The sequence below is a fragment of the Actinobaculum sp. oral taxon 183 str. F0552 genome (assembly GCF_000466165.1).
Classification (GTDB): domain Bacteria; phylum Actinomycetota; class Actinomycetes; order Actinomycetales; family Actinomycetaceae; genus Peptidiphaga.
This window is the reverse complement of sequence record NZ_KE951417.1, coordinates 2238-50389: the sequence shown is the minus strand read 5'-3', so window position 1 is coordinate 50389 and position 48152 is coordinate 2238. Positions and strand designations below refer to the sequence as shown.

General features: G+C 72.0%; 45 protein-coding genes and 1 riboswitch. Of the genes, 8 read left to right on the top strand and 37 right to left on the bottom strand.

Features of this window, described 5'->3' with window-relative positions:
• The 3 genes from HMPREF0043_RS03635 to HMPREF0043_RS03625 all read right to left on the bottom strand — a co-directional run.
• Positions 1-673, bottom strand: a 673-nt coding sequence (locus HMPREF0043_RS03635) for a diacylglycerol/lipid kinase family protein (RefSeq protein WP_021601518.1), incomplete at its 3' end; no start/stop codon positions are given.
• Positions 670-1680, bottom strand: coding sequence for a helix-turn-helix transcriptional regulator (locus HMPREF0043_RS03630; protein WP_040317777.1), 1011 nt, complete (start codon positions 1678-1680; stop codon positions 670-672). The genes HMPREF0043_RS03630 and HMPREF0043_RS03635, both read right to left, overlap by 4 nt.
• A complete protein-coding gene (locus tag HMPREF0043_RS03625) occupies positions 1677-2759 on the bottom strand; it encodes a helix-turn-helix transcriptional regulator (protein ID WP_021601516.1) in 1083 nt (360 codons plus the stop codon). Before HMPREF0043_RS03625 ends, HMPREF0043_RS03630 begins: the two co-directional genes overlap by 4 nt.
• A gap of 37 nt (positions 2760-2796) precedes the next feature.
• Between HMPREF0043_RS03625 and HMPREF0043_RS03620 the strand changes: the two genes are divergently transcribed.
• Positions 2797-3897 (top strand): DUF3866 family protein, encoded by a 1101-nt coding sequence (locus HMPREF0043_RS03620; protein WP_021601515.1) that lies wholly within the window; start codon positions 2797-2799, stop codon positions 3895-3897.
• 130 nt (positions 3898-4027) lie between these two features.
• Here HMPREF0043_RS03620 and HMPREF0043_RS03615 read toward each other — a convergent pair whose 3' ends face one another.
• From HMPREF0043_RS03615 to HMPREF0043_RS03460, 32 genes are all read right to left on the bottom strand, one after another.
• Positions 4028-5065, bottom strand: a complete 1038-nt coding sequence (locus HMPREF0043_RS03615; protein ID WP_232206017.1) for a zinc-dependent alcohol dehydrogenase — start codon at positions 5063-5065, stop codon at positions 4028-4030.
• A gap of 356 nt (positions 5066-5421) precedes the next feature.
• Positions 5422-6264, bottom strand: coding sequence for an ATP phosphoribosyltransferase (gene hisG / locus HMPREF0043_RS03610; protein WP_021601513.1), 843 nt, complete (start codon positions 6262-6264; stop codon positions 5422-5424).
• A 7-nt stretch (positions 6265-6271) separates the two neighbouring features.
• Complete coding sequence (locus HMPREF0043_RS03605) at positions 6272-6535, bottom strand: phosphoribosyl-ATP diphosphatase (protein WP_021601512.1); 264 nt, start codon at positions 6533-6535, stop codon at positions 6272-6274.
• A 175-nt stretch (positions 6536-6710) separates the two neighbouring features.
• A complete protein-coding gene (locus HMPREF0043_RS03600) occupies positions 6711-7700 on the bottom strand; it encodes an ABC transporter substrate-binding protein (protein WP_021601511.1) in 990 nt (329 codons plus the stop codon).
• Positions 7697-8551: an ABC transporter permease gene (locus tag HMPREF0043_RS03595; RefSeq protein WP_021601510.1), complete on the bottom strand. Its 855-nt coding sequence runs from the start codon at positions 8549-8551 to the stop codon at positions 7697-7699. The genes HMPREF0043_RS03600 and HMPREF0043_RS03595 overlap by 4 nt, the downstream gene beginning before the upstream one ends.
• A gap of 87 nt (positions 8552-8638) precedes the next feature.
• Positions 8639-8757, bottom strand: a riboswitch (FMN riboswitch).
• A 46-nt stretch (positions 8758-8803) separates the two neighbouring features.
• Positions 8804-9466: a ribulose-phosphate 3-epimerase gene (gene rpe, locus HMPREF0043_RS03590; RefSeq protein ID WP_021601509.1), complete on the bottom strand. Its 663-nt coding sequence runs from the start codon at positions 9464-9466 to the stop codon at positions 8804-8806.
• A gap of 160 nt (positions 9467-9626) precedes the next feature.
• Positions 9627-11096, bottom strand: a complete 1470-nt coding sequence (locus tag HMPREF0043_RS03585) for an RsmB/NOP family class I SAM-dependent RNA methyltransferase (protein WP_021601508.1) — start codon at positions 11094-11096, stop codon at positions 9627-9629.
• The gene (fmt, locus tag HMPREF0043_RS03580; protein ID WP_021601507.1) at positions 11093-12043 is read right to left on the bottom strand and encodes a methionyl-tRNA formyltransferase; all 951 of its coding nucleotides are present in this window, start codon (positions 12041-12043) and stop codon (positions 11093-11095) included. The genes HMPREF0043_RS03585 and fmt overlap by 4 nt, the downstream gene beginning before the upstream one ends.
• Before the next feature lie 152 nt (positions 12044-12195).
• Complete coding sequence (locus tag HMPREF0043_RS10990; RefSeq protein ID WP_021601506.1) at positions 12196-12396, bottom strand: hypothetical protein; 201 nt, start codon at positions 12394-12396, stop codon at positions 12196-12198.
• A 188-nt stretch (positions 12397-12584) separates the two neighbouring features.
• Positions 12585-14699 (bottom strand): putative primosomal protein, encoded by a 2115-nt coding sequence (locus HMPREF0043_RS03575; RefSeq protein ID WP_021601505.1) that lies wholly within the window; start codon positions 14697-14699, stop codon positions 12585-12587.
• Positions 14700-14923: 224 nt separating this feature from the next.
• Positions 14924-16120 (bottom strand): methionine adenosyltransferase, encoded by a 1197-nt coding sequence (metK, locus tag HMPREF0043_RS03570; RefSeq protein WP_021601504.1) that lies wholly within the window; start codon positions 16118-16120, stop codon positions 14924-14926.
• Positions 16121-16133: 13 nt separating this feature from the next.
• Positions 16134-17381, bottom strand: coding sequence for a bifunctional phosphopantothenoylcysteine decarboxylase/phosphopantothenate--cysteine ligase CoaBC (coaBC, locus tag HMPREF0043_RS03565; RefSeq protein ID WP_021601503.1), 1248 nt, complete (start codon positions 17379-17381; stop codon positions 16134-16136).
• The gene (rpoZ, locus tag HMPREF0043_RS03560; protein WP_021601502.1) at positions 17378-17647 is read right to left on the bottom strand and encodes a DNA-directed RNA polymerase subunit omega; all 270 of its coding nucleotides are present in this window, start codon (positions 17645-17647) and stop codon (positions 17378-17380) included. The genes coaBC and rpoZ overlap by 4 nt, the downstream gene beginning before the upstream one ends.
• A gap of 34 nt (positions 17648-17681) precedes the next feature.
• A complete protein-coding gene (gene gmk / locus HMPREF0043_RS03555) occupies positions 17682-18236 on the bottom strand; it encodes a guanylate kinase (RefSeq protein WP_021601501.1) in 555 nt (184 codons plus the stop codon).
• Positions 18237-18245: 9 nt separating this feature from the next.
• Positions 18246-19097 carry an orotidine-5'-phosphate decarboxylase gene (gene pyrF / locus HMPREF0043_RS03550; RefSeq protein WP_040317776.1) on the bottom strand — a complete coding sequence of 284 codons (852 nt, stop codon included), beginning with the start codon at positions 19095-19097 and terminating at the stop codon, positions 18246-18248.
• The gene (carB, locus tag HMPREF0043_RS03545; protein ID WP_021601499.1) at positions 19097-22405 is read right to left on the bottom strand and encodes a carbamoyl-phosphate synthase large subunit; all 3309 of its coding nucleotides are present in this window, start codon (positions 22403-22405) and stop codon (positions 19097-19099) included. The genes pyrF and carB overlap by 1 nt, the downstream gene beginning before the upstream one ends.
• Positions 22405-23589: a glutamine-hydrolyzing carbamoyl-phosphate synthase small subunit gene (carA, locus tag HMPREF0043_RS03540; RefSeq protein WP_021601498.1), complete on the bottom strand. Its 1185-nt coding sequence runs from the start codon at positions 23587-23589 to the stop codon at positions 22405-22407. The genes carB and carA overlap by 1 nt, the downstream gene beginning before the upstream one ends.
• A gap of 79 nt (positions 23590-23668) precedes the next feature.
• Positions 23669-24994: a dihydroorotase gene (locus HMPREF0043_RS03535; protein ID WP_021601497.1), complete on the bottom strand. Its 1326-nt coding sequence runs from the start codon at positions 24992-24994 to the stop codon at positions 23669-23671.
• A complete protein-coding gene (locus tag HMPREF0043_RS03530; protein WP_021601496.1) occupies positions 24994-25962 on the bottom strand; it encodes an aspartate carbamoyltransferase catalytic subunit in 969 nt (322 codons plus the stop codon). The genes HMPREF0043_RS03535 and HMPREF0043_RS03530 overlap by 1 nt, the downstream gene beginning before the upstream one ends.
• A 1-nt stretch (position 25963) precedes the next feature.
• A complete protein-coding gene (gene pyrR, locus HMPREF0043_RS03525; RefSeq protein WP_021601495.1) occupies positions 25964-26509 on the bottom strand; it encodes a bifunctional pyr operon transcriptional regulator/uracil phosphoribosyltransferase PyrR in 546 nt (181 codons plus the stop codon).
• Positions 26510-26630: 121 nt separating this feature from the next.
• Positions 26631-27389, bottom strand: a complete 759-nt coding sequence (locus HMPREF0043_RS10140; protein ID WP_021601494.1) for a transcription antitermination protein NusB — start codon at positions 27387-27389, stop codon at positions 26631-26633.
• Positions 27389-27952 carry an elongation factor P gene (efp, locus tag HMPREF0043_RS03515; RefSeq protein ID WP_040317775.1) on the bottom strand — a complete coding sequence of 188 codons (564 nt, stop codon included), beginning with the start codon at positions 27950-27952 and terminating at the stop codon, positions 27389-27391. Before efp ends, HMPREF0043_RS10140 begins: the two co-directional genes overlap by 1 nt.
• An 88-nt stretch (positions 27953-28040) precedes the next feature.
• The gene (locus tag HMPREF0043_RS10135) at positions 28041-28592 is read right to left on the bottom strand and encodes a shikimate kinase (protein ID WP_021601492.1); all 552 of its coding nucleotides are present in this window, start codon (positions 28590-28592) and stop codon (positions 28041-28043) included.
• Positions 28589-29128, bottom strand: a complete 540-nt coding sequence (locus HMPREF0043_RS03500) for a shikimate kinase (RefSeq protein ID WP_021601491.1) — start codon at positions 29126-29128, stop codon at positions 28589-28591. Before HMPREF0043_RS03500 ends, HMPREF0043_RS10135 begins: the two co-directional genes overlap by 4 nt.
• Positions 29125-30333, bottom strand: a complete 1209-nt coding sequence (gene aroC, locus HMPREF0043_RS03495; protein WP_040317790.1) for a chorismate synthase — start codon at positions 30331-30333, stop codon at positions 29125-29127. The genes HMPREF0043_RS03500 and aroC overlap by 4 nt, the downstream gene beginning before the upstream one ends.
• A 159-nt stretch (positions 30334-30492) precedes the next feature.
• Positions 30493-31068 carry a prepilin peptidase gene (locus HMPREF0043_RS03490; RefSeq protein WP_021601489.1) on the bottom strand — a complete coding sequence of 192 codons (576 nt, stop codon included), beginning with the start codon at positions 31066-31068 and terminating at the stop codon, positions 30493-30495.
• Positions 31069-31290: 222 nt separating this feature from the next.
• A complete protein-coding gene (locus HMPREF0043_RS03485; RefSeq protein WP_021601487.1) occupies positions 31291-31944 on the bottom strand; it encodes a hypothetical protein in 654 nt (217 codons plus the stop codon).
• A complete protein-coding gene (gene mltG / locus HMPREF0043_RS03480) occupies positions 31941-33146 on the bottom strand; it encodes an endolytic transglycosylase MltG (protein ID WP_021601486.1) in 1206 nt (401 codons plus the stop codon). Before mltG ends, HMPREF0043_RS03485 begins: the two co-directional genes overlap by 4 nt.
• On the bottom strand, positions 33143-33610 hold the full coding sequence (gene ruvX, locus HMPREF0043_RS03475) for a Holliday junction resolvase RuvX (protein WP_021601485.1): 468 nt from the start codon (positions 33608-33610) through the stop codon (positions 33143-33145). The genes mltG and ruvX overlap by 4 nt, the downstream gene beginning before the upstream one ends.
• Complete coding sequence (alaS, locus tag HMPREF0043_RS03470) at positions 33610-36276, bottom strand: alanine--tRNA ligase (protein ID WP_021601484.1); 2667 nt, start codon at positions 36274-36276, stop codon at positions 33610-33612. Before alaS ends, ruvX begins: the two co-directional genes overlap by 1 nt.
• 79 nt (positions 36277-36355) lie before the next feature.
• Positions 36356-36976: a 30S ribosomal protein S4 gene (rpsD, locus tag HMPREF0043_RS03465; RefSeq protein ID WP_021601483.1), complete on the bottom strand. Its 621-nt coding sequence runs from the start codon at positions 36974-36976 to the stop codon at positions 36356-36358.
• A 110-nt stretch (positions 36977-37086) separates the two neighbouring features.
• Complete coding sequence (locus HMPREF0043_RS03460) at positions 37087-38427, bottom strand: replication-associated recombination protein A (RefSeq protein ID WP_021601482.1); 1341 nt, start codon at positions 38425-38427, stop codon at positions 37087-37089.
• An 81-nt stretch (positions 38428-38508) separates the two neighbouring features.
• Between HMPREF0043_RS03460 and HMPREF0043_RS03455 the strand changes: the two genes are divergently transcribed.
• Together HMPREF0043_RS03455 and HMPREF0043_RS03450 are read left to right on the top strand one after the other, a co-directional pair.
• Positions 38509-39141: an RBBP9/YdeN family alpha/beta hydrolase gene (locus tag HMPREF0043_RS03455; protein ID WP_021601481.1), complete on the top strand. Its 633-nt coding sequence runs from the start codon at positions 38509-38511 to the stop codon at positions 39139-39141.
• Positions 39142-39206: 65 nt separating this feature from the next.
• Positions 39207-39644, top strand: a complete 438-nt coding sequence (locus HMPREF0043_RS03450) for a GNAT family N-acetyltransferase (RefSeq protein WP_021601480.1) — start codon at positions 39207-39209, stop codon at positions 39642-39644.
• Between the two features lie 177 nt (positions 39645-39821).
• Here the strand turns inward: HMPREF0043_RS03450 and HMPREF0043_RS03445 are convergent, their stop codons facing one another.
• On the bottom strand, positions 39822-40403 hold the full coding sequence (locus HMPREF0043_RS03445) for a TetR/AcrR family transcriptional regulator (RefSeq protein ID WP_021601479.1): 582 nt from the start codon (positions 40401-40403) through the stop codon (positions 39822-39824).
• A gap of 27 nt (positions 40404-40430) precedes the next feature.
• On the opposite strand from HMPREF0043_RS03445, the gene HMPREF0043_RS03440 reads away from it, so the two are divergent.
• Positions 40431-40997, top strand: coding sequence for a hypothetical protein (locus HMPREF0043_RS03440; protein WP_051317417.1), 567 nt, complete (start codon positions 40431-40433; stop codon positions 40995-40997).
• Positions 40998-41233: 236 nt separating this feature from the next.
• Here HMPREF0043_RS03440 and aspS read toward each other — a convergent pair whose 3' ends face one another.
• Complete coding sequence (gene aspS, locus HMPREF0043_RS03435; RefSeq protein ID WP_040317774.1) at positions 41234-43033, bottom strand: aspartate--tRNA ligase; 1800 nt, start codon at positions 43031-43033, stop codon at positions 41234-41236.
• A gap of 199 nt (positions 43034-43232) precedes the next feature.
• Between aspS and HMPREF0043_RS03430 the strand changes: the two genes are divergently transcribed.
• The 4 genes from HMPREF0043_RS03430 to HMPREF0043_RS11430 form a co-directional block, all read left to right on the top strand.
• Positions 43233-44804 carry an MFS transporter gene (locus HMPREF0043_RS03430; protein ID WP_021601475.1) on the top strand — a complete coding sequence of 524 codons (1572 nt, stop codon included), beginning with the start codon at positions 43233-43235 and terminating at the stop codon, positions 44802-44804.
• A 308-nt stretch (positions 44805-45112) separates the two neighbouring features.
• Positions 45113-46987 carry a DEAD/DEAH box helicase gene (locus tag HMPREF0043_RS03425; RefSeq protein ID WP_021601473.1) on the top strand — a complete coding sequence of 625 codons (1875 nt, stop codon included), beginning with the start codon at positions 45113-45115 and terminating at the stop codon, positions 46985-46987.
• 5 nt (positions 46988-46992) lie between these two features.
• A complete protein-coding gene (locus tag HMPREF0043_RS10130; RefSeq protein WP_021601472.1) occupies positions 46993-47715 on the top strand; it encodes a hypothetical protein in 723 nt (240 codons plus the stop codon).
• 223 nt (positions 47716-47938) lie between these two features.
• On the top strand, positions 47939-48152 hold a 214-nt coding region (locus tag HMPREF0043_RS11430; RefSeq protein WP_021601471.1), incomplete at its 3' end, for a hypothetical protein.

Below are 48152 nucleotides of genomic sequence, written 5' to 3'. Positions count from 1 at the left end.
CGAGCAGGCCGTCGCCGGGATCGGCCGGCGGGGCGATGTTCATCCCCCCGCCGAAGTACTTCGTGTTCGCCACCGCCACGAGCGTCGCCAGCCCGGCGGCCGCGCGGCCGTCCACTTCCACGCGCACGCCGTAGGGCGAGAATCCTCTGAGGGTCGCCAGGGCTCCGCGGACGTAGCGCAGGGTTCCCGGCGGCCAGGCCAGGGAATTGGTCCGCAGGTTGATGGCGGCGTCGATCCCGGCCGAGACCACCGCTAGAGCCCGGTGGGCGACGCCGCGCGAGGAGACCTCCATGGCGTCGACGGGCCGGGAGTCGCAGGACGCGAAGAGGTCGAGAGCGAGCGCCGTGGACTCTTCGGGCCGGCGTATCGGCAGGTCGAACTCGCGGGCGATGTCGTTGCCCGATCCCACGGCGACGATGCCGAGCGGCACACCGGTCCCGGCGAGGGCGTCCACCGCGGCGTGGACGGTTCCGTCGCCTCCGACGGCCAGCAAGAGGTCGATGAGGCCCAGGCGTGCGGCGTCGCGGGCGCTTTGCGCGCTGTCGGCGGCGGTGGCGCCGGTCAGGTCGAGGGACGCGACGTCTCGCCCCTCCAGGCAGGCCTTGACGCGTCCGGCGTGACGTCTGCCGGTGTCGCGTCCGCTCGCCGGGTTGGCGATCACCCCCGCCCTCATGCGTCCGCGTCCTCGGCGAGGGCGGCGAAGCGTCCAGCCAGACGCCGGGCCACTTCGGCGGGTCGGACGTCCAGGACGGCCGGGCCCAGTTGGAGGAGCAGCGTGGCCAGGAATTCGTCCGATTCGGAGCGGAGCGTCACCTCGGTCAGGCCGTCGCGCTGGACCGCGGTGGCGCCGGGGAGCATCTCGGCGATCCATCTGCCGGCCCGCGTGACGGTGAGCGTCACCGTCACGCCGCCGGGCTGCCAGGCGGAGTCTCGGCGTACGGCCGATCTGGCGGCCGCGAGCTCGTCGCGGCGGGCGCCGGGCCCCAGGCGCACCGCGCCTATCCGGTCGAGGCGGTAGGTGCGCGCGCCGTCGGCGCTCCAGGCCAGAAGCACCGGGTTGACGGCCGAGCGCACGTCGACGGGGATCGCGCGGACGGCGGTCACCGACTCCCGCAGGCCGGGTCCCGGCCGGTGGTAGGAGAAGTCGATCCAGGCTCCGCAGGCGAGGGCGGCGTCTATGCGCCCCATCGTCTCCGGATCGGCGGCCGCGGCGGGTTCGGGCCAGATGACGCCCGCGAAGCCGGCCTCCTCGCACGCGGCGACGAGCTTGGCGCGCATGGCCGACAGGGCGTCGGCCGACGGGCCGGGCGGGGTGATCTGCGCGACCGAGTCGACGAGGGCGACGATCGCGATGACCTCGTCGAGGGTCAACGGGAGGTCGGGGACGTCGGCCGACCCCCACGCGCCGAAGGAGACGGCCGAATCGGCCTTCGCCGGCTCCTCCCCCGGCTCCTCCTGGCCGGGCCGGACGGGCAGGGTCAGGGAGTAGGCGTCGACCAGGTCCCCCAGTTCGACGAGCGAGGCGCTCCACAGCAGGTCGAGGGCCTTCTGCCAGGGCACGCCGAAATGGGCGCCGAGCTCGCGGAGCGTGGCCGTCCGGCCGGGGCATTCGGCGAGGTAGACGAGCATGGCGTTGGTCAGGACGACGCCGTCGGCGTTCATGGAGCGGCTGCCGTTCACGATGCCTCCCGATCCGGATCCGGCGGATCCGACGGGGGTTCCGTGTCGGCCGGGTCGGCAGGCTGTTCCGGAGCCGGCAGGCCAGCGGACTGTTCCGTGTCGGCCGGGTCGGCAGGCTGTTCCGTGTCGGCCGCGGCCGTCCCCGACTGCGCCAGGCCCGCCAAATGATCCAGGCGCCGCCTCCACTCGGCCACGAGGTCCTCGCCTCCGAGCAGCCTGACCTCCCGGGCGTAGGAACCGAGGAGCTCGTAGAGGCGATGTCTGTCCAGGGAGGCGAGTCGAAGGCACGCCCACCCGTCGGGGACGCGCGCGCCGGGCGGCGGCTGGCAGGGCCGGCCGCGGGCCAGGAGCGGTATCGTCGCGTCCGGGCTGACGGCCAGGGTCACCTGCCGGGCGGTGAACACGTCGGCGTCGGGGGCCTCGTCGCGGGGCCTGGTCGCCGGCTGGCCGACCCGCAGGCTTCCCGGGACCACTCGCGACACCCTGAACGTGCGGTAGCCCCACTCCCCGTCGTCGCCGCAGGCCTGGCCCGACGCGTAGAAGGCCCCGCGCTGGACGAACAGCCGGGCGGGCTCCAGGACGTAGTCGCGCCGGCGGGTCCCCCGGTAGGCGAAGCCCACGCGCCGCCGGTACTGGAGGGCCCTGGCGATCGGTACGACGGCGTCCCCGGAGGGGACGGCGGCGTGGACGAAGCGCGGCGCGGACTGCCCGGAGGCCGTGGTCGCCAGTATCTTCGCCATGCCGGTGTGCGCGGCCGATCTGAGGCTCCCGCCGCGCCCGAGGCCCGTCAGCAGGGAGCGCACCAGGCCGACGTCGAGCGCGGTCAGCGGCGCGATGATGGGGGCCTCCTCGGCGATGCGGTAGGAGTCGTCCTCGACGGCGATCGGATAGCCCGCCTGGCGGAGGACCGCGATGTCCCGCTCGAAGGTGCGCCGGAAGGCGGCGGTCGAGTCGTAGTCCGCGTATGCGGGGATGTCCGCGCGGGCCTGGGCCCGGGTCACGCCGGAGGGGCGCCCGATCGCAGTGAGGAGGGAGAACTGGCGTTCCCAGCGCGTGTATCGCTTGGCCTGGTGACTCACACGTCAAGGGTAATGGAGCTGTACCCTTGATCGCGTGATGATGTGGCGCAGCGGGGAGGTCGTCTCCCTGGGGGAACGGTGGAACGGATGCGTCGAATGCCGGGTGCGGCTCGACGGCGGCGGCCAGACCCGGGCCTTGGCCTACACGCGGATCGTCGGGACGCCGGACGTCGGCGCGCGCGCGATCCTCAGCGCCTCCGCGGCGGCCAGAGGCTTGGGGACCGGCGGATACCTCATGGTCGTCGCCCTGCCGGACCGCCTGCCCGCCGACCCCGACCCCGGCCCGGGGCACATCGTCAAAGCGCGTTACACGCCGCTCCAGTACATGACGATGGGCGCCGACGAACAGGAGTCGCCGTGGCACGACCTTCTCCGCCACGCCGACTCGATCGAGGGAATGCCCGTGGTGGTCGCCGACCTCCACTCCGCCCTGCCCGCCGTGGCGGCCGCGATCCGCGCCCGCAGGCCCGATGCCCGCATCGCCTACGTCATGGACGACGGCGGCAGCCTCCCGGCCTGGTTCTCCCGCACTTGCGCCCGCCTCCGCGAAGAAGGGAGCATCCTGGGCACCGTGACGGCCGGGCAGGCCTTCGGGGGCGAGCTGGAGGCCGTCAACGTCCACTCGGCCCTGCTCGCGGCGCGCCTCGTATGGGAGGCGGACGTCGCCGTCGTCTCGCAGGGCCCGGGGAATCTCGGCACCGGCACCCGGTGGGGCTTCTCGGGCACGCGCGCAGGCGAGAACCTCAACGCAGCGGCCGCCCTGGAGGGCCGGCCGATCGGGCTTCTGCGCATGTCGAGCGCCGACGCGCGCGGACGCCATCGCGGGCTGTCCCACCACACGGCGACGGCCCTGACCCGCGTGGCGCTGGTGGAGACCCTGTGCCCGTGCCCGGTCTTCGACGAGTCCGAGCTGTCGGGCCTGATCGGCGAGGACGTGCGCGCGCTGCTGAGCACCCAGCTCGATTCGCTCTTCGAGTGCGGCAGGCTCAGGCGAGTCGACGTGTCGGTGGAGGGCCTGGACGAGGCGCTCGCCTCCTCCCCCGTCCCCCTGTCGACGATGGGGCGCGGACTCGCCGAGGACCCTCTCGCATTCCTCGCCGCGGGCGTGGCCGGGTACGCGGCGGCGGACGCGCTGTGACGAGCCGCTCCGCTCGTGCCGGTCGGCGTGAACCCCCTCGGTCCGCGGCGGCGCAGCCGCGGGCCGCTCGTGGGGCCAGTGCCGCGACGTCCGGCAGCTCGGCGCGGCAGCATCCGGGCGTCGCGCCGGACTACGGCGTGAGGATGTACTTCGATCCGACTCCGCGGGCCATGTCCTCCAGGCTCTCGACGAGCGCCTCCAGCGGGCGGACCTCGGTGCACAGGGTCATCCCGTCGAACTTGCCGGACGAGAGCAGCTCCACCGCGATCTGAACGAAGCGCGGCTGATGGTGGTAAACGCCCTTGAGCGTGTACTCCTTGTAATGCATGTCCGAGGAGTCGACCTGGAACGGGGCGTTCTTCGGGGTTCCGCCGAAGAGCACGGCCGTTCCGCCGGGGCGCAGGCACAGAACGGTCTGTTCCCACACGTTCGGCAGACCGACGGCCTCGATGGCGACGTCGGCGCCGCGTCCGCCGGGCGTCAGCGGCCGGATCGCCGCCGCGCATTCCTCGGGCGTCTCCAAACCGGTCAGGTCGACGACGGCGGAGGCCCCCGCGGCCTCGGCCTGGGCGAGGCGGCCTTGCGAGCGGTCGGCCACGACGACCGTCGCTCCCCGCAGCTGCGCAAGCCTCAGATACATCTGGCCGATCGGGCCCGCGCCGTTGACCACGACGGTGTCTCCGAGCGCGATTCCCGATTCGTGCATCCCGTGGACCACGGTGGACAGGGGCTCGAGCGGGGCCGCGGCCTCGAAGGCCAGGGTGTCGGGGATCGCATACGTGTTGCGCTCGACGATCGCGCGCGGGACGACGATCTGCTCGGCGAAGGCGCCGTTGAGATACTGGAGGTTCTCGCACAGCGACTCGCGCCCGATGGTGCACGCCCAGCAGTGGCCGCACGGAGCGGTGTTGGCGGCGACGACCCTCTGGCCGACCTCGAAGTCGGCCACGCCTTCGCCCACCTCGCAGACGATCCCGGAGAACTCGTGGCCGAAGCGGGCGGGCAGCGTGGGAAACAGGGTGGGGTGCCCCCGCCGGTAGGATTTCAGGTCCGTTCCGCACGTGGCGGCGGCCTTGATGTCCACGGCGATCTCACCGGGGCCGGGGTGCTCGACGGGGACGTCCTCCAAGCGCAGATCGCCGGGGCCGTAGAACATGTAAGCCTTCACGATTGGTTCCTTTCTCGCGGACGGGCGAAGGCGCGGTCGACGGTGACCGCCGGCCTTCCCCGGAATTCGGTTCGGGCCCGTTCATGCCGTCGTTGGCATGGCGTGACGGGTCCCCATTCATCCTAGTGACGGCCGCCACGGGGATTCAAACGGACAGGCGCCGTCGGCGCTCCGCGTACCAGCCGGCGGCCCGGTCCCGAGGGCGCCGGCCGGGATGCCCGGGGCGAAGGGCGAAGGGCGCGGCCCAGCAGGCCCCACCTGGACCCGCAAGATTCGAGCGTCGGGAGAAGGACGGGCGCGGGGAGATCCTGCACGCCAAGCCCGGAGCACGGCGAACGCGGTCGTCGGGGCCCGGGTCAGATCCTGCAGGCCAGGACCGGGGTGACGATGATCCCCCTGGCGCCGATCCGGTAGAGGTCGTCCATCACCCTGTTGACGTCGCCGGTCTCGACCATGGACCGCACCGCGTACCAGCCGGCCTCATGAAGCGGCGATATCGTCGGCGACTGGAGGCCCGGGGTCAGTTCGACGGCCTCGGCGAGGTTGGCGGCGGGACAGTCGTAGTCGCACATGACGTACTGCCGGGCCACGAGGACCCCCTCAATCCTGCGGTCCAGGATCTCCAGAGCCGCGGGCGAAGGCCTGTCGCCGCGGATGAGCACGGCTTCGGACTCCAGGATCGCCTCCCCGAAGACCTCCATCCCCGCGGCGCGCAGGGTGGTGCCGGTCTCCACGACGTCGGCGATGAGGTCCGCGACTCCGAGGCGGACGGAAGATTCGACGGCACCGTCCAGGTGGACGACCGTCGCGTCGACGCCGCGCTCGGCGAGGAAGCGCCGGACGAGGCCGTCGTAGGACGTGGCGATGCGCTTGCCCCGCACGTCCTCCAGGCTCGCACAGGTTCCCTCGGGTGCCGCGAAGCGGAACCGCGACCGGGCGAACCCGAGCGCCCGGTGCTCGACGGCGCCCGTGCCCGAGTCCAGGAGCAGGTCGCGGCCGGTGATGCCGGCGTCCACCGTTCCCGCGCCCACGTAGACGGCGACGTCCCGAGGTCGGATGAAGAAGAACTCGACGTCGTTGTCCGCGTCGGCGAGGACGAGTTCGCGCCTGTCCCGGCGCTGACGGTATCCGGCTTCGCGCAGCAGCTGGGAGGCCGGTTCGGAGAGCGATCCCTTGTTGGGCACGGCGATGCGGAGCATGGCGATCCTAGAGGTAGCGGTAGACGTCGGCCAGGGTCAGGCCGCGGGCGATGAGCATGCACTGGAGGTGGTAGAGGAGCTGGGAGGCTTCTTCGGCGAGCTCGGCGTCGCTCTGGTATTCGGCGGCGATCCAGACCTCTCCGGCCTCCTCGAGGATCTTCTTGCCGATGAAGTGGATCCCCGAGTCGAGTTCCCGGACCGTGCCCGAATCCTCCGGGCGTTCCTCCGCTTTGACGCGCAGCTCGCCGAACAGTTCCTCGAATGTCTTCACACTCCGAGTTTACAGGGCGCGGATCCCCCGAGGCGGCATGGGGCCGCCCGGGGGGGGGATCCGACTGAGCCCGGTCGGGGGAACAGCGGAGCCCGTAAGGGGCCGCCGTGCCCGCCGAGGCGATGCTCCGCCGGGTGGCGGGAGGCCCCGGCTGCGTCCCGACCCCGGGCGGCGGCTACTTCGTCAGATCGGTGTAGGCGTCTGCGGCGGGGACCGGCTTGCTCAGCAGGCCGTTGTCCTGCATGAAGGAGGACATCGCCGTCCAGGTTCCCGCGTTCTGGGAGCCGAAGGCCCCCGAGGCCGTGTACAGCTCGAGCGTCCGGGCGAGCGTGGCCTTGGCGGCCGCGCGCCGCTGGGGGTTCGCCAGAGCGGGCACGTGCCTGCGCGTGATGGCCAGGACATCGTCGGGGTGCTCGCGGCAGTATGCGACGGCCTTGTCCAGAGCGGTGAGCATCTTGCGGTAGGCCTGGCGGTTCGTCCGCAGGTTCGCCGACTTCGACCCGAGGCCGACCCCCACGAGGGGCAGGCCGTCGGCCACCGGGGAGACCGTGCGGACCTTCATGCCCGCCGTCTGCAGTGCGACGGCGTCCGAGTTCGTGAAGCCGATGACGGCGTCGACCCGCTTGGCCGACAGCGCGGCCGACTGCGTGTAGCCGATGTACTGGACTTTGACGTCCTTCTCGGACAGGCCGTAAGCCTTGAACATCGCCCGCAGAGTGAAGTAGTTCTCGCCCTGTTGGCCGGGCAGGCCCACCGTGCGGCCTCTCAGGTCGGCCGGGGCCCGGATGGGCGAGTCCTCGGGAACGATGAGGGCCACGGGGTATTTCTGGTACATCGTCGCCCAGTCGACGACGTCCACGCCGTTGGACCGTCCGCGCATCATCTCGTCTCCGCCGGCGAAGACGACGTCTTCGTGGCCGGCTTCCAGGGCGCCCAGCAGCGACTCCTGGGCTCCGTGGTGGCGGAGCGTGACGTTCACGCCCTCCCGGGTGAAATAACCCTTCTCCTTGGCCACGTAGAAGGGGGCGAACTGGATGTCGGGGACGTAGGTCAGCCCCACCGTGACGGCCTTGCCGGAGCCTTTCGAGCCGGCTTCGCCGGACGCCGAGCAGGCCGTCAGGGCGAGTGCGAGAGCGGCGAGGACCGCCGCGATCCGCCGTTTCATGTCGTCTTCCTCTCCGCCGGGCGCACGCCCGGCCGTCTCGTGCGCCGGAGCCGTCCGGTCGCGTGGTGCATGGGGTGCGGACGCCGGGGCTCGTCTCTGACGAGGTAGTTGGCCCGCCGCTCCACCAGGGCGAGGAGCCCGTAGATAGCCGTCGCGCTGAAGGCCAAGAGGAGGATCGCCGCGAACATCCCCTCGACGTCTGCGGAGGTCTGGGCGCTGGTCAGCTGCATCCCCAGGCCCGTCCCGCCGATGATCATCTCCCCGACGACGGCTCCCGTGACCGACAGGGTGAATCCCGTGCGCAAGCCGGCGAGGATCGACGGCGCGGCGAGGGGCATCTCCATGTAGCGCAGGAGCGTGAGCCGGGAGGCCCCGTCCAGGCGGGCGGCGCCGATGACCTCGGGGTCGATGTGCCGCACGCCCACGGAGGTCGAGACGATGACGGGGAAGACGACCATCATGACGCACAGGACGACGATGGGCACGAGCCCGTAGCCGATCCAGATGGTCAGGAGCGGTGCGACGGCGACGGCTGGCACGGCCTGCGAGGCGGCCAGGTAGGGCTGGACCGCCAGGGAGAAGAGTCGGGACTTGGCGATGGCGTATCCCAGCGGGATGCCGACGACAGCGGCTCCCGCACACCCCAGAAGCGCCTCCTGCAGAGTCAGGAGCAGGGCTTCGCGCAGGTATCCCTCACGCAGGCCCTCGACCATGCGCGCGACAGTGGCCCGCGGGGTGGGGAGGAAGTGCGTGTCGACCAGGCCGAACGCGGTCGCGCCCCACCACAGGAGGCAGACGGCCGCGCCGAAGACGACGGGCGGCACCGCCGCCGGCCATCTTTTGGATTCCATTCGGTCCTCTCCCCTGCCTCGGCCATCGGGGAAGGGAGGGAACCGGCATGCCGCGCCGCAGGCATGCGCCGTGAGGCATAGTCGACCCGCGTGCGCCTCCCATCCGGACTGTCACCGTCGGTCGGGGAATTCCACCCCGTCAACCGCTTGCGCGGGTCGCGGACTGTCACCGCCGGTTCAGACTTTCACTGACCCCGGAGCACGTTCGTGTTCGATGCGATTATGCCACAAGCCGGGCGGCAGGGGGAATCGTCAGTGGACGTGCGGGGCGGCCAGCTGGCGCAGCGCCTCGACTTCGGCCGCCGCGTCCTCGGCCCTGTAGACGGCGCTGCCCGCCACGAAGTTATTGGCGCCGGCCTGGGCGGCCTTCTCGATCGTCGAGCGGGAGACGCCGCCGTCCACTTGGACCCACACGTCCAGGCCCGCGTCGCGGATGGCCTTCCGGGTGCGGCTGACCTTCGGCATCATCGACTCGATGAAGGACTGGCCGCCGAAGCCCGGTTCCACCGTCATGACGAGGATCATGTCGAATTCGCCGAGGATGTCGACGTACGGTTCGATGCCGGTCGCCGGGCGCAGCGCCAGGCCGACCCGCCTGCCCTGGGCCCGGATCTCGCGCGCCAGGCGGAGGGGGGCGCTGGCGGCCTCGGCGTGGAAGGTCACCGAGGCGCACCCCGCCTCCGCGTAGACGGGCGCCCACCGGTCGGGGTCTTCGATCATGAGGTGGGCGTCGACCGGGACGGGGCTCGCATGGACGGCCGCCTCCACCAGGGGCAGCCCCAGAGCGAGGTTGGGAACGAAGTGATTGTCCATCACGTCCACGTGCACGTAGTCCGCGGTGGAGATTCTGGCCAGTTCGTCGGCGAAGTGGCCGAAGTCGCAGTTGAGGATCGACGGTGATATGACAACGCTCATGGCGCAATCCTACCCGCCTGCCGCAGGCAGGGGCTTCCGGGCCTTCGGACCTCGCCCTCCGCGCGACCGCCTAGCCGCACACCGGGGGCAGGGGCTCCGCCGCTTCGATCGCGGCCGCCCGCCGCGGGCCCCGATCGTCCCCGCTTGCCCTCGGAGCCGCTCATTCCTTGGCGAGGACGGCGAGGAACATCCCGTCCGTCTCGTCGGCGTCCGGCCACAGCTGGACGCATCCGTCGTAGCCGGCGACCTCGCGCACGGCGACGGCGCTCGCGATCGAGCCGGCGTCGAGAAGCCTCGCCCGCTCGGTGGCCTGCACGAAGGAGGAGACGACGGAGCGGGTCTCCTCGACCACGGGGGTGCACGTCGAGTAGACGAGCGCGCCGCCGGGCCGCAGGGCGCCGAATGCGGAGGCGAGGAGTTCGCCCTGGAGCCTGGCCAGGGGCGGGACGTCGCCCGGGTCCTTGCGCCAGCGCGCCTCTGGCCTGCGCCTGAGCGCCCCCAGGCCCGTGCACGGCGCGTCGACGAGGATCCTGTCGTAGCGGTCGGACTCCTGGGAGCCGAGGTCGCGTCCGTCGCCCAGGCGGAGGTCGACGATGTCGCTCCACGGCTCGACGGCGTCGGCCACGAGGTCGAGCCGGTGCTCTCGGGGTTCGTTCGCGTGGACCCTGGCGCCGCGGTCGGCGGCGAGCGAGGCGAGTGTCGCCGCTTTACCCCCCGGCCCGGCGCACATGTCCAGCCAGAGGCCGTCCGGCCCTTCGACGGGGGCTCCCGCCAGCATCGCGGCCACGAGCTGGCTTCCCTCGTCCTGGACTCCAGCCAGGCCGTCGCGCACGGCGTAGAGCCGGTGCGGGTCGCCGCCTCCGAGCAGGAGGGCGGAGGGCGCGAGCGTGCCCGGCTCGGCTTCCATGCGGGCCGCGCCGACGCGTTCGGCCAGCTGCCCGACCGTGATGTCGCGGGCCACAAGGGCGACCTTCGCGGGCTCGTTGTCCGCCGCGAGGACGGATTCCACGTCATCGCGGTCGCGTCCGGAGGCGGCGAGCGCCTCCTCGAACTTCTCGACGATCCACCGCGGGTGGGAATGCCACAGGGAGAGGAACTCCGTGCGGCTCGCCGTCGAGGAGCGGATGACCTCCTCCCATTCGTCCGCGCGTTCGCCGACGCGGCGGAGCACGGCGTTGACGAAGCCGCCGGCGCCCTGGCCGAAGAAGTTCCTGGCGACGGTCACGGTTTCGTGGATCGCGGCGTGGGGCGGCGTCTGCAGGCCGAGGAGCTGCTGGCAGCCCATGCGGAGCAGGTCCAGGACGGGCGGGTCGATGTCGTAGATGCGCCGCCCTCTGGCGCATCGGCTGATGATCGCGTCCCATCGGCCCCGCATGCGGAGGGTCCCGTAGCACAGGTTCGTGGCGAAGGCGGCGTCGAGCTTTCCCAGCCCTGCCCGCCGGATCTCCAGCGGGAGGACGAGGTTGGCGTAGGCGTCGTCCTCGTCGACTTCGCGCAGCACCTCGAAGGCGACGAGCCTGGCCGGGCTGGATTCCCGGCGTTTGGGGTGCCAGCCCGACGGGCGCCGCCCGGCCTGCCCTCCGCGTCCGTCGGCGCTCTCGGCAGCCGGGTCAACCGGGCGCGTGCTCACTGCGCCTCCTTCACGTCGAATCCCCGGCCCTCCTCGAGCCGGGCTCCCCTCAGCCAGTCGGCGGCGGGCATGGGCTTCCTGCCCGCGGGGGCGACCCAGCTCAGGGCGACCGCCCCTTCGCCGGCCCCGACCAGGACCTCCTCCGCCCCGTCCGCTCGGCTGGCTCGGATCCGTCCCGGCGGCAGGCCCGCCACGCCGGGGCGTGCGGTCAGGGGCCCGAGTTTGACGCGCGCCCCGCGCAGTTCGGTCCAGGGGCCCGGCGTGGGGGTGTGGGCGCGGCTGTGCCGGTCGATCCGCTCGGCCGCGTCCCGCCAGTCGATGCGGGCGTCCGAGGTGGAGATGGTCGGCGCGTACGTCGCGGTGCCTTCCTGGGGGGCCGTCTGGGCCCTGCCGTCCTGGAGGTCGCGGAAGGTCGCGGCGAGGAGGTCGGCCCCGGCCTCGGCGAGGCGTCCGAGGAGGTCGCCGGCGGTGTCGGACGGCCCGATCGGCTCTGCGACGCTGGAGAAGACGGGGCCGGTGTCCAGGCCCTTCTCCAGGCGGAACGTGCACGCCCCGGTGACCGGGTCCCCCGCGGCGATCGCGTGCTGCACGGGCGCGGCGCCCCTCCAGGCGGGCAGGAGGGAGAAGTGGAGGTTGACCCAGCCGTGCTCGGGGACGTCCAGGAGCGGCGCGGGCACGATCAGCCCGTAGGCGACGACGGCGACCGCCTCCGGCTGCCATTCGGCGATCCGGTTCTGGACGTCGGGGTCCTTGAGGGTGGTCGGCGTGTCCACGGGGATCCCGAGAGCCTCCGCTTCGGCGTGGATCGCCGAGGGCCGCAGGACGTGTTTTCTTCCGGCGCGCGCGGGAGGGCGGGTGAGGACCCCGGCGAGCTCGTGGCCGTCGGCGACGAGGCGCCGCAGGGACGGGACAGCGGTTGCGGGCGTGCCCGCAAAGAGAATGCGCACTCGCTCAGTCTACCGTCGCCGCCGTCCGCGATTCCGGTGGGCGGTCCGCACGGTTCGCTCACCACCGAATCCTCGGCCCTCCGAAGCTCGCCGGATGGCGTGGGGTCGTCTCTCGTGTCGGCGGGGCGGTCGAGGGCGGCTTGCAGTGGTCCTCACGGTTTGGGCTCATCGGCCTCCGGTTCTATGGGCTTGTCGAATGGGGGAGTCGAATCGACGGGTTTGTAGACGTATTCGTCTTCCATGTGGTCGAAATCCGGGTAGTTCCAGCGCATGTAGGAGTCGATCGCCGAACGCTTGAGCTTTCCCACATGGGAGTGAATATTATGGTAGTCGCTTTCGGTGTAATCGGACACGGTTGCTCCATTCTATTGTACGAGGATTCGATCGCCAATCGGAGAGCTTCGGAAGGTATTGGTTTTGTGCGTTCGAGTCTAGGTCGAATCGATGTGATGCGCAATGGCGTATTGCGTCGGTATCTGTGAGCGAATCGACGAGCGGACGCTTTGACGGCCTCTCGGCTCAGAATGCCGCGTGGCAGGCCCTAGACGAGCGGGTTGACTTCGAGCCTGAGCGGTGCGCCGATCTGCTTGCCGGTGTACTGCCTGTAGGTGGATCTGGCGGTCTCGCTGAGCGCCTCGGCAGCCTTTGGGCCGGTCCGCACGTACACGGTGATCTCGCCTTCGCGTCTGCCCGGCACGGGCCCCAGGAGTGAGAAGCCCGGTGCGATGGCGACGACTCCTCCGGCGAGGAGGGCGTCGGCCTGGGGGCGTGCGGCGTCGTCCTGGGCGAGGCCCATGCGCAGGAGCGCGGCGCGAAGCGACCCCAGGTAGGAGCGGACGTCGCCCGGCCTGCCGCTGACGGCCAGCCATCTCGCGTACGGGGGCAGCTGGAGCTCCTTCCGTTCGGCGAGGAGGCCGCGGGCGAACTCGGGCATGGCCCACGAGCCGAGGAGTTCGGCGACCCCGGGTTCGGCTCCGCCGGCGAAGAGCACGTGCCCGCCCTGGCGCCCGGGGCGCACGAGGGCGGCTATCCGGGTGACGCGCCGCAGGAACTCGATCTGAGAGCCCGGGCCCTCGCCGCGCAGATACCGGGAATCGAGCAGGAGGGCCGCCGCGTAGCCGCCCTCGGCCGGAGGCTCGGCTCCCGGCGTGGCGACGACGAGCCGCGGCTTGGCGCTCACCCGTTCGACGATGCCTTCGCTGGTCTGCGCCCCCGACAGAAGGATTCCGGTGCCGGGGAAGGCGCGCCCGACCTCCTCGGCGGTGCGGTGGGAGCCGATCCTCGCCGAACGCAGGCGGCCGCCTCCGCAGGCCGGGCACCTCCACGACGCGGCCTTCCTGCCGCAGCGCCCGCAGACCGGGCCGGCAGCGCCCGCCGCCAGACCGAGCCTCCCCGAGCACTCCGGGCAGACGGCCGGCTGGCCGCAGGAGGCGCAGGAGACGAGCGGGATGTAGCCGGCCCGCGGGACGGCGACGAGCACCGGCCCACGCGTGAGGCCCTCGCGCACGAGGGCGAAGGCCGACTCGGGGATCCGCGACCACTGCTCGCCGTCCCTGGCCCACTGGTCGGCCGTGCTGGCCCGGGGGGCGAGGTCGCGGATCGCCGCGGGCTCCCCGGCCACGAGCGCCGCGTCGCCGCGCTCCACGAGCAGCGCGGATTCGAGGCTGACGTAGGGCGAGAGGACCAGCAGGGCGGCCTTCTCCCGGACGGCGCGCAAGGCGGCGACCTCCCCGGCCTGGCAGTAGGGCGAGCGCACTTCGCGGAGGGAGGGGGCGGCGTCGTCGAGGACCGCGCACAGGCCGAGATCCCTGACCGGGGCCCACACGGCGCTGCGCGTGCCGACGACGATGCGGTCGTGGCCGGAGAGGATCCGCAGAAAGGTGGCGTAACGCCGTTCGTGGGCGTCCTCGGAGACGACCACGGCGACGCTCTCCCCGAGCGCGGCCCGCAGAGCCTCGGCGAGAGCCTGCGCCTGCCGAGCCGAGGGGACGACGACGAGCGCCCCCCTGCCCGAAGCCCTGGCGGCCCGCACGGCCGTGGCCACCGCGTCCGCGCCCCCCGCGCGGCCGGGCAGGGCGCAGCAGACGGCCCGCGGGCCCTCCCCCGCGGCGATGCGCCTGATGAACGCAGCCCCTCCCCTGTACGCCGTCCACGGCCCCGGCTCGGCGCCGGCCTCCGGCAGCTCCAGCAGTTCGGGCGCCTCGCCCGCTAGGTGAGCCTTCTCGGCGCGGGCGTGCCGCTGCGGCACCGCCAGGGTCAGGACGTCGGACACGGAGGCCGCGCAGGACAGCGCGACCCGGCGGGCGAGGCCGTACACCTCCCCGGTCAGCACGGGAAGGGCGGATACGACGCGCCGCAGGGGGCGGAGCCTGCCGCCGGTGGAGGAGGCGGAGTCGCGCGCCACGACGAAGCCCGAGGCCCTCAGGCCGGCCACGTCCACCGAGACGCGCACCCCGGGGACCGCCGCGGCGTCCATCGCGGCGGGGACGAGATAGTCGAAGACCTTGTCGAGGTGGGGCTGGTGCAGTTCGACGTGGACGTGCGCGACGGGGTTGCGGACCTCGCCGACGATCTCGCGGGGCCCCGCCCCGACGCTCAGCAGCTCGCCCTGGTCCCCCACGTCGGGCAAGCGTCCAAGCCCGGGAAGAGTCTCCATGCCACCATTCCACCACGCGTCTCCGGCATCGCCGACGAGCCTATGCGGAGTTCCCGCCCCGGCGAGCTGGCGCCGCCGCATACGAAAGGCTCAACGATCCAGTCCGCAAAGCCAGCAGTCGCATCCGCGCCGCCATATACCGGGGCGGGTACCGCGATCGCTCCCGCTTCCCCGCCGCATGCCGAAGGCGGCGCCGGGCAAGAGGACCGCGCCGGGCTGCCGGCTCACAGGGCGCGCAGGAGCTCCTCCACCCGATCGGTCCTCTCCCACGTGAAGTCCGGCAGGTCTCTGCCGAAATGGCCGTAGGTGGAGGTCGCGGCGAAGATCGGGCGCTTCAGGTCGAGCGTCTCGATGATGGACGCCGGGCGCAGGTCGAAGACTTTCGCCACCGCGTTCTCGATCCTCTCGCGCGGCCGGGTCTCGGTGCCGAAGGTCTCGATGCGCAGGGACACCGGGCGGGCGCGGCCGATCGCGTAGGCCACCTGGAGCTCGCACCGGGAGGCCAGCCCCGCGGCGACCACGTTCTTGGCGGCCCAGCGCGCCGCGTACGCGGCCGAGCGGTCGACCTTCGAGGGATCCTTGCCGGAGAAGGCGCCGCCGCCGTGACGGGCCGTGCCGCCGTAGGAGTCGACGATGACCTTGCGCCCGGTCAGCCCCGCGTCTCCCATGGGCCCGCCCGTGACGAAGACCCCGGACGGGTTGACGAAGAGCTGCGTTCGGGAGGCGTCGAGCTCGACGCCCTCGGCCTGCAGGACGTAGTCGAGCACGTGTTCGCCAAGGGCCTCGTGCAGCCAGCGGCCGTCGACGTCGGGATTGTGCTGTGCGGAGACGACCACCGCGTCCAGGCTCACCGGCGTCTGCCCCTCGTAGCCGATCGTCACCTGGGTCTTGCCGTCGGGGCGCAGCCCCGGGACGATCCCCTCCTTGCGCACGGCGGCCAGGCGTTCGGCCAGCCGGTGCGCGAGCTCGATGGGGGCGGGCATGAGCGCCTTTGTCTCGTTGGAGGCGTACCCGAACATGAGCCCCTGGTCGCCCGCGCCCTGGGCGTCGAACCTGTCGACGTCGCCGCCGACGGCCTGCCGGGCCTCCAGCGACGTCGTCACGCCCGCCGAGATGTCGCGCGACTGCTGCCCGATCGAGAGCGTGACGCCGCAGGATTCCCCGTCGAATCCGACGACCGAGGAGGTGTATCCGATCTCGCAGATCGTCTTGCGGACGAGTTCGGGGATCTCGACGTACGAGTCCGTCGTGACCTCCCCGGCGACGTGGATGAGGCCGGTCGTCGCCATCGTCTCGACGGCGACCCTCGAGTCGGGGTCCTGGGCGAGCATCGCGTCGAGGATGGTGTCGGATATGCGGTCGCACACCTTGTCCGGATGCCCCTCGGTGACGGATTCCGATGTGAAAGGTTGACGGTGCATGGGTCCTCCGGTTTCAGTGCGTGCGCCATGCGCTGATGGCGTCGAGGATGATGCCTGCGAGCTCGGCCTTGGACCCGCGCGCCTCGGCGACGGTGGCCCCCGTGCCGTCGACGATCGCGATGGCGGTGTCGACGTCGCCGAAGCCGGCGGCGTCCCCGACGCGGTTGACCACGGTCAGGTCGGAGCCCTTGCGGATCGCCTTGGCCCGTCCGTGCTCCCACGCCGTCGCCGAATCGTCGCCCGTCTCGGCGGCGAAGCCGACCACGGTCTGCCCCTCCCGCCTCCTGCGGCGGGAGAGATCGGCCAGGATGTCCGGGTTCTCGACGAGTTCGAGGACCCGCGCGCCCGAGGCGCCCTTCTTCTGCTTGGTCCGCTCGTACGCCGCGGGGCGGTAGTCGGCGACCGCCGCGGCCATGACGACGACGTCCGCCTCGCGGGCCGCGGCGTCCATCGCCGCGTGCATGTCGGCGGCGGATTCGACCGTGCGGACCTCCGCCGGCGTCCCGGCCAGCAGATCGCCGGAGACGTTGGCGGCCACGAGGATCGCCCTGGCCCCGCGGCGGGAGGCCTGCCGGGCGATGTCCACGCCGAAGCGGCCGGTCGAGCGGTTGCCGAGGAAGCGGACGGGGTCGACGGCCTCGTGCGTCCCCCCGGCGCTGACCGCGACGGTCAGGCCCGCGAAGGAGCCCGCCGCGTCGAGGCCGTCGAGGAGCGAGAGGACTTCGGCGGCGACGTCCTCCGGCTCGGGCAGGCGTCCGGGGCCCGAATCCGATCCGGTCAGCCTGCCGGAGGCCGGATCCATGACGAGCACCCCGCGTTCGCGCAGGGTGCGTACATTGTCCGCGGTGGCGGGATTGAGCCACATCTCGGTGTGCATGGCGGGTGCGAGGAGGATGGGACATCGGGCGGCGAGCAGGGTGCTCGTCAACAGGTTGTCGGCCATCCCCGCGCGCATCTTGGCGATCGTGTCGGCCGTCGCCGGGGCGACGACGACGGCGTCGGCCCAGCCGCCGTGGCGCACGTGAGCGACGTGCGCGGCGTCCTCGGCGACCTCCGTGTGGACGGGCTTGCCGGTCAGCGCCTCCCAGGTCGCCCTGCCGACCATGTCCAGGGCGCGGGGCGTGGGGATCACCGTGACGTCGGCGCCCGCATCCTGCAGGCGCCGGACCAGTGTGCAGGCCTTGTACGCGGCGATGCCGCCGGTCACGCCCACGACGATGCGATAGGGGCCTCCCTGACGGGGGGCCCGGCTGCCGCTCACTCGGACTCGGCCTCCCATTCGACCTTGCCCTCGGTGATCTCCTCGAGCGCGATCGACAGGGGCTTGTCCTCCGGGTTGGCCTCAACGAGAGGGCCGAAGGTCGTGATGTTGCCGTCCCCCCGGGTCATCTCCTGCCGGTAGGAGTTGATCTGGCGGGCGCGCTGGGCGGCGTAGACGGCGAGCGCGTACTTCGAATCGACCTTTTCGAGCAGATTGTCGATCGGCGGGTTGGTGATGCCCTCGGGCTCGGGAACGGTTCCGAACATTCTTCCTTCTCCTCTAGACGTCCGAGCGCTCAGTTTACCCGGCGAGTCCCATGATGTGGAGCAGTTCGTCCGTGGCACGTGACACGGAGTCGTTGACGACCACGGCGTCGAACTCCCCGACGGCCGCGAGCTCCCGGCGGGCCGTCTCCAAACGGCGTTCGCGCTCCTGCCCGCTCTCCGTGCCGCGTTCGGCCAGGCGGCGTTCGAGCTCCTGCCACGAGGGCGGCGCCATGAAGATCTGCGCGGCCTCGGGCAGCGACCGGCGGATCTGGCGCGCGCCGTCGAGGTCGACCTCCAGGATGGGCACGCGCCCCTCGTCCAGAGCCCGGAGCACCGGCTCCTTCGGCGTGCCGTAGCGGTTCGCCCCGTGGACGAGAGCCCACTCGAGCATGCCCCCCTCGCGCACCAGGTCGTCGAAGCCCTCGGGGGTGACGAAGAAGTAGTCGGCCCCGTCGGCCTCCCCGGGCCGCGGCGGGCGGGTCGTGGCGGAGACGGAGAGCCAACACCTCGGTTCCCGCTCGAGGAGCTCCCGGAGCACGGTCCCCTTCCCGACGCCGGACGGCCCCACGATGACGAAGATGTCGCTCATGCGAACATTTTAGCGAATAGCCGACTCGACGCCTTCGAGGGTGAGGGCGAGGCCTCGGCGCAGTCCCTCCTCCGTGGGTCCCTTGGACAGGATCGACCGGGAGGCCGAGGCGAGCACGCGGCCGAGGCCCGCGCCGAAGACCGCGGCGAGCTCGGCTCCGCCGGCCCCCTGGGCTCCCACGCCCGGGGCCAGGAAGAGGCCGGGGAAAGCGGCCAGGTCGATTCCCAGGCGCGAGGCGGCGTCGGCGGTGGTCGCGCCCACCACCAGGCCGAAGGACCCCGGATCGTGCGGGGTCAGCCGGCGGTTCCACTCCGCGACGGCCTCCACGACCCGCTTGGCCACCGACTGGCCGCCGCCGACGTGCTGGAGCTCGGGGCCTTCCGGGTTGGAGGTGAGCGCCAGGACGAACAGCCCCCGGCCGGCGGCAGCGGCGCGCCGCGCGGTCGGCTCGAGCGAGCCTGCGCCGAGGTAGGGGGAGACGGTGAAGGCGTCGCCAGCCAGCGGCCCCGACAGGTAGGCGTCGGCGTAGCCGTCCATGGTCGAGCCGATGTCGCCTCGTTTGACGTCCGCGATCGCGGGCACCCCGGCCTGCCGGCAGGCCGCGAGGGTCTCCTCCAGCGCGGCCACGCCCGCCGACCCGTGCCGCTCGTAGAAGGCCGACTGCGGTTTGAAGGCGGCGACCCGGTCGGCCAGGGCGTCCACGGTGCGCAGCGAGAACTCGCGCAGCCCGGCGGCGTCGTCGGGCAGGCCCCAGGCCTGCAGCAGTCCGGCGTGGGGGTCGATGCCGGCGCACACCGGGCCGCGCTCGGCCATCAGACGCGCGAGCCTGACTCCGAAGGGCTCGGCTGCCGGGGTCCCCATCATGACCTCCTGGCCAGTCGCGCGGCGTCGTAGTCCTGAAGGCTGACGACCTCCTCCTCGCCGCGGCGCATGGCCGCGATCGCCTGGACCGCGGCGGCGAAGGCCTGGACGGTCGTCAGGATCGTCTTGCCCGCCGATGTCGTCGCGGTGCGGATGGCGTACCCGTCGGCGCGGGTCCCATGGCTGGCCGGGGTGTTGACGACCACGTCGACCTCCCCGGCGGAGATGAGGTCGACGATGGTCGGCTCGCCGTCCCGCCCGCGCCCCTCGGACTTCTTGCGCACCACCGTGGTCGGCACCCCGTAGCGGGTCAGGACCGCGGCGGTGCCCGACGTGGCGAGGATCGTGAAGCCGAGCTCGGCCAGCTGCAGGGCGGGCAGGACGATCGCCCCCTTGTCCCTGTCGGTGACGGAGATGAAGGCGGTTCCCCCCTCCGGCAGACGCCCGACCGAACCCTCTTCGGACTTGGCGAAGGCCGTGGGGAAGGTCGCAGCGATGCCCATCGCCTCGCCCGTCGAGCGCATCTCCGGGCCCAGAACGGTGTCGACGACCTGCCCGTCGGCGGTGGTGAACCGCTTGAAGGGCAGCACCACCCCCTTGACCGCGACAGGCTCGGCCATGTCGAACAAAGGCGCATCCCCGGACGGAAGCACGCCGTCCCCGCGCAGGCGGGCGATGGACCGCCCCATCATGATCCATGCGGCGGCCTCGGCCACCGAGACGCCCGTCGCCTTGGACACGAACGGGACCGTCCGGGAGGCGCGCGGGTTGGCCTCGATCACGTAGAGCGCGTCCTGCATGAGCCCGAACTGGACGTTGAGCAGGCCGCGGACCCCCACGCCGGCGGCGATGGCCTCGGTGGCCGCCCTGATCCTATCGATGACGGACTGGGAGAGCGTGACGGGCGGAAGGACGCAGGTGGAGTCGCCCGAGTGGATCCCGCACTCCTCGACGTGCTCCATCACGCCCGCCAGGTAGAGCTCCCGGCCGTCGTAGAGGGCGTCGACGTCGATCTCCGTCGCGGCGTCGAGGAAGCGGTCGATGAGCAAGGGGGCCGAACGGCCGGACGTCCCTCCGCCTTCGCTGCGGCGCCGGGCGAAGTAGTCGCGCAGCTGTTCGCGGGAGTAGACGATCTCCATCCCGCGCCCTCCCAGGACGTAGGAGGGGCGGACGAGCACCGGGTAGCCGATCCTGTCCGCGATGCACGCCGTCTGAGCCTCGTCCGCGGCCGTGCCGTAGGCGGGCGCGCTCAGCCCGGCCTCCGCCAGGACGGCGCCGAAGCGTTCGCGGTCCTCGGCGAGGTCGATAGCCGTGGGGCTCGTGCCGACGACGGGCAGGCCCTCGGCCTGGAGGGCGGCGGCCAGCGACAGCGGCGTCTGGCCCCCCAACTGCACGATGACGCCGGCGATCGGCCCGGCGGCGGCCTCCGCCCGGTAGACCTCCAGGACGTCTTCCAGCGTGAGGGGCTCGAAGTAGAGGCGTGCGGACACGTCGTAGTCGGTGGAGACCGTCTCGGGGTTGCAGTTGACCATGACGGTCTCGTAGTCCTCCCCCAGAGCCCTGGCAGCCTGCACGCACGAGTAGTCGAACTCGATCCCCTGCCCGATCCGGTTGGGCCCCGAGCCGAGGATGAGGACGGCGGGCCGCTCCCGGCCGGCGACCTCGGTCTGCTCGTCGTAGCTCGAATAGTGGTAGGGGGTGCGGGCCGCGAATTCGGCGGCGCAGGTGTCGACCGTCTTGTAGACGGGGTGGATTCCGTAGGCCCGTCGCACCTGCCGGACCGCCTCCTCCCCGATGCCGCGGATCTGGCCGATCTGCGCGTCGGAGAAGCCGTGCCGTTTGGCCAGGCGGAGCGCCTGCGCGCCGAGCGCCTCGCCGCGGGCGAGTTCGTCGGCGACCTCGTCGACCAGGCGGATCTGGTCGACGAACCAGGGGTCGATCCCGGTCGCCTCGTGGGCCTCCTCGACGCTCACCGGCCCGCGCAGGGCCTGCTGGAGGGTGACCAGGCGCCCCTCCGTGGGCGTGGACGCGTCCCGGAGCAGGGCGACCGCCTCCTCGCGGCTGGGCGGCAGGCCCTTCCAGTGGAACGCGGCGCCGCCCTTGTCCAGGGATCGCATGGCCTTGTTGAGGGCCTCGGTGAAGTTCCGGCCCAGGGCCATGGCCTCGCCCACCGACTTCATCGTGGTGGTCAGCCGCGGGTCGGCGTCGGGGAACTTCTCGAAGGCGAAGCGCGGCACCTTCACCACGACGTAGTCGAGCGTGGGCTCGAAGCTCGCGGGCGTCGAGCCGGTGATGTCGTTGGGGATCTCGTCGAGGGTGTAGCCGACGGCCAGCCGGGCCGCGATCTTGGCGATGGGGAACCCCGTGGCCTTCGAGGCGAGGGCCGAGGAGCGCGAGACCCGGGGGTTCATCTCGATGACGACGATGCGCCCCGTGGCCGGGTCGACCGCGAACTGGATGTTGCACCCGCCCGTGTCCACGCCGACCTCGCGGATGATCGCGATGCCGATGTCGCGCATCCTTTGGTACTCCCGGTCTGTCAGGGTCAGGGCGGGCGCCACGGTGACGGAGTCGCCGGTGTGCACGCCGACGGGGTCGACGTTCTCGATCGAGCACACGACCACGACGTTGTCCGCCCTGTCGCGCATGATCTCCAGCTCGTACTCCTTCCATCCGAGGATGGACTCTTCGAGCAGGACCTCGGTGGTCGCCGAGGAGCGGAGCCCCTGACCGGCGATCCTCTCCAGGTCGCGCGGGCCGAAGGCGAAGCCAGACCCGAGCCCTCCCATCGTGAAGGACGGCCGGACGACGACCGGGTAGCCGAGCCGCTCGGCCGCCCGGCGGCACTCCTCGATGGTGTGGCAGATGACCGATCGCGCGGATTCGGCGCCGCACCTGTCGACGACCCCCTTGAACTCGTCGCGGTCCTCTCCCTTGGCGATGGCCTCGGCCCGGGCGCCGATCAGCTCGACCCCGTAGGCGTCCAGCACTCCCCCGGCCACGAGGTCCATGGCGGCGTTGAGGGCCGTCTGCCCCCCGAGCGTGGGCAGGAGGGCGTCGGGGCGCTCCTTGGCGATGACCTTCTCCAGGGTGCCGGAGGTGATCGGCTCGACGTAGGTGGCGTCCGCCACGCCCGGGTCCGTCATGATCGTGGCGGGATTCGAGTTGACGAGGATGACGCGCAGGCCCTCCTGTTTGAGTACCCGGCACGCCTGGGTCCCCGAATAGTCGAACTCGCAGGCCTGGCCGATCTGGATGGGGCCGGAGCCGATGACGAGAACGGAGCGGATATCCTCGCGGCGCGGCATCAGCCCACCTCGCTTCCGTGGAGGGCGCCGTCCCGCATGAGGGACATGAACCGGTCGAACAGGTAGGAGGCGTCGTGGGGCCCTGCGGCGGCCTCGGGGTGGTATTGCACGGAGAAGGCCGGGATGTCCAGGCAGGCGAGGCCTTCGACGACCCCGTCGTTCAGGCCGACGTGCGAGACGCGGACCCGGCCGTAGCGCCCGCCGTCGAAGGGGGCGACCGACGTGCCCTCGACGGGGGCGTCCACGGCGAAACCGTGGTTGTGGGCGGTGATCTCGATCCTCCCCGTCGCCCGGTCGAGGACCGGCTGATTGATGCCGCGGTGCCCGTAGTCGAGCTTGTAGGTCCCGTAGCCCAGGGCCCTGCCCAGGATCTGGTTGCCGAAGCAGATCCCGAAGAACGGGTATCCGGCGTCGAGCACGAGGCGCAGGAGGTCGACCTCGCGGGTGGCCGCGGCCGGGTCGCCCGGGCCGTTGGAGAAGAAGACGCCGTCGGGCCCGATCGCCTCGATCTGGGCGAAGGCCGTGCCGGCGGGCACGACGACCACCCGCGCCCCGCGTTCGGCCAGGCGCTCGGGCGTGCGGGATTTGATGCCCAGGTCCACGGCGACGACCGTCGCGGCCGCGGGGCCGTCCGGCTCGATCGTGTACCTCTCGGGGGTCGTGACGTCGCCCGAGAGGTTCGCGCCGACCATCCCGGCCGACCCGCGGACGATGTCCGCGAGGGCTTCGCGTGCGGCCGCGCCGCCCTCGACGGCCCCCGACGGCAGGGCGGAGCCGGAGAAGACCCCCGCCCTCATGACCCCGGCCTGCCGGAGGTGGCGGGTGAGCGCCCGGGTGTCGACGTCGCGGACGCCGACGACCCCCTGCTCGGCGAGGGCGTCCTCGAGTTCGCCGTTCGAACGCCAGTTGGACGCCCGGCGGGCCGGGTCGCGTATGACGACGCCCCGGGCCCAGTACCTCCTCGACTCGGCGTCCTCCGCGTTCACCCCCGTGTTGCCGATGTGCGGGGCCGTCATGACGATGATCTGCCCGTGGTAGGAGGGGTCGGTGAAGGTCTCCTGATAGCCGGTCATGCCCGTGGAGAAGACGATCTCGCCGAGGGCCCGGCCTCTGGCCCCGTAGGCGCCTCCCGAGTAGACGCTGCCGTCTTCGAGCACGACGACGGCCCGTTCCGTGTGTGTCATATACCGTCCTTGCATCCCTTGCCTGGCATCCCGCGTCGCACCCCGCCGCGCGGGTGCGCCCGCGCGGCTGACGCACCCGTCAAGACGGCGCGTCGCCGCCGGCGGCGATCTCCTCCCGCGTGCGGAGCCTGCCCTCCCACACGGTCGGGACGCCGCGGTAGACCGTGTAGAGGACGCGGCCCGGAAGGGTGCGGCCCTCCCACGGGGTGTTGATCGCCTTGGAGTGCCCCTCCCGGCCCGCCACCACACGTGATGCGGCGGGGTCGGCGAAGCACAGATTGGCGGGCTCGCCGGGTTCGATCGGACGGCCCTGGCCGGGGTTGCCGCAGACGCGCGCGGGCGCGAAGCTCATGAGCCGCGCGACCGCCTCCCAGTCGGCGATCCCCGTCTCCACGAGCGACTCCTGCACCACCGACAGGGCCGTCTCCAGGCCGATCATGCCGTTGGCGCCCGCGGCCCACTCGCAGTCCTTGTCCTCGATCGGGTGGGGCGCGTGGTCGGTGCCGACGACGTCGATCGTCCCGTCGGCCACGCCCTGCCGCAGCGCCTCGACGTCCTCGTGGGTGCGCAGGGGCGGATTGACCTTGAAGCGAGGGTCGTAGGAGCGGGCCTCGGAGTGGTCGAGGGACAGATGGTGGGGGGTCGCCTCGGCTGTGACGCGCACGCCCTGGGACTTCGCCCACCGGACGAGGTCGACGCTCCCCGCGGTCGAGACGTGCAGGATGTGGACCCGGCTGCCGACGTGCTTGGCCAGCAGGCAGTCGCGCGCCACGATCGACTCCTCGGCGACGGCCGGCCACCCGCCCAGCCCGAGCTCGGCGGAGACGTCGCCCTCGTGCATCTGGGCTCCCTCGGTGAGGCGGGGATCCTGGGCGTGCTGGGCGACGACCCCGTCGAAGGCCTTGACGTACTCCAGCGCGCGGCGCATGAGGACCGGGTCCCAGACGCACCGGCCGTCGTCGGAGAAGAAGCGGACCTGCGCGCCCGAGTTCGCCATGGCTCCGAGCTCGGCCAGGTGCCGGCCCTCCAAGCCCTCGGAGACGGCGCCGACGGGGCGCACGTCGCAGTATCCTGCGAGCTCCCCCAGGTGCTTGACCTGTTCGACCACGCCGGCCGAATCCTGGACGGGGGTCGTGTTGGCCATCGCGTTGACGCACGTGTACCCGCCGGCGGCCGCCGCTTGGGATCCGGTCAGGACGGTCTCGGCGTCCTCCGCTCCGGGCTCGCGCAGATGCGTGTGCGGGTCGACCAGCCCCGGGAGGGCGATCAGCCCGGCCACGTCGACGACGCGCGCGCCTCCGGCGTCGATGCTCCCGCCGACCGCGGCGATGCGGCCGCCGCGCACGTGGATGTCGCCCGCCTTCCCGCCGAGGAGCCTCGCTCCCCTGAAAACGTATTCGCTCACTAGATCTCCTGCCCGTGCGCCAGAAGGAGGTACAGGGCGGCCATGCGCACGGACACACCGTTGGCCACCTGCTCGGTCACGACGGAGTGGGCGGAGTCGGCCGCGTCGGCGCAGACTTCCAGCCCTCGGTTCATCGGCCCGGGATGCATGAGGATGGCGCCCCGGCCGAGCGCGGCCAGCCGCTCGGCGTTCAGGCCGAACTGGCGCGAATACTCCTCGGGCGAGGGGAAGAAGCCGCCGCCGGCGCTGGACATGCGCTCGCGCTGGACGCGGAGCATCATGACGGCGTCGGGCCTGCGGGCCAGGACGTCGTCGAGCGTGTAGGAGACGTCGCACGGCCAGGCCTCCATGCCCACCGGCAGGAGGGTCGGCGGGGCGACGAGCGTCACCCGGGCCCCCAGGAGGGCGAGCAGTCCGACGTTGGAGCGGGCCACCCGCGAGTGGAGGACGTCGCCGACGATCGCCACGTGGGCCCCGTCGAGGCCGGAGCCCTCCGGGGCCGCGAGGTCCGCTCCCCGGTGGAGGTGGCGGCGCAGCGTGAAGGCGTCCAGGAGAGCCTGCGTGGGGTGCTGGTGGGTGCCGTCGCCCGCGTTGAGGATCGGCACGTCGACCCATCCGCAGTGGGCGAGCCGCTGCGGTGCGCCCGACGCCCTGTGGCGGACGATGAGCGCCTCGGCGCCCATGGACACGATGGTCTGGGCGGTGTCCTTCAGGGACTCCCCCTTGGAGAGGGAGGACCCTCCGGCGGAGAAGGAGATGACGTCGGCGGAGAGCCTCTTGGCCGCCGCCTCGAAGGATAGGCGGGTGCGCGTCGAGTCCTCGAAGAAGGCGGTCGCCACGGTGCGTCCGCGCAGGACGGGCAGCTTCTTGATCGTGCGCCCCTGGGTGGCGGCCATGTGCTCGGCCGTGTCCAGGAGCGAGGTGGCCTCGGAGCGCGAGAGGTCGCCGACCGCCAAGAGGTGGCGCATGTCAGGACTCCTCGATGCTCACGGAGTCGGCGCCGTCTTGGGGGATGAGGGCGACGCGGACCCTCTCCGAGCGCGAAGTCGGCAGGTTCTTGCCGACGTAGTCCGCGCGGATGGGGAGTTCGCGGTGCCCGCGGTCGACGAGGACGGCGAGCTGCACCGCCGCGGGCCGGCCGATGTCCGCGATGGCTTCGAGGGCCGAGCGGACGGTGCGTCCCGAGTAGAACACGTCGTCCACCAGGACGACGACGGCGCCGTCGATCCCGCCCGCGGGGATGTCGGTGGGCTGCAGCACCCGGATGGGCTGGGCGCGCAGGTCGTCGCGGTACATCGTGACGTCGAGGGATCCGGCCGGGACGTCCGCCCCGCCGGCCTCGGCCAGGGCGTCGCGGAGCCTGTGCGCCAGGGGGACGCCGCGGGTGGGGATGCCCAGGAGGACGAGGTTCTCCGCCCCCCTGTTTCGCTCGAGGATTTCGTGCGCGATGCGCTTGAGCGACCGCGCGATGTCGTCGGCGTCCAACACCTGGCGGGTGCGCGCCTTCTCTGCCATGGTGGCCTCCCTTTTCCGCCTCACGGGACGGTCTTAAAGAACGGAACTAAGGCGAAGTTCCCGAGAACACATTATTCCACGCTCGGGGCCGCCCCCGAAAACGGACACCCCTTCCGGGCCCCTATTCGCCGGATGCGCCCGCCGCACCATCCGCCGGCCCCGCGCCGCCGGACAGGGCGAGGGCCGCGGGGTCTTCGTCGCAGGCGTCCGGGGACTCTCCGGCGTCCCGGACGGGATCCGATTCCCCGGCGTTTCCCCCAGCGTTCCGCGCTTGCCGGACGCCTTCGCCGTCCGGTGCGGTCCGCTCGCCGTCCGCGGCATGGCCGCGTCCCGATTCCTCGGGGGCCTCGGCGCCGGAGGGAGCTTCGGCGTCGGAGAGTGTCTCTGCGTCGGAGGGGACATCGGCTTCGGCGGGCGAGCCGCTCTGGGACGTCTCCCTCTCGCGGATGTCGGCGACGCGGTTGAGGATGCCCATGACGAATCCGACGGACCGGTCGGTGGAGAACTCGCGGGCGAGGGACGCCCATTCGGGGATCAGCTGGCCGCGCTCGGTGCCGATGTAGAGGAGCTCGGCCGTCCCCGCGCGGAGGATCGAGCGGTCGACCGCGTTCATGCGGGACATCGCCCAATCCTCGCTGGAAGCCTCGACGATCGTGTCGACGTCGTCGATATTGCCCGCGTAGGCCTCGACGATCCGGGAGCCGAACTCGCCGATGGGCACCTGGGCGGTGGAGACGAGCTGCCTCTGGGCGAGCAAGTCGCGCAGCGAGTCCTCGTCGAGGAGCGACTTCTCGTCCGCCTCGAAGATGACGTCCAGAGCCCGGTTGCGCTGCTTGGTGCGAGAGGTGAAGCCTCTGCGTTTCCGATCCCGCCCCGCCATCAGTCCGTCACGCGGGAGATGTAGTCGCCCGTGCGGGTGTCGACCTTGACCTTGTCGCCCTGGTTGAGGAAGAGCGGGACCTGGATCTCGTAGCCGGTCTCCAGGGTGGCGGGCTTGGTTCCCGCGTTGGAGCGGTCGCCCTGCAGCCCGGGCTCGGTGTAGGCGATCTCCAGGACCACGGAGGCCGGAAGCTCGACGAAGAGGATCTGGCCGTCGTGGGAGGCGACGATCGCCTGCTGGTTGTCCAGGAGGAAGTGCGCGCCGTCGCCGACGGTCTCGGGGCTGACGGGGATCTGCTCGTAGGTCTCCATGTCCATGAAGATGAAGTCTGTGCCGTCGTTGTACAGGTACTGCATGTCGCGGCGGTCGACCGTGGCGGTCTCGACCTTGATCCCCGCGTTGAACGTCTGGTCGACGATCTTGCCGGACAGAACGTTCTTCAGCTTGGTGCGCACGAAGGCGGGGCCCTTGCCCGGCTTGACGTGCTGGAACTCGACGACGCTCCAGAGCTGCCCCTTCAGGTTGAGGACCATTCCGTTCTTCAGGTCATTGGTGGTTGCCACGCGGGCTCCTTCTCTTCTCCCTTGCGCGCCACGCCGGCGCCGCCTTACAGGATAGCCTGTCCGCCGGGGGAGGGCGAAGACGTGGGGATTATGGCGTGCGGCGCAGGCCCGAGGCGATCTCCTCGACGACGTCGTCGATCTCCCGCCCGCTCACGTCGACGACCGCGTCCGCGTACGCCTCGTACAGGGGCGCGCGGGCGGCCAGCTGGCGCAGGAGGATTCTGCGCGGCGAAGCGACGGAAGAGAACCGGGGCCCGTCGAGCCCGGCCCGCTTGGCGAGCGCGGCCAAGTTCGCCGTGAGGTAGACGGTTCGGGCGCCCCGGTCGCGCAGGCCGTCCAGGCTCCGGCGGACCGCCGCGAACTCCTCGTCCCCCGGATCGTCTCCGAGGCAAGCCGAGCCCAGAGCGAGGATCCGGTCGTCGCCGTCCGCCATGCTCTCCAAGAGGGCGAGGGCCACCGCCGATTCGAGCGAGCGCAGGCGTGCGATCCCCGATTCGACGGCGATGGCGGACGCGGGCCGCCCGTCGACCGCCTCGACCGCGGCCTCGACGGCGGCGAACTGACGGCCGAGCCGGGCCGCGAGTCCCTCCGCGCATTCGGCCGCACGCGTCCCCGGCGGGCCGTAGAGGATCAGATTCACGGAGCGGGTTCCCCCCGGACGCGCGCGTCGGGCCGGCCGAGCAGGTCGAGCACCCTCCTGGCCACGCGCCACGCCGGGCCCTCGTCCGACTCGACCGTGTAGCGCGCGCATCGGCGGTAGATGTCGTGGCGTTCCCTCCACAGGGCCGCGAGCCTGCCCTCCGGGTCCCCCTCAAGGAGGGGGCGGGGCGTGGGCGAGCCGGAGATCCGCCGGACGAGTTCGCCGTGCGCGACGTGGATGAACACCACGGGGTGGCCCGCCAGGGCGGCGCGGGTCGACTCGGCCAGCACCGCTCCCCCGCCCAGTGAGAGCACTCCGTCGAATCCGTGGAGGGCCTCGGCTATGCAGGCGGCCTCGACCGCGCGGAAGCCCTCCTCCCCCTCGCTGGCGAAGATCTCGGGAACCGTCCGGCCCTCGCGCTGGACCACGAGATCGTCCGAATCGGCGACCTGGCAGGCCAGAGCGGCCGCGACCAGGCGGCCGACGGTCGTCTTGCCCGATCCGGGCATGCCGATGAAGACGGCCTTCACGCTCATCGGCGCGCCCGGGGGATCGAGTCGAGGTATCCGCGCAGCGAAGCCCGCAGCGCGTCCATCGAGTCCCCACCGAACTTCTCGACGAGGCACTCGGCGATGACCAGGGAGAGCATCGCCTCGGCGATGACGGCCCCGGGGACGACGGCGGTCGTGTCGCTTCTCTGATGCAGGGCGACGGCCTCCTCCCCGGTGCGCGTGTCGATCGTGCGCAACGCGCGGGGAACCGTGGAGATCGGCTTGAACGCCAATCGGACCCTGATCGGCTCGCCGTTGGACATGCCGCCTTCCACGCCGCCGGCGCGGTTGCTCAGGCGGCGCACGCGACCCTCCCGGCGCACCATCTCGTCGTGGGCCCGGCTTCCCCGCCGGGCGGCGGAGGCGAAGCCGTCTCCGATCTCGACCCCTTTGACGGCCTGCACGGACATCATCGCGGCGGCTATCCTCGCGTCGAGCCGCCCGAGCGGCGTCGCGTAGGTCCCCAAGCCCTGGGGGACGCCGTAGGCGAGGACTTCGACCACGCCGCCCAGGGTGTCGCCGTCCTTCTTGGCGGCGTCGATGGCCGCGACCATGGCCTTCTCGACGCCGGAGTCCAGGCATCTGACGGGGCTCTCGTCGAGCGCGTCCGCGTCCGCGGGGCCGGGAGGCTCGGATCCGTCGGCGACGTCGCCGACGCTCACGACCCTGGAGAGCACTCGGATGCCGGCCGCCTGCTCGCCGATGGCGGCGGCTATGGCGCCGAGGGCCACCCTGGCGGCGGTCTCGCGCGCCGAGGCTCGCTCCAGGACGGGGCGGGCGTCGTCGAAGCCGTACTTGTTCATCCCGACCAGGTCGGCGTGGCCCGGGCGCGGCTTGGTCAGAGGCCGGTTCCGGGCGACTTCGCGCTCGTCGCCGGTGCCCGCGTCGACGAGCAGCGCGGCCGGGTCGACGGGGTCGGGCGACATGACGGTCTGCCACTTGGGCCATTCGGAGTTGGCGATCTCCAGGGCTATCGGGGAGCCGATCGTCGTCCCGTGGCGGATCCCGGACAGGACGGTGAGCCGGTCGCGTTCGAAAGCCTGACGCGCTCCGCGGCCGTGCCCTCGACGCCGTCTTGCCAGCGCGCCCTCGATGTCCGCCGTTTCGATCCTCAGGCCCGCGGGCGCCCCCTCCATGAGCGCGACGAGGGCTCGCCCGTGCGACTCTCCGGCGGTTGACCATGCGAACATGCCGCCCATTGTCCCACGTTTGCCCTGCGCGGTCCCTCCCCCGACCGGATCCCGGATTCCCGCCGGCCCTCGGCGCTTCCCAGACTCGCCGGCCCTGGACCTTCGGAAGGCTCCGACGCCGGGCGCGTCCGCGGCGAGCACCAACGTGTCCGGACGGGATCAGGCGGCCGGCCCCGACCCGCTGACGGACCAGACCCACCATGCCGATCCGACGAGCCACGGCCCCAGCGGAAGGGCGCCGCCCGGGTTCAGCCGCCCGGCGGCCGCCAACGCGAGGGCGTAGGCTCCTGCGGCGCCGACGCCGCCGAGGACGGCGACGCCGGCTTGGAGCGGCTGGCCGAGCCACAGACCGATGGCTCCGCACAGCTTCGCATCCCCTCGCCCCAGGCTCGTCGTAGCCGCGACAGCGTAGGCGACTCCCATGGCCGCGGACGCGACGGCGCAGGCTCGGACGGCCTGACCGGGCCCCGACTCGAGCGCCGAAGCCCCGGCTGCGACCGCGGCGCACAGCAGGAGGGGATCGGGCAGAATCCGACGGACGAAGTCCACGTAACCGGCCAGGGCGAGGCAGCCCGCACCGAAGCTGGCCGCCGCGAGCCCCGGCGTCGGCCCGCCGGACGACGGGCCGGCCAGACCGGAGGCGAAGCTCACCGCGCTCACGAGGGAGAGGATCGCCACCGCATGACGGGGCGACAGGCAGGACCGGAGCACTCGCTCCTTCGACCAGAGGGGCATGCCCTCACGCTAGGCGCGCCACGGCTTCGGCCGTTCCCGCTGTCCACAGGCGAAGGCCCGGGCCGTCGTGACCGCTGCGCGAACCAGACCTGTGGAACGGTTCGCGCACACGTGTCGCGGCGCATCATCCGAAGGCAGGCGGGCCTGATGCGACGGCGATACCCGTCCTCCAGGCGCCGTCCGGGCCACATCCGCATCCGGCCACGGCGGCTCTGACGGCTCTCAGAGCCGGGCGGCCGCGCGCATGGTCCGCATGTCCGGCTCGCGGGAGGTCAGGAGACGCACCTGGGCGGCCACCGTATGGAGGAGGATGGACGACCGGCCGACGCAGGTCCGCCCCGCCCGAAGGCGCAGGCTCCGCGAATCGTAGACCGCCCCGCTTCCCTCCTCCCACGCGGCGAGCGGGGCGGTGGGAAGGTCGAGGCCCATGCGGTGGGCGACCGCGCCCGTCACGGTGTCGCGGGGTTCGACGTAGGCGGTGATCGCCGCCTTCAACTGGGCGAAGGCTGCCAGCGCGGCCCAGGCCTCCGGCCCCGAGCCGAGGACGGCGAGCTCGCCGCGGAGGCGTTCCCGGCCGGAGGCCTCGCGCACGGCCGCGACGATCCCGCCCACCCGCGTACAGAATGCGTAGGCTCGCGGGATTCCGGCGGCGAAGGCGAGGCAGTCCGCGCACCCCACGGCCGTCGCCAGTCCGTCGCCCGCGTCGGCGCGCCGGAGGGTCCCGGCGAGCGGGGCCGTGGCGAAGCCCAGGCAGTCCTCGCGCCAGGCGGCGAAGGCGGCGTCCAGGCCGTCGGCCACCGTGACGTCGACCAGTCCCGACGCGTCGAGGAGCCGGCGCTCCACAGCGTCGCCCGAACCGACCCAGACGACGTTCACCCTCCGGAGGACGCCGAGGCCGAGCCTTTCTGGGCGCTGTGCTCGGCGCTCCAGGCCTTGTACTCCTCCACGTTGGCGTTGTGCTCGTCGTGGGTCTCGGCGAACTTGGTCTCCCCGGTGGTCAGGTTGACGGTGACGAAATAGAGCCATTTTCCGTCCGCCGGGTTGATCACGGCCTTGATGGCCGAGTCGCTGGAGGCGCCGATGGGCGAGGGCGGGAGGCCTTCGTGGTTGTACGTATTGTACGGGGTGTCCTTCTCCGGCTTGTGGATCTCGTCGGAGGAAGGGGCGCCGCTGTTGGTCTTGCCGAGCCCGTAGAGAACCGTCGAATCCATCTGGAGCTTCTTCTTGACTTCGTTGGTGTCCACGAGTCTGTTCTCGATGATCCGCGCGACCTTCCTCATGTAGTCGTCGTTCTTCGTGCTGCCGATCTCCTTGTCGACGATCGACGCCTTGGTCAGCACGGCCTCCCACTGCTGGCGGGGGACGTTGAGCGACTCCAACTGCTTGACGCGCTTGTCGATCATGGCCTTCATGGCGTCGACCGGCGTCTTCCCCGCCTCGAAGGAATAGGATCCGGGCAGGAACCAGCCTTCCGGATTCCCGTTGGCCTCGGCGGGCAGCCCGATGGCCGCCGAGTTGGCCGCGGCGGCTTTGACCTGGTCCTTCGTCGTCCCGAAGGAGACCGCCAGCCGGTTGAAAACCTGCTCCTTCGTGAATCCCACGGGGACGGTGACGTTGCGGTCGGTCCTCAGCCCGCCGTCCAGGAGGGAGGATATCGCCGCGGAGGCCGATATCCGCTTCTTCAGCCTGTAGGATCCCGGTTGGATGGTCGGGGCGCGGTGGTCCTTCCTGTAGGCGTCGACGAATGCGCGCGGAGTGGCGACCACCCCGGCCTTGACGAGGATGGTGCCCATTTCGGAGCCGCTGGCGCCCTCGGGTATCTCGACGGTCGTCTCGCCCGATCCCGGGCCCGTGTAATCGGAGGGGCCGGCCGAGTCGGTGAAGAATTCGGGGATGAAATATGTCGTCGTGCCGCTCAGGAACGCCACGGCGAGGGCGAGGATGACCACGGAGCGCCACCGTCTGCGGCCGCGGCCGCCCTTGCGCGCCTTCTTGTGCGCGTCACGCTCTCTGGCCATCCGTTCCCGCCGTGTGATTTTGCGGTCCGAGGCGCCAAGATCGTCAAGTAGATCGCTCATGTGTCTCCATCGCGGATACCAACGCCCTGCCCGGGTGCGCGGCCGGTTCGGCGTTCCGTCTCCAATGCCGTGTTGAGAATAATACTAGCGGCAGCCTGGTCGACGATGTCGCGTTGTCGTCTGATTTCGCGGCCGGCCTCCGTCAACGCGGCATGTGCGGCGACCGTGGTGAGCCGTTCGTCGACCATGCGCACCCCTACGGGGGCGATCCTCCGGGCGAGCTTGCGGGCCCAGGCTCGCGCTTTGGCCGCCGCCCCGCCTTCGCTGCCGTCCATGTTGAGGGGCAGGCCCACGATCACCTCGATGGCGTCGCCTTCGCGGACGAGCCTCGCCACGCGCCGAATGTCGGACCCGTCGCGGCGGTACGTGGCGACCGGGGTGGCGAGGATCCCGTCGGGGTCGCACTGGGCGACTCCGACTCGGACGTCTCCGACGTCGACCCCGATCCGCCGTCCGCGGCGCATCAGCCGAGTTCCGCCTCGAGCGTCTTCAGCGCCTCCAGGAGCCTGGACGGATCCTGGCCCCCTCCCTGGGCGATGTCGTCGCGGCCTCCTCCGCCTCCGCCCAGGGTCTTCGAGAACGAGGCGACGAGCCTTCCGGCCCTGGCCCCCGCCTGCCTGGCCGCCGAGGTCGTCGCCACGACGACGGACGGGCGCCCGTTGACGGTGCCTCCGACCACCACGACGGCCGGATCCGAATCGTCGATGCGGCCTCTGACGTCCGTGGCGACGGTCCGGACGTCGTCGCCGCTCGCGACCTCGCCTAGCCCGGCCCAGTAGACGTCGAATCGCCCGACGCGTCGGCGCCCTCCGAGGATGTCGCCGACGCCCGCGGACAGCTTCTCGCGTCTGAGGGCGGCGATCTCCTTCTCGGCGGACTTCAGGCGCGCCAGGACGGCGTCGATCCGCTCGGGCAGCTCGTCGGGGCGCGCGCCGACGATCCCCGCCAGCTGCGACACGAGCGCGTGCTCCTTGGCGCCGTAGGCGTAGGCGCCTTCGCCGACGAGGGCGTCGACTCTGCGCACGCCGGAGCCGATGGAGGACTCTCCGAGGATGCTCACGAGCCCGATCTCGCCGGTTTCGCCGACGTGGGTCCCCGCGCACAGCTCCTTGGACCAGTCTCCTCCGATGGAGACGACTCGGACGCGCTTCCCGTACTTCTCGCCGAAGAGCGCCATGGCGCCGGCCGCGCGCGCCTCCTCGAGGTCCATGACCTCGTCGGTGACCTCGAGGTTCTCGCGCAGGCGGTCGTTGACGCGGCCCTCGATCCCGGCGACGACGTCGGCGGGCACCTGCTGTCCGTGCCGGAAGTCGAAGCGCAGACGGGACGGCGAGTTCTCGGATCCGGCCTGCGTGGCCTGCTCGCCGAGGAACTCGTGGAGGACCTTGTGGATCATATGCGTCGAGGTGTGCGATCTGGCGATCTGGCCGCGCCTGTCGACGTCGATCTGGGAGAAGGCCCTCTCCCCCACGGCGATCGTCCCCTCGCTGACGGTGCCGCGGTGGACGTGGAGCCCCTTGACGGGGGCCTGGACGTCGTCGACTCGCACGAGGCCGCCGCCTTCCACGCCGATGGTCCCGCGGTCGGCGAGCTGCCCGCCCATCTCGGCCCAGAAGGGCGTCTGATCCAGGATCACGTCGACTTCGGCAGGAGCGGTGGCCGCCGGGACGGGGACGCCGTCGACGAGCAGCGCGACGATCCTGCCTTCGGCCGCGGACTCGGTGTATCCGAGGAAGCGCGTGGGCCCGCCGTTCTCGTCGAGGATCCCGTGGTAGACGGCCGCGTCGACGTGCCCGGTCTTCTTGGATCGGGCGTCGGCGCGGGCCCGGTCCCTCTGCTCCTGCATGAGACGGCGGAATTCCGCCTCGTCCACCGCGAGCCCCTGCTCGGAGGCCATCTCCAAGGTGAGGTCGATGGGGAAGCCGTAGGTGTCGTGGAGGGCGAAGGCGTCCTCGCCGGAGACGATCCTGTTCCCCTTAGAGGCTGTGGAGGCGGCGAGGTCGAAGATCTGGGTGCCGGCGGCCAGAGTGCGCCGGAAGGCCGCCTCCTCCTCGCCCGCCACCTGGAGGATCTGGTCGGCGTCGGCCTCCAACTCCGGGTAGGACTCGGACATGGCGTCCTTGGAGACCGTCACGAGTCCGGTGAGCACCGCCTCGTCCACGCCCAGGAGGCGGACGGAGCGCACGGCCCGTCGGATGAGCCGCCGCAGGACGTATCCGCGGCCGTCGTTGCCGGGGCGTACGCCGTCGCCGATGAGCATGAGGGCAGAGCGGACGTGGTCGGCCACCACGCGCATGCGCACGTCGTCCTGGGCGTCGGCCCCGTATTTCTTCCCGGTGATCTCCTCGGTCGCCGCGATGACGGGGAAGACCTCGTCGATCTCGTACATGTTGGCTTTGCCCTGGAGGAGGTAGGCGATGCGCTCCAGGCCGGCGCCGGTGTCGATGGCGGTCTGGTCGAGCTTGCCGACCAGTTCGAAGTCGTGGCCCTCTCCCTCGCCCCTGACGAACTCGTCGAAGACGAGGTTCCAGATCTCCAGGAAGCGGTCCCCCTGCGCGTCGGCGGCCGGGCCTCCGTCCGGGCCGTAGGCGGGGCCGCGGTCGTAGTGGATCTCGCAGCAGGAGCCGGCCGGCCCGGGCTGGCCGGTGGACCAGGAGATGTCCTTGAAGGGGAGCTTCTGGATGTGGTCGGCCGGCAGGCCGACGACGCTGGTCCAGTGGTCGTAGGAGACCTCGTCCTCCTCCCAGATGGTCATCCACAGGCGGTCGCCGTCGAGCCCGTAGCCGCCTTCGGCGACGGGCGAGGTCAGCAGGCCCCAGGCCAGGTCGATGGCGCCCTCCTTGAAGTAGTCCCCGAAGGAGAAGTTGCCGTTCATCTGGAAGAAGGTGCCGTGGCGGGTCGTCTTGCCCACGTTGTCGATGTCGTTGGTGCGGATGCACTTCTGCACCGAGGCGGCCCGGGGCCACGGAGCCGGCTCGGTGCCCAGGATGTAGGGGATGAAGGGAACCATGCCGGCGACCGTGAAGAGGATCGACGGGTCGGGCGAGACGAGAGGCACCGACGGAGCGATATGGTGGTTGTTCTTCTCGAAGTAGTCGAGCCAGCGTCGACGGATCTCAGCGGTACGCATATCTTTTGTGTGCCTTAATGACGGTGAATGTGTCGCGATACCAAGAACGCGCCCCGTGGGGCGCGTCGCCTGGCTCGATTCAGCGCGAGTAGTGCTCGACGACCATCTGGACGTCGCAGATCACGGGGACTTCGGCGCGCTTGGGGCGGCGGACCAGTGTGAAGCGCAGCTTCTCCAGGTCCACGTCGAGGTAATCGGGGACCTGCGGGAGGACGTCGCGGTGCGCGCCCTGGGCCGCGACGTGGAACTGGGGGGACGCCTGGGAGCGCGGCTTGACCTGGACGACCTGGCCGGGCCTGACCCGGTAGGAGGGGCGGTCGACGATCTTCCCGTCGACGAGCAGATGGCGGTGCACGACGACCTGGCGGGCCTGGGCGATCGTGCGGGCGAATCCGGCGCGCAGCGCCAGGGCGTCCAGGCGCATCTCCAGGAGTTCGACGAGGTTCTCGCCCGACAGGCCCTCCGCTCGGCGGGCCTCCTCCCACACGCGCTTCATCTGGGCCTCGCGGATGCCGTACTGGGCGCGAAGGCGCTGCTTCTCCTTCAGGCGGACGGAGTAGTCCGAGTCCTTGACGCGCCCGCGGCCGTGCTCGCCCGGGCGGTAGGAACGGCGCTGCATGTACTTCTCAGCCTTCGGGCTGAGGGCGATGCCCAGTGCGCGCGACTGGCGCACGAGCTTGCGGGAGCGATTGCCCGACATATGCTTCTCCTGTCGATGTCTCATGCGCGGCCCGCGGGCCGCGGGGCCACCGTCTGGCTAAGGCCCCAGGTTTCTCTAATGCCGCCCGGATGGGCAACCCTGAGAGTTTATCAGGTATCGCCGTCGAGTATCTCCCGGATCCTCGCCAGGCGCTGCGTGATCTGCGACTCGAAGCCCCTCGTCGTCGGCTCGTAGTACCTGGCGCCCTCCAACCCCTCGGGCATGAACTCCATGGGCGCCACGCCCGCCTCGTAGTCGTGGGCGTACCTGTAGCCGGCGCCGTGCCCCAGGTCCGCGGCTGAGGCGTAGTGGCTGTCGCGGAGCGCCTCCGGCACCGGTCCCGCCTTGCCCGCCCGGACGTCCGCCAGAGCCGCGTCGATCGCCGTGTAGGAGCGGTTGGACTTGGGGGCCGTGGCCAGGTGGACGACGGCCTCGGCGAGAATGATCCGCGCCTCGGGCATGCCGACGAGGGCCACCGCCTGGGCGGCGGCGGTGGCGGTCTGGAGGGCCGACGGGTCGGCCATGCCGACGTCCTCGGCGGCGCTGATCATCATGCGGCGCGCGACGAAGCGCGGATCCTCCCCCGCCTCGAGCATCCGGGCGAGGTAGTGGACGGCGGCGTCCACGTCGGAGCCGCGGATCGACTTGATGAAGGCCGAGACGACGTCGTAGTGCTGGTCGCCCGACCGGTCGTACCTCACGGCCGCCGTGTCGGCCGCCTGGGTGACGTCCGCCAGGCCGATGCGCGAGCTCCCCCGCGACTTCGCCCCCTCGGCCGCCGCCTCCAGCAGGGTGAGGGATCGCCTGCCGTCGCGCCCGGCGATGCGCACGAGGTTGTCGAGGGCGTCGTCGTCGACGGCGAGGCTCCCGCCGAAACCGCGCTCGTCTTCGAGCGCCCGGGCGACGAGGGTGCGGATATCGCCGTCCGTGAGCCCTCTGAGCGTGACGAGGAGGGAGCGCGACAGAAGCGGCGAGACGACCGAAAAGGACGGATTCTCGGTGGTGGCGGCCACGAGCGTGACCCAGCCGTTCTCCACCGCGGGCAGGAGGGCGTCCTGCTGGGCGCGGTTGAAGCGGTGCACCTCGTCGATGAAGAGGACGGTCTCCCTCCCGTTCGCGGCCAGGCGCTGGCGCGCCGCGGAGATGACGGCCCGCAGGTCCTTCACCCCCGCCGAGACGGCCGAGACCTCCTCGAAGTGCCGGCCGCCGGCCCTGGCGATGAGGTAGGCGAACGTGGTCTTGCCGGTGCCCGGAGGCCCCCACAGGAACACCGACGACGGCGCCCCGCCCTGCGCCTCGACGAGGCGGCGCAGCGGCGAGCCCTCGGCGAGCAGGTGATCCTGGCCCACGACCTCGTCGAGAGTCCGCGGGCGCATCCTGGCTGCCAGGGGGCCGCCCGCCCCGTCGGGGATCCCGGAGTCGTCCGTTCCCACCGCGTCGAAAAGGTCCATGGCGCCATGCTATCGGCAGGGTCCGGCGCTATCGAGCGGACTGCCGGCGGCGTCCCGCCCGGCGAACCTATACTTCACACTATGAGAAACGTTCACGACCCCCTCCCCTTCGAACGGGTCGTCGTCGTGCGGGGCATCAACTCCAGACCCGGCGACCACTGGTTCCCCTGGCTGATGCGAGCCGTTCCGGCCGTCGAGATGGTGGACCTGCCCGACCCCGCCTGGCCGGACGCCGCCGCATGGATTTCGGCCGCGGCCGAGACGATCGGCTCGCTCTCCCCGAGAACGGCCGTCGTCACGCACAGCCTCGGCGGCATCACGGGGCTGCGGGTCGTCCAGCTCCTGGCCGAGCGCTGGGCGGGATCGCCGGCCGAGGCGCCTTCGCTGGGCGCCTTCGTGGCGGTGGCGCCGTTCGCCTCGACCCTCCCCGACACCGGCGAGGACCACCTGGACCGGTTCATCGCCTCGGGCCTGGGCGGATTCCTCTCGGGAATGGCCGTTCCGAACCCCCGCGTCTTCGGGAAGGCGACCGTGATCCACTCCGACGACGATCGGCTCGTGCCTCCCGCTAAGTCCGAGGAGTTCGCGGCCGCGATCGGCGCCCGGACCGTCGTGGTCCCCGGCGCCGGGCACTTCCTGGCATCGGACGGCGTAACCGACCTGCCCGAGGTGGTCGACGCGCTGCGAGCGGCCGGGGCGGAGAAACGGCCCTGACGGCCTGACTGCGGGAGACGGCCGCGATCGGCGGCGACCTGCCCGACCCTTCGAAAGGCCTCCTCATGACCCTCGTGTACTCGCCGGATCGCCCGGTCTCGCAGAGCGATCTCCTCGCCCTCTACGGCTCGGTCGGGTGGTCGAGCTACACTCGGGACCCCGCCGGGCTGCACCGCGCCGTCGCCGGCTCCCTGTGGCGGATGGGGGCGTGGGACGGGCCGGAGCTCGTCGGCCTCGTCCGCGCCGTCGGCGACGACGCCTCGATCGCCTACGTACAGGACGTCCTCGTCCGCCCGGACCGCCAGCGCCGAGGCATAGGCGCCCGCCTCCTCGCCGCGGCGCTGGAGCGCTTCGCGCACGTGCGCCAGCTGGTCCTCATCGCCGACGACGAGGAGAAGACGGCGTCCTTCTACCGAAGCGCGGGACTGACGGATCTGGCGGACGAAGGGTGCCGCGCCTTCGTCCGCTTCCCGCCCGCCGGCGGCGCGGCCTGCGCGCCATGACTCCCCGGGCGCACTGCACGAGTTCAAGCGGACAATGGCAGGGCGACTCCCCGGGGACGCAGGCGGCGGCTGTCGATCAGGATCGCCTGACATCTGCCGGCGGCGACACCGAGCGGGCCCCGGGTCGGCCGGCCCGGCTTCGGCCACCTCGCGGCCCGGGCCTGGAGGCGGCGCCGGTCAGTCGCCCAGGGCGGCTATGGCCTCGGCGCTGGCGGTGGCGGCCTCGTCGATCCAATCGGGGATGTCGCCTCCCACGTAGGGGCGCACCAGGCCGTAGGGGCACATGTGGGTGGCGGTCACGAGCAGGGCCGTGCGGCGTTCGTCGACCTGGCCGTAGCGGCGGCGCACCAGGTCGCTGCGGACGGCGTTGATCTCGTCGTTGAGGGTGGCGACCTCCTCGCGGTAGGACTCCGGGGCCACCGGAAGGAGGGCCGTCTGCCGGAAGAGGGTCATCCCCAAGGCGTCCAGGGGATGGTCGCGGCAGAATCTGGGGATGTGGCCGGCCGCCACGAGGACGGCCTTCCGGGCGTCCGGTGTGCGGCAGGCCTCCATGAAGCCCGCCTGGAAGCGCCGGACGGAACGCAGCCACAGGCCGACGAACAGCTCGGTGCGGGATGAGAAACGGTGGTAGATCGATCCCGTCGGGGCACCTGCGATGTGCCCGACCTCAGAGACGGACGCGTCGCGGCCGTGCTCCAGGATGGCTTTCGCGGCGGCGTCCAGAAGATCGTCTGTGCGGAATTTTGCAGGCCTGGCCATGGCAAACCAGTGTAATATACTCACGGCATGAATTTTAGAATAAAGGATCTATTTAACTTCGCCTCGTCTCCCGGCCCGACCGGGCGGGCGCCGCAGCGCTGGGCGAAGGCAGCCTGCTGGACGGCCTTTCTCAGCCCGCTTCCCTCCGCCTGCTGGCGCATCGCCATGCTCGCCGGCGCCGACACCGGATTCGCCGAGGCCGCCCTCTACCGTTCGAACGCGTCGGGGATCGCCTACGTTCTCTGCCTCGACGCTTTGCAGATCTCAGCCGCGGCGCTCTGCCTGGGGCTGTGCTACGGCTGGGGCGAGAAAGTCCCGCAGTGGGTGCCGCGACTGGGCGGGAAGACCATTCATCGCCGCCTCGCAGTGACCGTCGGCGGCGCAGGGGCATTCGCCCTTTTCATCGTCGTCGGCGAGATCGCCGTGCAGATCATCGGCGTGAGCGCGGGGGCATGGGACGGCTGGACGCCGATGGCGGGCATGAACGCGGGCCAGCGCGCGGCCCTGATCGCCGCCTACACCCCGGCGGCTCTATGGCCGTTCGCTTTGACCGTCGGGCTCGTCGGCTACTGGCGTCGGCGCGCGCCCGGGTGATCGCGGCTCGGCCCTCCCCCGCGCCCGCGGGCCAGCCGGGTCGTGGCTTCCTTGGCGTCCGAGTCGTACAGGCCCTCCCCCGCGGGTCAGCCGATTCAATACAAGCCGCCTGGCGTCGACGTGGCGCGAGCCTGCGCGCCTGCGAGCCGACTTGTGCGGGGAGCCGGGCCCCGCCCCGCCTGACGAGCGCCGCCGACGCCCCGGCGTCGAAGGGACACCAGACGGCTCGCCCCCGGCTACTGCGCCGCCCCGGTCTTTCCGGCCTCGGCGTCCCTGGGCTTGGCGTCCACTCCCGCCTCCTTGCGCTGCTGCGCGGTGATCGGCGCGGGCGCGTCCGTGAGCGGATCCCAGCCGGCGCCGATCTTCGGGAAGGCGATGACGTCCCGAATCGAGGGGGCGTCGGTGAGAAGCGAGACGATGCGGTCCCAGCCGAAGGCGATTCCGCCGTGGGGCGGGGCGCCGAACTTGAAGGCGTCCAGCAGGAAGCCGAATTTGACCTGCGCCTCCTCGGCCGAGAGCCCCATGACCTTGAACACCCGCTCCTGGACGTCGCGCCTGTGGATGCGGATCGACCCTCCGCCGATCTCGTTTCCGTTGCACACGATGTCGTAGGCGTAGGCCAGTGCGTTTTCCGGGTCGACGTCGAAGGTGTCGAGGCATTCGGGCTTGGGCGAGGTGAAGGCGTGGTGCACGGCCGTCCACGCCGAATGCCCGAGTGCGACGTCGCCCTCCGCTGCCGCGACCCCCGAGGGCTTGAACAGCGGCGCGTCCACCACCCACGTGAACGCCCACGCCTTCGGGTCGATGAGGCCGCAGCGCTTGCCGATCTCCAGGCGCGCCGCACCGAGCAGCTCGCGAGAAGCGGTCGCCTCCCCGGCGGCGAAGAACACGCAGTCGCCGGGCTCGGCCCCGACCTTTTCGGCCAGCCCGGCGCGCTCGGATTCGGAGATGTTCTTCGCGACCGGGCCGCCCAGCGTGCCGTCGTCGGCGATCGTCACGTAGGCGAGGCCCTTCGCGCCGCGGGCCTTCGCCCACTCCTGCCACTTGTCGAAGGTTCGGCGCGGCTGCGAGGCCCCGCCGGGCATGACCACCGCCCCCACGTACGGACTCTGGAAGACACGGAAGGGCGTGCCCTCGAAGTATTCGGTGAGGTCGACGAGCTCGCATCCGAAGCGCAGGTCGGGCTTGTCGGATCCGTAGCGTTCCATCGCGTCGGCGTACGTCATGCGCGGGATCGGGGTCGCCAGATCGTATCCGACGAGGGCCCACACTTCTCGCAGAACGCCCTCGGCCACGGCGATGACGTCGTCCTGGTCGACGAAGGACATCTCGACGTCGAGCTGGGTGAACTCGGGTTGGCGGTCGGCGCGGAAGTCTTCGTCTCGATAGCAGCGGGCGATCTGATAGTAGCGCTCCATCCCCGCCACCATGAGCAGCTGTTTGAACAGCTGAGGCGACTGCGGCAGCGCGTACCACGAGCCGGGGTTGAGCCGGGCGGGGACGAGGAAATCGCGCGCGCCCTCCGGCGTGGAGCGGGTCAGGGTCGGGGTCTCGACTTCGACGAAGCCTTCGGCGTCCAGGACCCGCCGCGCGGCCTGGTTGACCTTGGCGCGCAGCCGCATGGCGCGCTGCATCGGGGCCCGGCGCAGGTCGAGGTAGCGGTAGGCCAGGCGGGCCTCCTCCCCCACCTGCCCGGAGTCCTCGGCGTGCTCGGAGACCTGGAAGGGAAGGGGCGCGCTCGGGTTGACGACGGCGACGTCCTCGGCCTCCACTTCGACCTCCCCCGTGGCCAGGGACGGGTTGGCGTTGCCCTCCGGGCGCTCGCGCACGACGCCCCTCACCTGGACGCAGTACTCGTTCCTGAGCTCGTGGGCGACCTCCTCGCGGATCGTCGCCTGGGCGATGCCCGAGGCGTCCCGGACGTCGATGAAGGCGATTCCGCCGTGGTCGCGACGGCGATCGACCCACCCCGCGAGGGTGACGGTCGAGCCGATGTCCTCGGGCCGGAGCGAACCGGCCATGCGCGTGCGAAGCACGTATACCTCTTTTCGATCTGGACCGCTAGACGGGCGGTCGTCCGGCCCCGCCAGACGAGCGGCGGCCATCCGAACATGCTAGCCCCGCCGAGGGGCGCCGCCCGGCCCGACGCCCGCAAACGCCGCGATCGTCACACTCCGCGTGCGAGGGACGCCGGACTCTGGAAAAATTCCCTCGTCGCGATTGGAGGGTGCGAACATGGACGAGCCGGCGAGCGAGCCGATCCGCGGGAGGCGGGCGCGCGCGGAGCGGATGAGCCAGGAAGGCCCGGCGGGCGCGGGTCGGAACGGGGCGGCCCCGAATCGCCCGGAGGACCCGGCGGGCGCTGCCGGCGGCGTCGCGGGCGGGACGGCGGGCACGGGGCCGTCGTACGTGGACCGCGCCACGGAACGCTTCCTCCTGGTCATCTCCGTCAGCGTGATCACGGCCGTGGCCTTCGAGGCCGTCGCGGTGGGAACCGCCATGCCCACCGTCGCCTCGCGGCTGCACGGGCTCAACCTGTACGCGGTGGCGATGGGCATCCCGTTAGCCGCGCAGCTCGTCACGACCGCCTTCGCGGGCCTGTGGTGCGACGCGAAGTCGCCCCAGAGCTGCCTCCACCTGGGCATCGGCGTGCTGTCGGCGGGGCTCGTCGTCTGCACCGCCGCGCCGAACATGCCGGTCTTCGTGGTGGGGCGGGCCGTTCAGGGCCTGGGCGCGGGCATGTGCGTCGTCCCCCTGTACGCGATGGTCGGCTCGAGCGTGAGGACCGAGCGCCAGTCCCCGATCTTCGCTTCGCTGTCGGCGGCTTGGATCGTGCCGTCCCTCGTCGGGCCGGGGATCGCGGGCTTCCTGGTGGAGCACGCCTCATGGCGGCTAGTCTTCGGAGCCGTCCCGGCGCTCCTGGCGGCCGCCTTCCCGGTCGTGGTCGCAGGCACGCGGCGGATCCCGCGGACCCACGGCCCCCGGCCGCTCACGGGGACGGGGCGCATCCTCTTGCCGGCGGCCGGCGCGGGAGCGGCCGTGGCGACCCTGCAGATCCTCTCGGGCGCGGATTCGGGCGGCTTGACCGCGTGGGTCTACGCAGCGGCGGGGGCGGCCGCCGCGGCGACCTTCGCGTGCGTGCGCCCGCTGCTGCCGCCGGGGACCTTCGCGCTGCGGCGAGGCCTGGCCTCCACGGTGCTCGTGCGCGGCCTGGTCTCGGGCGTCTTCATCGGGATCGAGGCCTTCCTGCCCCTCCTCCTCAAAGAGGTCCACGGATGGTCGCCGACTCCGGCGGGGCTCATCCTCACGGTCGGCTCGGTGACGTGGGCCCTCGGGTCGTGGATCCACGGACGCGTCGTCTCGCCGCGGCTGACCCGGCGCCTGCCGGCCATCGCCGTCGCATGTCAGTTCGCGGGCGTCGCGCTGGTCGCCCCCGGCTCGTTCGCGGCCGTCCCAGCGGGGTTCGTGGTCGTGGGCTGGACGCTCGCCGGCCTAGGGATCGGGCTCGTCTTCCCGGCCATGTCCGTGCTGGCGCTGGCCATGACGCCGCGGGACCGCCACGGCGCCACGTCCTCTGCCATCCAGCTCGCCGACACCCTCGGCGCCGCATTCTGCGTGGCCGTCGCCGGCCTCGTCTACGCCGCGATCCTGCCCTCCCGGCAGGCGGCCTTCGCCGTGGCGATCGGCGCGCTCGCCCTCATCCTGGTCGCGGCCCTCGTCGCCGTGCGGCGAATCCGCCCGCTCCCGGGATCCGCGGAGGAAGCGGAGCTGGCCTCGCGCGGCCAGGGCTCCGGGGACGATCGGTAGGAAGCGGTCGACGGCTTCCTCGTCGAGCGCCTTCCTGCAGAACGGCGGGAAGGCGGGGCGGCCCGGGCGGGCTCGTGCGCAGCGGCCGCGCGAACGCCCGGTCGGGTCAGCGCTTCGCGGAGGCGGCGGGGCCCGTCTCCCACCACGGGTGGTGTGAGACGTCACGGACGGTTCGCGTCCCGTTCCGCAGGCGGACAACTAGACTTTGCGAGGCGCGCGGGCGCCCCAGCTGATCGCCTGGAGGACATGGGCGAACGCGTAGTGTTGTCAGGTTCCTCGGCGCGTGCTGGCTCGACACAGGTGGATCAATGACCGAACGCACCACGCCCTCTCACGACCTCGCCGCACAAGAGCGAGGGCGCGACGTCAACGCGAGCGACCGGGACTTCGCCGACCTCGGCCTGCCCGAGGACCTCCTCGCTGCCGTCACCGACCTCGGCTTCGCCTCCCCCACGGCCGTCCAGGCCTCGGCCATCCCGCTGCTGCTCAAAGGGCGCGACGTCGTCGGCGTGGCGCAGACGGGCACGGGCAAGACGGCGGCCTTCGCCCTCCCGCTCCTGGCGCACATCGACGCGGACGACCCCCGGGTCCAGGCCCTCGTCCTGACCCCCACGCGCGAGCTGGCCATGCAGGGGGCAGAGGCCGTCGAGTCCTTCGCCTCCCGGTCGCGGGGCCTGGACGTCGTGGCCGTCTACGGGGGCTCCCCCTACGGCCCGCAGCTGCGCGCGCTCGAGCATGGCGCCCAGGTCGTGGTGGGGACGCCGGGCCGCATCATGGACCTCATGGACCGCGGCGCCCTGCTCCTGGACGCCGTGCGGTACTTTGTCCTCGACGAGGCCGACGAGATGCTGCGCATGGGCTTCGCCGACGACGTCGAGACCATCGCCTCCGATCTGCCCGCCGAGCGGATCTCCGCCCTCTTCTCGGCGACCATGCCCCCGGCTATCCGCCGGGTGGCCGAGCGCCACCTCCGCGACCCCGAGGAGGTGACGATATCGCGGCCCGCGACGACGGTCTCCACGGTCCGCCAGACGTTCGCCGTCGTCCCCGAGCGGAACAAGGTCAGCGCCCTGGCGCGCGTGCTGGCGGTCACCGAGGCCGACGCCGCCCTCGTGTTCGTGCGCACGCGCTCGACGGCCGAGGATCTGGCCGTCGAACTGGGGGCGCGCGGCGTGGCGAGCGCCGCGCTGTCGGGGGACGTCGTCCAGAAGGAGCGGGAGAAGCTCGTGGCGCGGCTGCGCGAGGGCACGCTGGACGTCCTGGTGGCCACCGACGTCGCCGCGCGGGGGCTGGACGTGGAGAGGATCGGCATCGTCGTCAACTTCGACGTGCCGCGCGAGACCGACACCTACGTCCACCGCGTGGGCCGCACGGGTCGGGCCGGCCGCTCGGGCGAGGCTCTGACCTTCGTGACGCCCAAGGAGCGTCCGCGGCTGCGTAGGATCGAGAGGCAGACGGGCTCGCGCATGGAGCAAGTCGAGCTGCCCACCCTGGCCGAGGTCTCCAAGCTTCGCGCCGAGCGCACGATCGACCGGGCGATCGCCCGGCACGCCAAGGGGCGCCTGTCCGTCTACCGGGACGTCCTGCGCTCCTTCGAGGCCGCCCAGGCCGAGGCCGCCGAGCCGCTGCCGCAAGACGAGCTCCTCGTCTCCCTCCTGGCCCTGGCCGTGCGCGACCCGGGGCCCGTCGCGGGCGAGGAGCCCGAGAGGCTGACCGTCGACGTCTCCCCCGAACGGGGCGAGGGCCGCCGGCAGCGGGACCGCGGGCCGCACCAGCGCAGGCCCCTGGACAACGCCGTCCGGTACCGCGTGGAGGTCGGCCACAGGGACAGGGTCAAGCCGGGCGCGATCGTGGGCGCCCTGACCCACGAGGGCGGGCTGCGGGGTTCGGATCTGGGGCACATCGACATCTATCCCACGTTCTCCCTCGTGGAGATCGGGGTCCCCCTGACCGCCGAGGCGCGCGAGCGCATCTTCGCGGCGCGCGTGTCGGGACGCGCCCTGCGCATCACGGAGGATCGCGGCCCCGGCGGGCGGGCCGACGGAGAGGGCCGCTCCCATCGGCGGAAGAACACGCACTTCAAAGACGACGCCCGCAGCAACGGCCGGGACGCCCACCGCTTCGATCGCGAGGGCAGGCGCGAGGGCCGGCATCCGCGGTCCGAAGGCCGCCCTCGGCGGTGAGCCGGATGGCAGGCCGTTCCCCGCGCGCTCGCCCGTCCGACCGGGCCGACGGGCCGCCGGATGCGGCACTCGAAGTGGCCGTCCGAGTCGCCCGGCTGGTCGGGCGGGGCGGCCGGGCGGTCCTCGTGGGCGTCGACGGGCGGTCGGGGTCGGGCAAGACAAGTCTCGCCTCCGAGGTCGCCGCCGTCCTGGAGGGCCGGGGCGTCGCCGTGGCCCTCGCCGAAGTCGAGGCCTTCGTCCCCGGCTGGGACGGGCTGGCCGACGGCGTGCAGCGCGTGGCCGAGCGGCTCCTCGCCCCGGTCCGGGACCGGGGATGGGCCGAGCTGGCCCCGTGGGACTGGCATGCGGGCCGGTGGTCGCCGCCCGCGAGGATCCCCGCGCGGGGCTGCGCGGACGTCCTCCTCCTGGTCGGCTGCGGGTCGACGAGCGCTCCCTGCGCGCCCCTCCTCGACGTGTCGGTGTGGCTCGACCTCGACGAGGGCGAACGGCGGCGGCGCGTGACCCGCCGCGAGGGCGACCCGGGAGCCTGGTGGCGTGCGTGGGCGCGCCAAGAGGACCTGCTCCTGGCCGAACGCGACTCGGCGCGCCTGGCGGACGTGCGCATTGCGCCGACGGCTCGGCGGACGGCATCGGCCTCGGCCTCCGCGGCCGACGAAAAGGCGCCGGTCGGCCATCCCGTGACCGGCGCGCAAAGCGATCGGCCTCCGCGGCTCTCGGCTGACGGATAGGCGGCGAAACCGTCTCGACCCCGCTGCCGGCCGGCTCTCCGGCTGCCCAGGCCGGCTAAGCCCGCGGGCCGATGCGCCGGTGCGAACGGCGGCGCCGGGGCGTGCGACAGGCGCACCGTCGGCTGGCCGGCGCGAACGGGGTGCGGGCGCGACGGCGCGCAATCCGGCGGTCCGGTATGCGAACAGTGCCTCGCGGGCCGGTATCGGTCTATAGTCTGACATCATGGAGCAGCGGGGCAGTTCTCTCAAGCATGATCAGCTGAACGTGCTGGACACGTGGTACATGGTCGAGCAGTTCAGCCCGCCGCCGATCCCCTCGCCGACCCGGCAGCGCATCCCCCCGGGTGCCCCGCCGCAGGAGGCGGACGGCGACGGGCGCCCCGGAGCCGGGGCGCCCGTCCATCAGGTGATCGACTGGCGGGCGGGCGAGGACCTGC

Coding starts and splice junctions, on each gene's coding strand:
- rpoZ (WP_021601502.1), bottom strand. CDS start 17,647: ATGTTCGGAACCGTTCCCGAGCCCGAGGGCATCACCAACCCGCCGATC.
- HMPREF0043_RS03430 (WP_021601475.1), top strand. CDS start 43,233: ATGGACGAGCCGGCGAGCGAGCCGATCCGCGGGAGGCGGGCGCGCGCG.
- HMPREF0043_RS03530 (WP_021601496.1), bottom strand. CDS start 25,962: ATGCGCCACCTCTTGGCGGTCGGCGACCTCTCGCGCTCCGAGGCCACC.
- hisG (WP_021601513.1), bottom strand. CDS start 6,264: ATGCTCCGCATCGCCGTGCCCAACAAGGGATCGCTCTCCGAACCGGCC.
- HMPREF0043_RS03500 (WP_021601491.1), bottom strand. CDS start 29,128: ATGAGCGTGAAGGCCGTCTTCATCGGCATGCCCGGATCGGGCAAGACG.
- HMPREF0043_RS10130 (WP_021601472.1), top strand. CDS start 46,993: ATGGCAGGCCGTTCCCCGCGCGCTCGCCCGTCCGACCGGGCCGACGGG.
- HMPREF0043_RS03600 (WP_021601511.1), bottom strand. CDS start 7,700: ATGAAACGGCGGATCGCGGCGGTCCTCGCCGCTCTCGCACTCGCCCTG.
- metK (WP_021601504.1), bottom strand. CDS start 16,120: ATGCACCGTCAACCTTTCACATCGGAATCCGTCACCGAGGGGCATCCG.
- HMPREF0043_RS03460 (WP_021601482.1), bottom strand. CDS start 38,427: ATGGACCTTTTCGACGCGGTGGGAACGGACGACTCCGGGATCCCCGAC.
- rpe (WP_021601509.1), bottom strand. CDS start 9,466: ATGAGCGTTGTCATATCACCGTCGATCCTCAACTGCGACTTCGGCCAC.
- pyrR (WP_021601495.1), bottom strand. CDS start 26,509: ATGGCAGAGAAGGCGCGCACCCGCCAGGTGTTGGACGCCGACGACATC.
- HMPREF0043_RS03440 (WP_051317417.1), top strand. CDS start 40,431: ATGAATTTTAGAATAAAGGATCTATTTAACTTCGCCTCGTCTCCCGGC.
- aroC (WP_040317790.1), bottom strand. CDS start 30,333: ATGTTCGCATGGTCAACCGCCGGAGAGTCGCACGGGCGAGCCCTCGTC.
- pyrF (WP_040317776.1), bottom strand. CDS start 19,097: ATGGGGACCCCGGCAGCCGAGCCCTTCGGAGTCAGGCTCGCGCGTCTG.
- HMPREF0043_RS03595 (WP_021601510.1), bottom strand. CDS start 8,551: ATGGAATCCAAAAGATGGCCGGCGGCGGTGCCGCCCGTCGTCTTCGGC.
- rpsD (WP_021601483.1), bottom strand. CDS start 36,976: ATGTCGGGCAATCGCTCCCGCAAGCTCGTGCGCCAGTCGCGCGCACTG.
- HMPREF0043_RS03455 (WP_021601481.1), top strand. CDS start 38,509: ATGAGAAACGTTCACGACCCCCTCCCCTTCGAACGGGTCGTCGTCGTG.
- mltG (WP_021601486.1), bottom strand. CDS start 33,146: ATGAGCGATCTACTTGACGATCTTGGCGCCTCGGACCGCAAAATCACA.
- gmk (WP_021601501.1), bottom strand. CDS start 18,236: ATGAGCGACATCTTCGTCATCGTGGGGCCGTCCGGCGTCGGGAAGGGG.
- HMPREF0043_RS03445 (WP_021601479.1), bottom strand. CDS start 40,403: ATGGCCAGGCCTGCAAAATTCCGCACAGACGATCTTCTGGACGCCGCC.
- HMPREF0043_RS03575 (WP_021601505.1), bottom strand. CDS start 14,699: ATGGAGACTCTTCCCGGGCTTGGACGCTTGCCCGACGTGGGGGACCAG.
- HMPREF0043_RS03490 (WP_021601489.1), bottom strand. CDS start 31,068: ATGCCCCTCTGGTCGAAGGAGCGAGTGCTCCGGTCCTGCCTGTCGCCC.
- carA (WP_021601498.1), bottom strand. CDS start 23,589: ATGACACACACGGAACGGGCCGTCGTCGTGCTCGAAGACGGCAGCGTC.
- ruvX (WP_021601485.1), bottom strand. CDS start 33,610: ATGCGCCGCGGACGGCGGATCGGGGTCGACGTCGGAGACGTCCGAGTC.
- HMPREF0043_RS03425 (WP_021601473.1), top strand. CDS start 45,113: ATGACCGAACGCACCACGCCCTCTCACGACCTCGCCGCACAAGAGCGA.
- HMPREF0043_RS10140 (WP_021601494.1), bottom strand. CDS start 27,389: ATGGCGGGGCGGGATCGGAAACGCAGAGGCTTCACCTCTCGCACCAAG.
- carB (WP_021601499.1), bottom strand. CDS start 22,405: ATGCCGCGCCGCGAGGATATCCGCTCCGTTCTCGTCATCGGCTCCGGC.
- alaS (WP_021601484.1), bottom strand. CDS start 36,276: ATGCGTACCGCTGAGATCCGTCGACGCTGGCTCGACTACTTCGAGAAG.
- HMPREF0043_RS03620 (WP_021601515.1), top strand. CDS start 2,797: ATGATGTGGCGCAGCGGGGAGGTCGTCTCCCTGGGGGAACGGTGGAAC.
- HMPREF0043_RS03450 (WP_021601480.1), top strand. CDS start 39,207: ATGACCCTCGTGTACTCGCCGGATCGCCCGGTCTCGCAGAGCGATCTC.